56 protein-coding genes, 1 tRNA gene and 2 pseudogenes (1 of these 59 cut by a window edge) are annotated in these 56959 nt (G+C 71.3%); 27 read left to right on the top strand and 32 right to left on the bottom strand.

Translation table 11 applies throughout. The features are described from left to right. From SNR22_RS17940 to SNR22_RS17925, 4 genes are all read left to right on the top strand, one after another. Positions 1-338: the 3' portion of an acyl-CoA dehydrogenase family protein gene (locus tag SNR22_RS17940; protein WP_320067747.1), read on the top strand. It extends 802 nt beyond the left edge of the window; only the last 338 of its 1140 coding nucleotides appear in the window; its start codon lies beyond the left edge, outside the window; the stop codon is at positions 336-338. Then, positions 335-1936, top strand: coding sequence for an acyl-CoA carboxylase subunit beta (locus SNR22_RS17935; protein WP_320067746.1), 1602 nt, complete (start codon positions 335-337; stop codon positions 1934-1936). The genes SNR22_RS17940 and SNR22_RS17935 overlap by 4 nt, the downstream gene beginning before the upstream one ends. A gap of 76 nt (positions 1937-2012) precedes the next feature. Beyond that, complete coding sequence (locus SNR22_RS17930) at positions 2013-4004, top strand: biotin carboxylase N-terminal domain-containing protein (RefSeq protein WP_320067745.1); 1992 nt, start codon at positions 2013-2015, stop codon at positions 4002-4004. Beyond that, positions 4001-5164 carry an acyl-CoA dehydrogenase gene (locus SNR22_RS17925; RefSeq protein WP_320067744.1) on the top strand — a complete coding sequence of 388 codons (1164 nt, stop codon included), beginning with the start codon at positions 4001-4003 and terminating at the stop codon, positions 5162-5164. The genes SNR22_RS17930 and SNR22_RS17925 overlap by 4 nt, the downstream gene beginning before the upstream one ends. 174 nt (positions 5165-5338) lie before the next feature. Here SNR22_RS17925 and SNR22_RS17920 read toward each other — a convergent pair whose 3' ends face one another. Both SNR22_RS17920 and SNR22_RS17915 read right to left on the bottom strand, forming a co-directional pair. Then, positions 5339-5539, bottom strand: coding sequence for a DUF397 domain-containing protein (locus SNR22_RS17920; protein WP_320067743.1), 201 nt, complete (start codon positions 5537-5539; stop codon positions 5339-5341). Between the two features lie 12 nt (positions 5540-5551). Then, positions 5552-6427 (bottom strand): helix-turn-helix transcriptional regulator, encoded by an 876-nt coding sequence (locus SNR22_RS17915; protein ID WP_320067742.1) that lies wholly within the window; start codon positions 6425-6427, stop codon positions 5552-5554. Positions 6428-6597: 170 nt separating this feature from the next. On the opposite strand from SNR22_RS17915, the gene SNR22_RS17910 reads away from it, so the two are divergent. From SNR22_RS17910 to SNR22_RS17885, 6 genes and pseudogenes are all read left to right on the top strand, one after another. Then, the gene (locus SNR22_RS17910; protein ID WP_320067741.1) at positions 6598-6783 is read left to right on the top strand and encodes a hypothetical protein; all 186 of its coding nucleotides are present in this window, start codon (positions 6598-6600) and stop codon (positions 6781-6783) included. Continuing rightward, positions 6780-6998 (top strand): hypothetical protein, encoded by a 219-nt coding sequence (locus SNR22_RS17905; RefSeq protein ID WP_320067740.1) that lies wholly within the window; start codon positions 6780-6782, stop codon positions 6996-6998. Before SNR22_RS17910 ends, SNR22_RS17905 begins: the two co-directional genes overlap by 4 nt. Next, positions 6986-7279, top strand: coding sequence for a hypothetical protein (locus SNR22_RS17900; RefSeq protein ID WP_413775655.1), 294 nt, complete (start codon positions 6986-6988; stop codon positions 7277-7279). The genes SNR22_RS17905 and SNR22_RS17900 overlap by 13 nt, the downstream gene beginning before the upstream one ends. A 487-nt stretch (positions 7280-7766) precedes the next feature. Further along, positions 7767-8942, top strand: coding sequence for a Fic family protein (locus SNR22_RS17895; RefSeq protein ID WP_320067739.1), 1176 nt, complete (start codon positions 7767-7769; stop codon positions 8940-8942). A 63-nt stretch (positions 8943-9005) separates the two neighbouring features. Beyond that, a pseudogene (locus tag SNR22_RS17890) lies at positions 9006-9113 on the top strand (DDE transposase family protein); the annotation flags it as partial. Between the two features lie 155 nt (positions 9114-9268). After that, positions 9269-9538, top strand: coding sequence for a hypothetical protein (locus tag SNR22_RS17885; protein WP_320067738.1), 270 nt, complete (start codon positions 9269-9271; stop codon positions 9536-9538). Between the two features lie 77 nt (positions 9539-9615). Here the strand turns inward: SNR22_RS17885 and SNR22_RS17880 are convergent, their stop codons facing one another. Beyond that, positions 9616-9975: a hypothetical protein gene (locus tag SNR22_RS17880; RefSeq protein WP_320067737.1), complete on the bottom strand. Its 360-nt coding sequence runs from the start codon at positions 9973-9975 to the stop codon at positions 9616-9618. Between the two features lie 299 nt (positions 9976-10274). On the opposite strand from SNR22_RS17880, the gene SNR22_RS17875 reads away from it, so the two are divergent. Beyond that, a complete protein-coding gene (locus tag SNR22_RS17875; RefSeq protein ID WP_320067736.1) occupies positions 10275-10958 on the top strand; it encodes a peptidoglycan DD-metalloendopeptidase family protein in 684 nt (227 codons plus the stop codon). Between the two features lie 122 nt (positions 10959-11080). On the opposite strand, the gene SNR22_RS17870 is transcribed toward SNR22_RS17875, so the two are convergent. From SNR22_RS17870 to SNR22_RS17850, 5 genes are all read right to left on the bottom strand, one after another. After that, complete coding sequence (locus SNR22_RS17870; RefSeq protein WP_320067735.1) at positions 11081-11491, bottom strand: VOC family protein; 411 nt, start codon at positions 11489-11491, stop codon at positions 11081-11083. Between the two features lie 5 nt (positions 11492-11496). Then, positions 11497-11946, bottom strand: a complete 450-nt coding sequence (locus SNR22_RS17865; RefSeq protein ID WP_320067734.1) for a helix-turn-helix transcriptional regulator — start codon at positions 11944-11946, stop codon at positions 11497-11499. Positions 11947-11992: 46 nt separating this feature from the next. Then, positions 11993-13036, bottom strand: coding sequence for a hypothetical protein (locus tag SNR22_RS17860; protein ID WP_320067733.1), 1044 nt, complete (start codon positions 13034-13036; stop codon positions 11993-11995). After that, positions 13036-13974, bottom strand: a complete 939-nt coding sequence (locus SNR22_RS17855; RefSeq protein ID WP_320067732.1) for a transporter substrate-binding domain-containing protein — start codon at positions 13972-13974, stop codon at positions 13036-13038. Before SNR22_RS17855 ends, SNR22_RS17860 begins: the two co-directional genes overlap by 1 nt. Before the next feature lie 131 nt (positions 13975-14105). Then, positions 14106-15917, bottom strand: a complete 1812-nt coding sequence (locus SNR22_RS17850) for an alpha/beta hydrolase (protein ID WP_320067731.1) — start codon at positions 15915-15917, stop codon at positions 14106-14108. Positions 15918-16141: 224 nt separating this feature from the next. Between SNR22_RS17850 and SNR22_RS17845 the strand changes: the two genes are divergently transcribed. Beyond that, positions 16142-16495 (top strand): hypothetical protein, encoded by a 354-nt coding sequence (locus SNR22_RS17845; RefSeq protein ID WP_320067730.1) that lies wholly within the window; start codon positions 16142-16144, stop codon positions 16493-16495. Here the strand turns inward: SNR22_RS17845 and SNR22_RS17840 are convergent. The 7 genes from SNR22_RS17840 to SNR22_RS17810 form a co-directional block, all read right to left on the bottom strand. Next, positions 16482-18059: a serine/threonine-protein kinase gene (locus tag SNR22_RS17840; protein ID WP_320067729.1), complete on the bottom strand. Its 1578-nt coding sequence runs from the start codon at positions 18057-18059 to the stop codon at positions 16482-16484. The genes SNR22_RS17845 and SNR22_RS17840 overlap by 14 nt on opposite strands. Positions 18060-18090: 31 nt before the next feature. Beyond that, positions 18091-18564, bottom strand: a complete 474-nt coding sequence (locus SNR22_RS17835; protein ID WP_320067728.1) for a hypothetical protein — start codon at positions 18562-18564, stop codon at positions 18091-18093. A 175-nt stretch (positions 18565-18739) separates the two neighbouring features. Beyond that, the gene (locus SNR22_RS17830) at positions 18740-22333 is read right to left on the bottom strand and encodes an adenylate/guanylate cyclase domain-containing protein (RefSeq protein ID WP_320067727.1); all 3594 of its coding nucleotides are present in this window, start codon (positions 22331-22333) and stop codon (positions 18740-18742) included. Continuing rightward, positions 22330-23223 carry an MBL fold metallo-hydrolase gene (locus SNR22_RS17825; RefSeq protein ID WP_320067726.1) on the bottom strand — a complete coding sequence of 298 codons (894 nt, stop codon included), beginning with the start codon at positions 23221-23223 and terminating at the stop codon, positions 22330-22332. The genes SNR22_RS17830 and SNR22_RS17825 overlap by 4 nt, the downstream gene beginning before the upstream one ends. Positions 23224-23384: 161 nt before the next feature. Beyond that, positions 23385-23846, bottom strand: coding sequence for a RidA family protein (locus SNR22_RS17820; RefSeq protein ID WP_320067725.1), 462 nt, complete (start codon positions 23844-23846; stop codon positions 23385-23387). Positions 23847-23851: 5 nt separating this feature from the next. Further along, positions 23852-24007: a DUF4177 domain-containing protein gene (locus SNR22_RS17815; RefSeq protein WP_018222171.1), complete on the bottom strand. Its 156-nt coding sequence runs from the start codon at positions 24005-24007 to the stop codon at positions 23852-23854. Between the two features lie 46 nt (positions 24008-24053). After that, complete coding sequence (locus SNR22_RS17810; protein ID WP_413775654.1) at positions 24054-24539, bottom strand: hypothetical protein; 486 nt, start codon at positions 24537-24539, stop codon at positions 24054-24056. Between the two features lie 542 nt (positions 24540-25081). Here SNR22_RS17810 and SNR22_RS17805 point away from each other — a divergent pair. The 3 genes from SNR22_RS17805 to SNR22_RS17795 all read left to right on the top strand — a co-directional run bounded on the left by SNR22_RS17805 (position 25082) and on the right by SNR22_RS17795 (position 28054). Beyond that, positions 25082-25795: a hypothetical protein gene (locus SNR22_RS17805; RefSeq protein ID WP_413775658.1), complete on the top strand. Its 714-nt coding sequence runs from the start codon at positions 25082-25084 to the stop codon at positions 25793-25795. A 72-nt stretch (positions 25796-25867) separates the two neighbouring features. After that, on the top strand, positions 25868-26845 hold the full coding sequence (locus SNR22_RS17800) for an ArsA-related P-loop ATPase (protein ID WP_320067723.1): 978 nt from the start codon (positions 25868-25870) through the stop codon (positions 26843-26845). A gap of 57 nt (positions 26846-26902) precedes the next feature. Beyond that, complete coding sequence (locus tag SNR22_RS17795) at positions 26903-28054, top strand: ArsA family ATPase (RefSeq protein ID WP_320067722.1); 1152 nt, start codon at positions 26903-26905, stop codon at positions 28052-28054. 6 nt (positions 28055-28060) lie between these two features. Here the strand turns inward: SNR22_RS17795 and SNR22_RS17790 are convergent, their stop codons facing one another. Beyond that, complete coding sequence (locus SNR22_RS17790) at positions 28061-28378, bottom strand: WhiB family transcriptional regulator (protein ID WP_320067721.1); 318 nt, start codon at positions 28376-28378, stop codon at positions 28061-28063. 402 nt (positions 28379-28780) lie between these two features. On the opposite strand from SNR22_RS17790, the gene SNR22_RS17785 reads away from it, so the two are divergent. Beyond that, positions 28781-31216 carry a penicillin-binding protein gene (locus SNR22_RS17785; RefSeq protein ID WP_320067720.1) on the top strand — a complete coding sequence of 812 codons (2436 nt, stop codon included), beginning with the start codon at positions 28781-28783 and terminating at the stop codon, positions 31214-31216. A gap of 356 nt (positions 31217-31572) precedes the next feature. Here the strand turns inward: SNR22_RS17785 and SNR22_RS17780 are convergent, their stop codons facing one another. Continuing rightward, positions 31573-32028 (bottom strand): GatB/YqeY domain-containing protein, encoded by a 456-nt coding sequence (locus SNR22_RS17780; RefSeq protein ID WP_320067719.1) that lies wholly within the window; start codon positions 32026-32028, stop codon positions 31573-31575. Positions 32029-32053: 25 nt separating this feature from the next. On the opposite strand from SNR22_RS17780, the gene SNR22_RS17775 reads away from it, so the two are divergent. Beyond that, positions 32054-32947 carry a metallophosphoesterase gene (locus SNR22_RS17775; protein WP_320067718.1) on the top strand — a complete coding sequence of 298 codons (894 nt, stop codon included), beginning with the start codon at positions 32054-32056 and terminating at the stop codon, positions 32945-32947. A 437-nt stretch (positions 32948-33384) separates the two neighbouring features. Further along, positions 33385-33458: transfer RNA gene (locus SNR22_RS17770), tRNA-Pro, on the top strand. A gap of 69 nt (positions 33459-33527) precedes the next feature. Here the strand turns inward: SNR22_RS17770 and SNR22_RS17765 are convergent. After that, a pseudogene (locus SNR22_RS17765) lies at positions 33528-33823 on the bottom strand (tyrosine-type recombinase/integrase); the annotation flags it as partial. On the opposite strand from SNR22_RS17765, the gene SNR22_RS17760 reads away from it, so the two are divergent. The 3 genes from SNR22_RS17760 (at position 33813) to SNR22_RS17750 (ending at position 35564) form a co-directional block, all read left to right on the top strand. Next, on the top strand, positions 33813-34193 hold the full coding sequence (locus tag SNR22_RS17760) for a hypothetical protein (protein WP_320067889.1): 381 nt from the start codon (positions 33813-33815) through the stop codon (positions 34191-34193). The pseudogene SNR22_RS17765 and the gene SNR22_RS17760 sit on opposite strands and share 11 nt — an antisense overlap. 472 nt (positions 34194-34665) lie before the next feature. Beyond that, on the top strand, positions 34666-34881 hold the full coding sequence (locus SNR22_RS17755) for a hypothetical protein (RefSeq protein ID WP_320067717.1): 216 nt from the start codon (positions 34666-34668) through the stop codon (positions 34879-34881). A gap of 248 nt (positions 34882-35129) precedes the next feature. Further along, positions 35130-35564, top strand: coding sequence for a hypothetical protein (locus SNR22_RS17750; protein ID WP_320067716.1), 435 nt, complete (start codon positions 35130-35132; stop codon positions 35562-35564). 170 nt (positions 35565-35734) lie between these two features. On the opposite strand, the gene SNR22_RS17745 is transcribed toward SNR22_RS17750, so the two are convergent. From SNR22_RS17745 to SNR22_RS17725, 5 genes are all read right to left on the bottom strand, one after another. Next, entirely contained in the window at positions 35735-36301 is a 567-nt protein-coding gene (locus tag SNR22_RS17745; RefSeq protein ID WP_320067715.1) for a hypothetical protein, read from the bottom strand. 58 nt (positions 36302-36359) lie between these two features. Next, a complete protein-coding gene (locus SNR22_RS17740) occupies positions 36360-37019 on the bottom strand; it encodes an HNH endonuclease family protein (protein ID WP_320067714.1) in 660 nt (219 codons plus the stop codon). Positions 37020-37362: 343 nt separating this feature from the next. Next, positions 37363-37836, bottom strand: coding sequence for a hypothetical protein (locus tag SNR22_RS17735; protein WP_320067713.1), 474 nt, complete (start codon positions 37834-37836; stop codon positions 37363-37365). Between the two features lie 154 nt (positions 37837-37990). Then, positions 37991-38449 carry a lamin tail domain-containing protein gene (locus tag SNR22_RS17730; RefSeq protein ID WP_320067712.1) on the bottom strand — a complete coding sequence of 153 codons (459 nt, stop codon included), beginning with the start codon at positions 38447-38449 and terminating at the stop codon, positions 37991-37993. Positions 38450-38689: 240 nt separating this feature from the next. Further along, a complete protein-coding gene (locus tag SNR22_RS17725) occupies positions 38690-39340 on the bottom strand; it encodes a histone deacetylase (RefSeq protein WP_320067711.1) in 651 nt (216 codons plus the stop codon). Between the two features lie 315 nt (positions 39341-39655). On the opposite strand from SNR22_RS17725, the gene SNR22_RS17720 reads away from it, so the two are divergent. Continuing rightward, complete coding sequence (locus SNR22_RS17720; protein WP_320067710.1) at positions 39656-41032, top strand: sensor domain-containing diguanylate cyclase; 1377 nt, start codon at positions 39656-39658, stop codon at positions 41030-41032. 110 nt (positions 41033-41142) lie between these two features. Here the strand turns inward: SNR22_RS17720 and SNR22_RS17715 are convergent, their stop codons facing one another. Next, a complete protein-coding gene (locus SNR22_RS17715) occupies positions 41143-42204 on the bottom strand; it encodes an aspartate-semialdehyde dehydrogenase (RefSeq protein WP_320067709.1) in 1062 nt (353 codons plus the stop codon). 5 nt (positions 42205-42209) lie between these two features. Beyond that, entirely contained in the window at positions 42210-43475 is a 1266-nt protein-coding gene (locus tag SNR22_RS17710; RefSeq protein WP_320067708.1) for an aspartate kinase, read from the bottom strand. A 246-nt stretch (positions 43476-43721) separates the two neighbouring features. Between SNR22_RS17710 and SNR22_RS17705 the strand changes: the two genes are divergently transcribed. The 3 genes from SNR22_RS17705 (at position 43722) to leuA (ending at position 47244) form a co-directional block, all read left to right on the top strand. After that, entirely contained in the window at positions 43722-44531 is an 810-nt protein-coding gene (locus SNR22_RS17705; protein WP_320067707.1) for a hypothetical protein, read from the top strand. Between the two features lie 83 nt (positions 44532-44614). Further along, positions 44615-45166 carry a nitroreductase family protein gene (locus tag SNR22_RS17700; RefSeq protein WP_320067706.1) on the top strand — a complete coding sequence of 184 codons (552 nt, stop codon included), beginning with the start codon at positions 44615-44617 and terminating at the stop codon, positions 45164-45166. Between the two features lie 320 nt (positions 45167-45486). After that, a complete protein-coding gene (gene leuA / locus SNR22_RS17695; RefSeq protein WP_320067705.1) occupies positions 45487-47244 on the top strand; it encodes a 2-isopropylmalate synthase in 1758 nt (585 codons plus the stop codon). Between the two features lie 52 nt (positions 47245-47296). Here the strand turns inward: leuA and SNR22_RS17690 are convergent, their stop codons facing one another. Further along, positions 47297-48742 carry an MFS transporter gene (locus tag SNR22_RS17690; protein WP_320067704.1) on the bottom strand — a complete coding sequence of 482 codons (1446 nt, stop codon included), beginning with the start codon at positions 48740-48742 and terminating at the stop codon, positions 47297-47299. Between the two features lie 133 nt (positions 48743-48875). Here SNR22_RS17690 and SNR22_RS17685 point away from each other — a divergent pair, with 133 nt between their 5' ends. Then, positions 48876-49514, top strand: a complete 639-nt coding sequence (locus SNR22_RS17685) for an HNH endonuclease family protein (protein WP_320067703.1) — start codon at positions 48876-48878, stop codon at positions 49512-49514. After that, complete coding sequence (locus SNR22_RS17680; protein WP_320067702.1) at positions 49496-49924, top strand: hypothetical protein; 429 nt, start codon at positions 49496-49498, stop codon at positions 49922-49924. Before SNR22_RS17685 ends, SNR22_RS17680 begins: the two co-directional genes overlap by 19 nt. A 48-nt stretch (positions 49925-49972) precedes the next feature. On the opposite strand, the gene SNR22_RS17675 is transcribed toward SNR22_RS17680, so the two are convergent. The 6 genes from SNR22_RS17675 to SNR22_RS17650 all read right to left on the bottom strand — a co-directional run bounded on the left by SNR22_RS17675 (position 49973) and on the right by SNR22_RS17650 (position 56789). Next, complete coding sequence (locus SNR22_RS17675) at positions 49973-51076, bottom strand: oligopeptide/dipeptide ABC transporter ATP-binding protein (RefSeq protein WP_320067701.1); 1104 nt, start codon at positions 51074-51076, stop codon at positions 49973-49975. Then, a complete protein-coding gene (locus SNR22_RS17670) occupies positions 51073-52149 on the bottom strand; it encodes an ABC transporter ATP-binding protein (protein ID WP_320067700.1) in 1077 nt (358 codons plus the stop codon). Before SNR22_RS17670 ends, SNR22_RS17675 begins: the two co-directional genes overlap by 4 nt. Positions 52150-52330: 181 nt before the next feature. Next, positions 52331-53293 carry an ABC transporter permease gene (locus SNR22_RS17665; RefSeq protein ID WP_320067699.1) on the bottom strand — a complete coding sequence of 321 codons (963 nt, stop codon included), beginning with the start codon at positions 53291-53293 and terminating at the stop codon, positions 52331-52333. After that, entirely contained in the window at positions 53290-54294 is a 1005-nt protein-coding gene (locus tag SNR22_RS17660) for an ABC transporter permease (protein WP_320067698.1), read from the bottom strand. Before SNR22_RS17660 ends, SNR22_RS17665 begins: the two co-directional genes overlap by 4 nt. A 77-nt stretch (positions 54295-54371) precedes the next feature. Further along, positions 54372-56036: an ABC transporter substrate-binding protein gene (locus SNR22_RS17655; protein WP_320067697.1), complete on the bottom strand. Its 1665-nt coding sequence runs from the start codon at positions 56034-56036 to the stop codon at positions 54372-54374. Positions 56037-56357: 321 nt separating this feature from the next. Next, positions 56358-56789, bottom strand: coding sequence for a hypothetical protein (locus SNR22_RS17650; protein WP_320067696.1), 432 nt, complete (start codon positions 56787-56789; stop codon positions 56358-56360). Positions 56790-56959: the final 170 nt, after the last annotated feature.

Here is a 56959-nt window from a genome sequence, read left to right as displayed (position 1 = left end):
GGTCCACGTTCGGCCGCCCGCTGGCCAGCCGGCAGCTCATCCGGCACCGGCTGGCCGAGATGCACACCCGCGCCGAGGCGGCCCGCGCGTACGTGCACGACGTGGCCGCCCGGGTCGCCGCCGGGGAGCCGGTGGTGACCGAGGTGGCGATGGCGAAGAACGTCGCGGTGGCCGCCTGCGACTTCGTCGTCGATGCCGCGCTGCAACTGCACGGCGGGTACGGCTACCTGCGCGACGCCGCGGTGGAACGGCACTACCGGGACGCCCGAATCCTCGGCATCGGCGGCGGCACCACCGAGATCATGAACGAGATCATCGTGAAGGGCATGGGCCTGTGACCACTCTGGAAAGCGCGCTCGACCCGTCCTCGCCGGCCTGCTCCGCCAACCGGGAGGCGCTGCTGGAACGCCTCGCCGAGCTGGACGCGACCCTCGACCAGGCCCGGGCGGGCGGCGGCGAGAAGTACGTGACCCGGCACCACAAGCGCGGCAAGCTGCTGCCCCGCGAGCGGATCGAGCTGCTGCTCGACCCGGACAGCCCGTTCCTGGAGCTGTCGACGGTCGCCGCGTACGGGACGGACTTCCCGGTCGGGGCCAGCCTGGTCACCGGCATCGGGGTGGTCGAGGGCGTGGAGTGCCTGATCGTGGCCAACGATCCGACGGTACGCGGCGGCGCGGTGAACCCGTGGTCGCTGGCGAAGACCCGGCGGGCCGGCGAGATCGCCCTGACCAACCGGCTCCCGATGATCAACCTGGTGGAGAGCGCCGGGGCGGACCTGCCCACCCAGGCGGAGATCTTCATTCCGGGTGGCCGGGTGTTCCGCGACCTGACCCGGCTCTCGGCCGAGAAGATCCCCACGGTCAGCGTGGTCTTCGGCAACGCCACGGCCGGCGGCGCGTACGTGCCGGGCATGTCCGATCACGTGATCATGATTCGGGACCGCTCACAGGTCTACCTGGCCGGGCCGCCGCTGGTGAAGATGGCCACCGGCGAGGTCACCGACGACGAGTCCCTCGGCGGCGCGGCCATGCACGCCACCACCTCCGGCCTCGCCGACTTCCTCGCTGAGGACGAGCGGGACGGCATCCGGCTGGCGAGGCAGTGCGTCCGCCGGCTCAACTGGCGCAAGCAGGGCCCGCCGGCGCGTAATCCGGTCCCACAGCCCCCGAAGTACGACCCGGAGGAGCTGCTCGGCGTCGCCAGTGCCGACCTGAAGGTGCCGTTCGACCCGCGTGAGGTGCTGGCCCGGGTGCTGGACGGCAGCGAGTTCGACGAGTTCAAACCGGCGTACGGCACCGCGCTGGTCACCGGGTGGGGCGAACTGCACGGGTACCCGGTCGGGGTGCTGGCCAACGCCCGGGGCGTGCTGTTCAGCGAGGAGGCCCAGAAGGCGGCCCAGTTCATCCAGCTCGCCAACGCCACCGACACCCCGCTGATCTTCCTGCAGAACACCACCGGCTACATGGTCGGCACCTCCTACGAGCAGCGCGGCATCATCAAACACGGTGCCCTCATGGTCAACGCGGTGTCGAACTCGAAGGTCCCGCATCTGACGGTGAACCTGGGCGCGTCGTACGGGGCCGGCAACTACGGCATGTGCGGGCGGGCGTACGAGCCACGGTTCCTGTTCACCTGGCCGAACGCCAAGTCGGCGGTGATGGGCCCGGCACAGTTGGCCGGGGTGCTGTCGATCGTGGCCCGGCAGGCCGCCGCTGCCCGGGGGCAGGAGTACGACGAGGACTCGGACGCCGCGATGCGAATGATGGTCGAGCAGCAGATCGAGTCGCAGTCCGGGGCGCTCTTCCTCTCCGGCCGGCTCTACGACGACGGGGTGATCGACCCCCGGGACACCCGTACCGTCCTCGGGCTCTGCCTGTCGGCGATCCACAACGGACCGGTCAGGGGCGCCGACGGCTTCGGCGTCTTCCGGATGTGAGAGGCCAAGCTGTGAGCGCGAGGAACGCAGCGAAGCGGAGTCCCGCAGTCGCGAACGAAAGGCAGGCTCAGCCTTCATGATCACCAGACTGCTCGTGGCCAACCGGGGCGAGATCGCCCGGCGGGTCCTCGCCACCTGCCGCATCCTGGGCGTCGAGACGGTGGCCGTGCACTCCGACGCCGACGCGGACGCGCCGTTCGTCGCCGAGGCCGACCAGGCCGTGCGCCTGCCGGGGAACACCCCCGCCGAGACGTACCTGCGGATCGAGCTGATCCTCGACGCGGCCCGGAAGTCCGGCGCGGACGCCGTGCATCCGGGTTACGGCTTCCTCGCGGAGAACGCCGAGTTCGCGGCGGCGGTGACCGACGCGGGGTTGACCTGGGTGGGCCCGCCGGCCAAGGCCATCGCCGCGATGGGCGACAAGCTGGCGGCGAAGGCGCTGCTGGCCGACGCGGGCGTGCCGATGCTGCCCACCTGGACCGAAGCCGACGAGATCACCGACTTTCCGGTGCTGGTGAAGGCGTCCGCCGGGGGCGGCGGCCGGGGCATGCGGATCGTCTCCGAACCCGCCGGCCTGGCCGAGGCCGTGGCGAGTGCCCGGCGGGAGGCGGCCGGCGCGTTCGGCGACGACACGGTCTTCATCGAGCGGTACGTCGAGCGGGGCCGCCACGTCGAGGTGCAGGTCTTCGGCGACACCCACGGCACGATCGTGGCCCTCGGCGAGCGGGACTGCTCGATCCAGCGCCGCCATCAGAAGATCGTCGAGGAGGCCCCGGCGCTCCTGCCCGACGGGGTACGCGAGCGGCTGCACGCCGCGGCGGTCGCCGCCGCCCGGGCGGTCGACTACGTCGGCGCGGGAACGGTCGAGTTCCTGCTCGCGCCCGACGGGGCCTTCTTCTTCCTGGAGATGAACACCCGCCTCCAGGTGGAGCACCCGGTCACCGAGGCGGTCACCGGCCTGGACCTGGTCCGGCTGCAACTGCTCGTCGCCGAGGGCCAGCCGCTGCCGTTGGCGGCCACCCCGCCGACCACCGGTCATGCGATCGAGGTGCGGCTCTGCGCCGAGAACCCGGCGGAGGGCTTCCGCCCCGCCACTGGCACCCTGCACCGGTTCGCCGTCCACGGCGTCGCGGGCGAGTTCACCCCGACCCGGGGCCTGCGCCTCGATTCGGGCGTGGTCGACGGCTCCACGGTCGGCGTGCACTACGACTCGATGTTGGCAAAGCTGATCGCCTGGGCCCCGACCCGGGTGGAGGCGGCCCGCGCGCTCGCGGCGGCCCTGGCCCGCGCCGAGCTGCACGGGGTGACCACGAACCGGGACCTGCTGGTCCGGGTGCTGCGCAGCCCCTCCTTCGCCGCCGCCGAGGTGGACACCGGCTTCCTCGAACGACACGACGAGGTGTTCGCCCCGCTGCTGCCGCCCGACGGGGTGCCGCTGGCCGCCCTGGCCGCCGCGCTCGCCTCGGCGGCGGCCCGCCGGTTGGCGGCCCCGGTGCTCGCCGGGCTCCCCTCGGGCTGGCGCAACGTGCCAGCATTTCCGCAGGTCACCCGGTTCATCGGCCCGGACGGCGAGGTCGAGGTGCAATACCGGTTGGACCGCGCGGGCACACTCGCCGAGTGGTCGACGCACCCGGTGGCCGGGGACGCCACCGGCGACGACGCCCCGGCCGTCACCCTCGTCGGGGCCACCCCGGACCGGGTGACGCTCGACGTTGACGGGGTGCGGCGGGCTTTCCGCGTACACCGGGTGGGGTCGGCGGTCTTCGTGGACGGCCCGGACGGGGCGGCGAGCCTGGCCGAGTTGCCGCGCTTCCCGCTGCCCACCGTGGAGCTGGCCGCCGGTTCGCTGCTCGCGCCGCTGCCCGGCTCGGTGACCCGGGTGCACGTCGAGGTCGGTCAGCGGGTCGCCGCCGGTGACCTGCTGCTGACCCTGGAGGCGATGAAGCTGGAACATCCCGTGCTCGCCCCGACCGACGGCGTGGTCGCCGAGCTGCCGGTGCCGGCCGGCGGCCAGGTCGACACCGGGGCCGTGCTGGCCGTGGTCAACCCCGAGGAGGACCCCCGATGAACTTCGACCTCACCCCCGAGCAGGACCAGCTCCGCGACGCCGTCCGGGCGCTGGGCCGCAAGTACGGCCACGGCTACTTCGTCGAAAAGGCCAGGGCCGGCGAGCACACCACCGAGCTGTGGGACGACGCCGGCCGGCTCGGCTACCTCGGCGTCAACATCCCCACCGAGTACGGCGGCGGGGGCGGCGGCATCACCGAGCTGGCCATCGTCTGCGAGGAACTGGCCGCCGCCGGCTGCCCGCTGCTGCTGCTCGTCGTCTCCCCCGCCATCGTCGCCACCGTCATCGCGAAACACGGCACCGATGACCAGCGCGAGCGTTTCCTGCCCGGGATGGCCGACGGCTCGCTCAAGGTGGTCTTCGCGATCACCGAGCCGGAGGCCGGCTCGAACTTCCACCGGCTCGGCACGGTGGCCCGCCGCGACGGCGACGACTGGGTGCTGTCGGGCCGCAAGTGCTACATCTCCGGGGTCGACGAGGCGCAGTACGTGCTGGTGGTGGCCCGCACCGAGGACGCGTCCACCGGCAAGCTCAAGCCGGCCCTGTTCGTGGTGCCGACCGACGCGCCCGGCCTGACCCACTCCAAGCTGGACATGGAGATCGTCTCCCCGGAGAACCAGTTCCTGCTCTACCTGGACGACGTGCGGCTGCCCGCCGACGCGCTGGTCGGCGAGTCACTGGACGCCGGCCTGCCCGCGCTGTTCGCCGGGCTGAACCCGGAGCGGATCACGGTGGCCGCGATGGGCGCCGGCACCGGCCGGTACGCCATCGAGCGGGCCAGCGACTACACCGCCACCCGCAAGGTCTGGGGCGGCCGGAGCATCGGCTCGCATCAGGGGGTGTCGCATCCGCTCGCGCACGCGGCGGTGCAGGTGGAACTGGCCCGCCTGATGATCTACAAGGCGGCCACGCTGTACGACGCGGGGCGGGACCTGGAGGCGGGGGTCGCCGGAAACATGGCGAAGTACGCGGCCGGGGAGGCGGCGGCGTTGGCGGTGGACACGGCGGTGCAGGCGCTGGGCGGGGCAGGGATGACGACGGAGTACGGGGTGGCGACGTTGTTGGGGGCGGTTCGGGCGGGGCGGATCGCGCCGGTGAGCCGGGAGATGATCCTGAATTTTGTGGCGCAGCACGTGCTGGGGCAGGACAAGTCGTACTGAGGCCCTTGCAACGGACTGTAAATCCGTCGCGAAAGCTCCGAAGTTCGAATCCTTCACTCGCCACCAGGTGCGAAAACGGCCCCTGACCAGCAGAGATGCTGATCGGGGGCTCTTGTCGTTGATCTAGCGGAGTCCGGCTGAGTCCAGGCGATCACGACTGGTTGTGGGCAGCCCTCAGACCAAAGTGCCGAACCGGCCATCCTTCACACCATTGACGAAGCTGCTCCACAAACTCGCGGGAAAGCACAGCACAGGGCCCTGCCGATCCTTACTGTCGCGGACCAGGATGCTGGGCAGGTTGTCAGCCATCTCAATACAGCTACCCGAAGAGCCAGAGCGGGTGCTCTTCTTCCACTCTGCGCGGGACACGTCCATGCCCACCTCTTCCTACGCGGCCAACTCCTGAGCGATCGCACGAAGCGTATCCCGAGTGTCCGCAGGTGAGAGAGCCAGAGCACACAGCTGCTCGAACGCCGTGGTGTACGCGGCCACCTCCGCCGGTCGCTCCAGGTAGAGCGCCCCCGTCAGGGTGTCCATGTAGACCAGCCGATCGTCGGCGGCGTCCGGGTACGGCGCGGGCATGTGCGGGAAGTCGAGGATCGTGAAGCTGCCGTCGAACCCGGTGCCCGCTCCGAACGGTAGGAGTTGGATCTGAAGGCGCGTACGCGTGGAGTTCTCGATGAGATTGGTGATCTGCGCCTGCAGCACCGCCGGTCCTCCGACCGCGCGGCGAACCGCACCCTCGTCGAGGACCACCCGCAGCACCGGCTGATCGTCGCCGCCGAGGATGGCTTGCCGCTCCATCCGCAGCGCGACTTGTCGTTCCACCTCCTCGTCGCGCATCGCCACGGGTGCGCCCCGGAAGACGGCGCGGGCGTAGTCCTCAGTCTGGAGCAGACCGTGCACCATCTGGCACTCGTAGATCCGCATGGCGGAAACTTCTGATTCCAACCCGACGTAGGTCCCGAACCAGTCGGGCAGCACGTCGCTGTACCGCTGCCACCAGCCACGCTGCCGCGCCTGCCGGGCGACCGCGATCACGGCTTCGGCCTGGTTGCCGTCCACGCCGTACAGATTCAGCAGCGCCCGTACGTCATTGGGGTGTGGTCGGACCTCGGCCGTCTCGATGCGACTGAGCCAGCTCGCATCGTGGTCGACCCGCCGGGCCGCTTCCGCCGACGTGATGCCGGCCCGGTCGCGGAGCTGCCGCAGGGTCATCGCCAGTCGGCGGCGTCTGACAGTGGGGCTCTGACGTGGGGGCATGCAGTCATCTTGCCACCCTTTCAAAGAGAATTCCGTTCGCAACACGCCGAACGAAATCCGTAACTCGCACATTGCGGATTACAGGTGGGCATGGCACGGTGTTGCTGGGTGTGGTGGTCGGATGACCGTGAGTGGCCCGACTGCCACGCCCCCTCACCGAGGAGGCATCGATGCGCAGACGCATCACCTACGCCCAGTACCTGACCGCCATCGCGATCACCCTGACCCGCCGGCACAAGCCGGTCTGGTCGTGGATCCGCTGGCGGTACGTCTGCAAGTGCGGCAATGAGCTGCCCTGCCGAAAACGGCACAAGGTGCCCGTCAGTCAGGACCACTGGCCGGGTGAGGAGCGGTGACCGCCCACGGCCCCGTCCTGCCCCTCTGGCTCTGCGCCGGCTGCGCCGCCCCTTGGCCCTGCGCCGTCCGCCGCCACGAACTGCTGACCGAGTACGCGTCCGCGCCACTCGCCCTGGCCGTCCACCTCGGCTCGTACCTCAACGCCGCCTCCCAGGACATGAGCTGGGCACCGCCGGCCGCCCTCGAACGCAGGTTCCTCGGGTGGCTGCCGTGACCGAGTTCCGCGCCGGGATGGTCTTCCAGATCACCAGTGCGGCGAGCGTGCAGTTCGTCAAGCCGATCTTCTTCCGCCTGATCAAGGTCCGCGAGGACTGGATCACCTACCACGGTTGGATCTGGCTGCACGGCTACGAGCTGGACGCCAACGGCGAGGCCGCCGCGCAGCGCACCATCTTCGTACAGTTGGCGGGCCTGATCGTGCAGAACCCCCCGCCCGCCCCCGCACGCCGCCCGGCCCGCCGCCCGAAGAAGCCCACATCGGCCCCGCGCGCCTAGTGTCGGACTCGGCTGGCGGCGAGGTAGCAGCAGCGCCCTCGCTCTCCGCAGCCCATCTGCGCCTACCGCACCCCGCCGGGACGAGAACGGCCACGCCCTGCAGGTCAAGCGGGACGGGCAGGTCGTGGCTGACGCCAGCATCGGCGACCCGGTTGATGGGGTCTGGTGTTGTGTTGGCCCGAGTTTCACGGAACCCGGCACGGTCAGCGGACCCACCACCGCTGCCGGTGTAGTACCGCGTCCTGGCACCGCCTGCCGCACCCACCACGCTGCAAGCCACGCTCGACGGCGATCCGACTCCCACCTGGGGCAACACGGAGAGTAGTCGATCTAGCGCGATAGGGGGTTTACGCTAACGCTCCGTAGTTACAAACCCGGGCGTCAAATGTAAGTTTGAGGCTTGATGCTTTAGATTGCCCCCGGGGTAGGGGCTAGACTTTAAATCACAGTGTTGAAATTAAAGTTTTCAGAGGGTGGCTTACAATCTGTGGATCTTAAGGCGTTCGCTTCGTCTCCCGTCGGCGTCCTGGTGCCGATCAACGGCCATGACGGTCGGTACGACGAGCCCTACGATCATAAGGCGTTCCTGCCACACCCCCTGCCCAGCCAGGTCGACCTCGAGCAAGAGACCTTCCGAGACCTGACTGCGGCGACGGCGGCGATCGCGAGGCTTGATCAGGCGGCCACCCAACTCCCCAACCCCATGCTCCTGGCGCGACCAGCGATCCGGCGCGAGGCTGTCAGCACCTCCGCCCTCGAAGGCACCTACGCCGCCTTGGATGACGTGCTTGAGGCCGATTTCCTACAGACAGGGGAAATCTCGGCACCAGTTGCCGAGGTGGTGAACTACGTCCGCGCCGCCGAGATGGCCTACGAGTGGATCAAGGAGCGCCCGATCACTGTCGGCATGCTCCGGCAACTGCAGAAAGTCCTCGTAGAGGGGACCCGTGGGGACACGGCAGATGCTGGCGACGTCAGGAGCGTCCAGGTCTTCATCGGTCTTAGCTCCGGCCGGGTCAAGGAAGCTCGCTTCGTCCCACCGCCACCGGGAGACCAGTTGGTGGCGGGGCTTGAAGCATGGGAGAGCTGGATCAACGCCAAGGATGACTTCCCGCTTATTGCAAAGATGGCGCTTGGCCACTACCAGTTTGAGACGTTGCATCCGTTCAATGATGGAAATGGACGGCTTGGGCGGTTGGTCTGCGTACTTCAACTGGCCGTACAAGGCGAGTTGCGAGTGCCCGTTTTGAACCTCTCTCCCTGGCTTGAGGTGCGGAGGCGGGAGTATCAGGACCATCTTCTTGGCATCAGCATGACGGGCAATTTCGACCCGTGGATCAGGTTCTTCGCAGAGGCAATACGAGCCCAGGCCGTGCTGGCCGTTGAGCGCATCGATGCTCTTCTCGATTGGAAGGAGCACGCGCTTGAACGGCTCAGGGCCGCGAACGTTCGTGGAGTGGCCGTCCGGATCGTGGAAGATCTGATCGGTTACCCGATGATCACGCCGACGACCGCCTCTCAGATGTACAGCGTCTCCTACCCGGCCGTGAATACCGCCATCCGTCGGCTAGAAGGCCTGGGAATCTTGCAGGAGCGGACCGGGCGCCGCTACGCCCGCGTCTTCGCAGCCAGGGACGTGCTTCGAATCATCGACCACCGGTAGTTCATGCCGGCTGGACCTCTGGCTGGCCTCCGGGGAGGACCGGCTGGTCGCCAGCCGCTGCGGGAGCTGACCCGCTTCCAGCCGCTGCTGGCACCGCTCGACCTGATCGCGACGGTCGTCACCGCCGACGCGTTACACGCTCAGCGCGAGCACGCCCGCTGGCTGACCGAGACCAAGCAGGCCGGTTACGCTCAACGCCGCCACCCAGGACATGAACTGGGTCCCGCCGGCCGCCCTCGAACGCCGCTTCCTGGGCTGGCTGAGGTGATCGAGTTCCGCGCCGGGATGATCTTCCACGTCACACCCGGGCGGCAAGCCCCCAGTTCATGCAGCCGATCTTCTTCCGGCTGATCCGGGTACGCACGGACTGGATCACCTACGACCGCTGGATCTGGCTCGACGGCTACCAGCTCGACGCCAAGGGCGAGGCCGTGGCGCAACGGACGATCTTCGTACAGCCGGCGGGGCTGGTCATCCAGCCGGAGCCGCCCATCGTGCCAGCCGGTCCGACACCACCTGGCCGGCAGAGAGCGCGCCGTACGACCGCACCGGCCGTCCGCCCGCAAAGCCCCGCGAAGAGTTCCCGTTCCACATGACGGCCACCGACGCGGCCCCGGGTCGCGCGCGGTGGCATCGGCCGGGAACACCCCCGAGAGCGCGCCCCGGCACAGGTTCAGCGGATCCGCCTACGCCATGGCGTCAGGGCGACGGCGAGGAGGAGACACGTCATGCCGAGCAGGGCGAGCGGACGGAGAGCGACGTAGGTGTAGGCACCCCAGATCGCAGGCGGGGGCTCAGTGGCGGGCATCGTGCTGCGGGCGTACAGCACCTCGGCGGTGGTCGCGACCGTTGTCGGGAGCAACAGCACCAGCCCCAGCACGCCGATCACACGCGCGAGGACCTGCCTCGCCCGCGCACCCCGGGACCGCTCGGCGACCCGCACGCCGAGCAGCCAACCCGCCACGAGGTCGGCCACCCCACCGGCCACGGTCAGCGGCGGTACGGGTGTCGGCTCGCCGCGACCGAATTCCACACCGAGCTGACTGTCGGCTTCGGCGGGGCGCCCGCCGCCACGAAGCCGAGGATCACTGTCGCCGTGAAGGCGATGGATCCTGCCGCTTCCATGCCTGACCCTCGATCCCCCTCGACCTGACCATTGTCGATCTATACGATCCCCCTGTCGAAGATCGTCGATCGCCTGCCTCGGTGGGCCCGTCGGAGGTGAGTCCCCTGCGCCGCTTAACGCAGATCCTGGTCACTGCCATGGTTTCCTCTCTGGCCATAGTCCTGTCCGCCGCACCGGCACACGCCGCCGCCCAGGTCAGGGTGTCTGTGCCCAGTGGGCTCCCGCTGAACATCCGTAACGCCCCGGCATTGAGCGGGGCGGTGACCGGCAGCCTCGCCAACGGCACCGTCGTCACCATCACCTGCTACGTCCGAGGAGATGCCGTCGAGGGCATCGGCGGTGTCACCAACGTCTGGGACCAGCTCTCGGGCGGCGGGTGGGTCACCGACGCCTTCCTGGAGACCGGATCGAACGCGCCCGTCGTCCCGCTCTGCGGGAGCTCCGCCCAGTTCAAGCTGCCGTTCCCCGCCGGGCGTGCTTACACGATCACCCAGGCGGCGGGCAGCAGCTTCTCCCACAACGATGCCTACAACCGGCACGCCATCGACTTCGGCATGCCTGTTGGCGTGCCGATCCTCGCGTCCGCTGCGGGCACCATCCGCTTCGAGGGCTGGGCGACCGGCGGCGGCGGGATCATGGCACTCGTCGACCACGGCAACAACCGATGCTCGCAGTACGCACACCTGAGTGCCACCATCATCAATATCGGTAACCGCGTAGCCCAGGGGCAGCGGATCGGAACATCCGGGGCGACCGGCAACGTAACCGGCCCTCACCTGCACTGGAACATCGTCAACTGCGACTCGCAGACCAGCCGCGAGATCCCCAACAGCGTCGAGGTTGGCACCAGGTACGTGGTGGGTAGCGCTCCGGTCAGCAAGAACGGCTGACCGGAGCCGCCGAAGGAGTCCGAGCAGAACGTCGGTGGCCGCCAGCCTGGTGGCCACCGACGTCTGGTGCGGGCTCCTTCACTGTGCCGTCCACGCAGGTCGGGACAGCGATCGCCGGATGGTTAGCGCAGCTCCTGGATGCGGATCAGGTTGCCCGCCGGGTCGCGGAAGGCGCAGTCGCGGGTCCCGTACGGCTGCTCGGTCGGCTCCTGGACGACCTCGGCGTCGCCGGCCTGCAGCTTCTCGAAGGTGCCGTCGAGATCGGGGGTGGCCAGCATGATCCAGCCGTACGTGCCCTTGGCCATCATCTCGGCGATGGTGCGGCGCTCGTCGTCGGTGATGCCGGGGTCGGTGGCCGGCGGGGCCAGCAGGATGGACGTGCCGGGCTGGCCGGCGGGGCCGACCGTGATCCAGCGCATCTTGCCGCTTCCGACGTCGTTGCGGACCTCGAAGCCGAGGATGTCGCGGTAGAAGGCCAGGGAGGCGTCCGGGTCGACGTGCGGCAGGAAGGTCGTGTGAATGGCGATGTCCATGGCAATCAGGCTAGGTGCGGCGCCGTGACCTGCGCTTCTCGATTCCTGATCGGTCTGGTCACCTGTTTCGCCAGGCACGACGGCATCCCCGCCGTCACGGCTGCCGCCTGGCGACGGTAGACGCTGGGCGGCACGCCGACCAGCTCGGTGAAGCGGGTGCTGAAGGTGCCCAGCGACGAGCAGCCGACCGCGAAGCAGACCTCGGTGACGCTCAGATCGCCGCGTCGCAGCAGCGCCATCGCGCGCTCGATCCGCCGGGTCATCAGATAGCTGTACGGCGACTCACCGTAGGCGAGCCGGAACTCGCGGCTGAGGTGCCCGGCCGAGATGTGCGCCCCACGGGCCAGCGCCTCGACGTCCAGCGGCTGCGTGTACTCCCGGTCGATCCGGTCGCGAACGCGGCGCAGCCGCGCGAGGTCGAGCAGGTGCTGCGCGGCGGTGGGTCTGCTGGTCACCTACCCGATCGTGCCACGTCCCACCGTGCGCTGCCCAGCGCGGCGGTCAGCCCGTCGCCCGGCACGCCGCGTCGATGCGGTGCAGCGGGCGGACCCGGCGTCCCAGCCCCTCCAGCAGCGAGTCCTCCACATGGAAGTCGTGCACCCGCAGCCGGTGCCGGGGCAGCTCCTCCTCGCTCGGGCAGAGCACCTGCGCCTTCACCTGGTCGATCGGCACGTACCGGACGCCGCCCTGTTCCTGGAGCAGCACCATGTTCACGTCGTCGACGACGACCACGTGGCCGCGCACGTCCTCCGTCGCGCCGGACTCGGTCTGCACGGTACTGACGGTCAGCGGCAGCACCGGCGTGCTGATCACCGGCAGCGCCGCCCAGACCAGCATGACCAGCACGGCCACTTCGGTGGCCGAGGCCAGCGGCCGGATCACCGCCCCGGGCAGCGGCCCGGCGATGCCGAGCGCGAGCACCGGTGGGACGATGAGCAGCGTCATGACCAGCAATTCCCCCTGCTGCCTGGCGTCCAGCAGGGTCGGCGTCAGCAGGAACAGGTAACCGCAGAACAGGGCCGCGACGATCAGCACCCGGGCCACCACCAGGTCGTGCAGCCGTTCGGGGCGGAGTTGGAACGCGGCGGCGAGGCCCGGCAGCAGCAGCGGCAGGTAGAGCAGCGGCCAGGTGATCAGGGCGAGCAGGAAGCTGGCCACCACGAACCAGGCCGGGGTGATGTCCGCCCAGCGGGCGAAGAGCGGGCGGCGGTACCCGGGCAGCCGGTCCACGCTGACCCCGAGGACCGCGCCGAGGGCGAAGACCGCGACCAGGCCCGTGGCGAGCAGGCGGGCGGCCGTGGTGAGGAAGCCGGCGAGCAGGTTGACCGGCCCTACGTTGGCGACCAGCAGCAGGGTGGTCTGGAGCTCCCCGCCGGCCTCCACGCCGAGCCGGAGCACCGAGAACACGGCGGGCACGGCCACCACCGCCGTCCAGAAGGACTGACTGGCCCGGGCCCGCCGCTCGTCCAGGTGCCGCGCCGCGGGTGGCCGGGACGTCGGGTTGCCGGCGTCCATGTCGTCGTCGGTGACGGGCGGGGCGGTCACTACCGGGGCGCCTTGTCGTCGAAGTCCACCAGCTCCGGCACCTTCAGCGGCGGGGGCTGGACCTTGGGCGCCCGCAGCCACGGCCCGAGGGTCTGGTGGTACGCGGTGAGCCAGGGGCTGCTCAGCCCCTTCCGCCCCTGCTGGTAGCTCTTGTCGAGGAAGAACGCGACGAGGTCGCGCAGCGCCGGGTCGCTGATCGGCACCCCGACGCCGATCTGCTCGCTGGTGCCGAAGGGCATGTCGACGATCGTGAAGTCCTTCGGGTGCTTGGAGAGAAAGCCGGCGAGGATCGTTTCGTCGGAGCTCACCGCGTCGTAGCGCCCCTGGAGGATGCCCTCGATGCAGTCGCCGACCTCCTTGACCACGAACACCCTGATCTGGTGCCTGCCCAGCTCGGCCTCGGTGGTCGAGCCGCCGCTGGTGCAGACCTTGTAACGGGGGTCGCGCAGGTCCTCGATGGTGTGGATGGTGTCCTTGTGCCGGGTCGGGATCATCGCCTCCTGGGTGGTCACCAGGTACGGCCCGGCGAAGCTGACCAGCTTCTCGCGCTCCTCGGTCATCGAGAAGGTGGCGACCACCAGGTCGACCGCCCCGCCCTGGAGGGCGGGAATGCGGTCCTCCGTGGCCACCGACACCCACTCGATACGCCTGTCGCCCTCGTAGCCGAGCTGGGCGGCGATGTACCGGGCGATCTCCACGTCGAACCCGCTGTAGGTGCCGCTGTGCAGCTCGCCCATCAGCGGGCCGGTGGTGGAAACGCCGATCTTCAACGTCGGCTGGCCGTAGATGTGCGTCTTGCGCAGCTTCTCCTTCACGGAAGGGAGCTGCGGCTCCTGCCGGCTGTCGCAACCGGCGGCAGCGGCGAGGGTAAGGGTCAGCGCGACCGCCAGGGTGGTGGCGACGGAGCGGACCCGGGACCGGGTGAGGAACTGATTCATCGGTGACCTCGCTGACCGGTGCATCTGCGGGATACCGAGGGTAGCGGCTACCGTCCATTCCGGTGATCACCCAACCGGTCGGGCCCGGGGGTACGGCGAGCGCCCGATCACCCGCCGACCCCCGGGTGTCGTCACCGGACGGTCAGTGAGCCGACCACCGGCAGCGGGGCGAGGACCGGGGGCAGCCGCTTCGGCTCGCCCCGCGCCGGGGCGGCCCGGCGGGTCAGGTCGCTCTTGGACGTCGGAGTCCGCTCGACCGCCGCCGTCGCGGGCAGCTCCACGAAGGGCTGGGCGTCACCGACGCAGACCGTGCCCTTGGCCGGGAGCGTCCCCTTGATCAGGTACGCGTCGATCGCGCCGGTCGCGCACGCCGAGGTGCCGTACGCGGTGTGCCCCCAGCTGTCGCTGCTGAGCAGCCGGCTGTTCGGCAGCAGCGCCGCCGAGCTGACCGCGCCCCGGTAGTTGGTCGCCGGGTCCCAGTAGTTGCCGACCACCAGCACCGGGGCGCTGGTGCGCTTGTTGAACGGCCCGGTGTAGGCATCCTCGTCACGGACCGTCCAGGTGTTGCGGGCGCACGGCGCGGTGCCCCAGGCCCAGGCCCGGCCGAAGTACGGTGCCCGCTTGTCCTCCTTGGCGGCCAGCGCCGGCCAGGCCCCGGCGTCCTTCGGGTGGTACGCGTCGGTGCAGTCCACCGTCAGGAACGTCTCCAGCCCGTTGTTGTACGGGAAGTCGTACCCGCGTCGGATCTGCTGGCGGGCGGCGGCGGCGCGGGCGGCGATCGTCGTGCGGGCCTCGGCCCGGCGGGCCGGCGTGGCCGCCGCGGGGTCGGTGAGGACCAGCATCTCGACGGTGATCGCGACGATGTCCTCGGAGCCGTACGGGCTGTAGAGGGCGTTCAACGCGGCGCCGACGAAGTCGGCGTAGCCGACCGTGAACGTCTCACCGGTGTCCGGGTCGTCGATCACCACCGGCTTCTTGCGCAGCCGCTTGGTCACCAGCTCGAACGAGGCGAGCGGGTCGCCGGCCGCCAATGGGCAGGCCACCTTGCCGGCCCTGTCGCAGCGCACCAGGATCTCGCGCAGCGCCGCGTACGCGCCGTCGGCGCTGCGCAGCCGGGTCTCCTGGAGCTGGTTGCGCGCCTTGCCCTGGCCGACCCACGCGTTCGGGTCGAGCACGCCGTCGATGACCAGCGCGCGGACCCGGTCGGGGAACATGTTGGCGTAGTACTGGCCGAGCGCGCTGCCGTAGCTGAAGCCGGCGTAGGTCAGCTTCTTGTCACCGACCGCCCGGCGCAGCACGTCCATGTCCCGGGCGACCTCGGCGGTGGACATCGCGCCGGTCAACGGCTTGCCGGTGGTGGAGCACCCCTTGCCGACCGCCTTCGACGCGGCGACGTACGCCTTCTCCTCGGCCTTCGTCCTCGGGAAGGCGACGTTCAGCCCGGCGTACGCCTTGGTCTGCTCCTTGACCGAGGGGAAGCACTTGACGTTCTCGCTGGCGGCGACGCCGCGCGGGTCGACACCGACGATGTCGAACCGGTCCAGCAGGTCGTCGCCGAGGAAGTACGACGCGGCGAGCGCGATGTCCGTTCCGGACCCGCCGGGGCCACCCGGGTTGACGAAGAGGCTGCCGATCCGGCGCTGCTGGTCGCGCGCCTTGACTCGCAGCAGCGCCACCTCGGTGGTGGCACCGGTGGGCTGGTCGTAGTCGCGGGGGAGCTGGACGGTGGCACACTCGGCGTGGCCGTAGCAGGCGTACCAGTCGAGTTTCGGAGTCGGCACGCGGTCGACCCGGCGGGCCTCGGCGGGGTCGGTCCGGTCCGACGTGGACAGGCGGCCCCAGCTTGCGGTGGTCGGCGCGGCGCCGGCGGGCGCGACGGCCGTTGCGGCGAGGATGATGCCGGCTATTCCTGCTGCGGCCAGGGACCGGGTTCTACGGGGCATGCGGATGCCTTCCGGTGGGGAACGGGACGCGTCGGGGAAACCTCGACCCCCGTCACTCTAGGGACCGAACCCAACGAATACCGCCCGGAAAATACCTAGGAAAGGGTCATTTCTCCGACTCAGGTAACACGTTGCTCGTGGCCGACGCTTCTTCTGCCCCACCGGCTCGCGGATCGACGGGCCGGCGCGGTTGACACGCGCGGCGGCTTCGCCATCCTTGACGGGTGACCCGATTCCCTCGGCCCGACGCGCGCGCCGCGGCCGCCGCCGCCTCGGTTGCGGCACTCGCCCTCCTGGTGACGCTGCTCTGGTGGCGTCCGCGCGGCATCCTGGCGGTGGTGCTCGCCCTGCTCTGCGTCCTGCTGGTGATGATCGCCGGGGTGGCGGTGACGGAGGTGCGGCAGCGCCGCGAGGAGGCCCGCGAACGCTCGGTCGACGGGCCGACGGAGTGGCCGGCCCAGCGGGTCGCCGGGCTGGGCAATGTCGACGCCGACACGCTGGAGGCGATGGACAGCCGGGCCACGCTGCGGGCGGTCCAGGAACGCCGTGGGGGCGCGGGCAGGGTCAGCGGCCGGTGAGGGTCGGCTCGTAGAGCCGGTCTACGCCGCGCCCCGCCAGGCAACGGTACGTCCGGTCGGTGGTCGACCCGTCCGGCGGCAGCACCTCGAGGTGCCAGCCACTGGTGTACGCGATTCCGCTGGTCAACCGGAACGTGACCGGGTTGCAGACCCCGAGCACGGCCGGATCGGCCTTGACCCGGTCGTGCCCGACGCCGACCAGGCTGGCCGGCAACTCGCCCGCGGCGTAGGTCTCCCAGGTGTGCCGGCCGTCGCAGGGCAGTCGCTGGGCCTCCGCCAGGAGGCCCCGTACCCGCACCGGCCCGAAGCACTCCAGTTCGGCGACGCACCGCGCACCGGTCGGCAGCTTGGTAACGCCCGGCGAAACCGACACGCAACCCGGCAGCGCACCCCAGCCTCGGGGCACCGACGTGGCAGCCCCGCTGGCGACCGGCGTGGACGTCAGGGCGGCCGGCGCACCACCCGCCACCCAGGCACCGGCGCTGGCCGACGCGGCCAGCGCGAGCACCCCGGCCCCGCCGAGGAACCAGCGCCGCCGCCACCGCCGGCCGGACGTCGTCGGCATGGTCGGGTGGTCGTCCTCCACCGGAGGACGCGGACGGGGCCGGGCCGGCTGGGCGGTGCCGTACAGGCCGCCGGAGGTGGAAGGGCTGCCGGTGGTGGCGCCCGTCGATCCGGACGGGCCGCCCGAGGACGGGCCGCCGGAGACGGGCGCGCCGCTGACCGGCGCGCTGAGCGGATCCAGGGGCAGGGCGGCGAGCATGCCACGCAGCTCCACTGCGGACGGGCGGGCCCGCGGGTCGTTCACCATGCCCGCCCGGAGCACGTCGACCAGTTCCTCCGGAACCCCGGGCAGGCCGCGGATCGGCTGGTGGAACATCTCCAGCACGGTGACCAGGCTGGGGCTGCGCTCGGACTGCCAGCGGGGCGGCCGGCCGTGCATCACGGCGTAGAGGGTGGCGCAGAGCGAGTACACGTCCACCGCGGGCGACGGCGGGCTGTGGTTGAACATCTCCGGCGGCGCGTACGCGGGGGTGAGCACCTCCAGGGTCACCGACGCGTCGCGCGCCTCGGCCAGCACGGCGAGCCCGAAGTCGGCCAGCACCGCCGGGTTGAACTGCGAGTAGAGGATGTTCGCCGGCTTGACGTCGCGGTGCAGCACCCCGTTGGCGTGCGAGTGGGCCAGCGCGTCGGCGATCTTCACGCCCAGGTCGCGGGTCTCCGCCGGGCCCAGAGGCGAGGTGCGCATCCGCTCGGCGTACGACCCGTCGCACAGCTCCATGATCAGGTAGGGGTGCTGGTCGACGGTGACCCCGACGTCGAAGAGGTCCACCACGTGCGGGTGGGAGGACATCCTCCCCGCCGCCCGCGCCTCACGCAGGAACCGGGCCTGATCCCGATCGTTGTCCAGGGTGCGGTTCTCCACCTTGACCGCGACCTCGCGCCCCACCGAGATCTGGGTGGCCCGGTAGACGGTGGCGTAACCACCCCGGGCGAAAACCTCCAAATCGGTCATCCCAGGCACAATGGGCAACCGTCGGGCGCCGGGCGGGGTGTCGGTCACGGCTTCGAAAATACCCAATCGGCCCGGGGGCTCAACGGTCCGCGCCAGCGGCCGGGACGACGCCGGCCGGCGCACCCGGGCCGTCCGCGTTCGACGGTGTCGGCGACGCCCGGCGGGCGTCCCACCAGAGGGCCACGGCCGTGGCGACCGCGCCCAGGCCCTCCCAGAGCGCGACCGTGAAGAACCGGCCCGGCGCGATGTCCGCCAGCACCGCGATGGTGAAGACGGTGAAGGTGACCAGCCGGAAGAAGACGGTGAAGCGGTAGAACGGCCGCCACTCGGTGGCGGTGGCCAGCAGGTAGTAGACCCCCATGTTGAACGACGCCATGGAGGACGCGGTCATGAAGGTGCCGGTGTAGTCGCCGGTGGCCCGACTCTGCGGCACCTCGAAGCCCAGCATCCGCAGCTGGGTCTCCGGCCAGAGCAGACCGACCGCGCCCATCAGCAGGGCCAGGATTCCGAAGATCCCGATCGTCCAGCCGGCACTGGAGCGCGGCAACCTCATGACGTCCTCCCCCAGGGCCCGGCACGGTCACGCAGGGGACCGTCGTTCGGAAGGACACCGTAGCCGGTGCTGCCCGTGCCCGCATCGGCGGAACCGGCAGACTGACCGTCCCGCCCGCCGGCCGCCCGGTGGGAAGGAGCGTTCCCGCACGTCAACGGCGGAAGGGGCCGCCGCCCTACCCCTGGCCCCGGAGACGGACCCGCAACGCGTCCGCCACCAGGCGCTCGCTGCGCTGCTCCGTCGCGTACGCCAGGCGGACTGCCTCCTCGGCGCTCGCCAACGCCTCGACGGGACGACCGCAGGCGGCCAGCGTCTCGGCCAGCACGCTCGCCGCGACCACCTGGCTGCGCACGTCCTCCGCCGGGACGGCGACCGCCCGGCGCGCCCAGTCCAGGGCCTGCTCGTGCTGGCCGTGGGCGAGCAGCGCGGACGCGTACCGGGCCATGGTCTGGCGGCGGGAGAACAGCAGCGACGGCGTGTTCGCCGCCCCGGTGGCCACCGGGGCGAGCAGCCCCACCGCGGTGGCGGAGTCGCCGGCAGCCAGCCGGGCGGTGGCCAGCAGCACCCGGGGGCCCACCTGCGCGGGCGCCTGCGGGTTGTGCGGCTCGACGGCGGTCAGCACCGCCCGCGCCGCCTGCTCGGCGGTCTCGCAGTCGCCCATGTCCAGCGCCACGAAACCGCGCAGGGTGCCGGCCATCCCGGTGAGCAGCGGGTGCGAGGTCCGCTCGGCGTACGACATCGCGTCGGCGAGCAGGTCGGCGGCGTGCTCCGGCTCGGCCAGCCCACGGGCGACCACCGCGCGCACCACCAGGGCAAAGCCCCGCCCCCAGTCGTCGGAGACCGCGGCGAAGTCCCGGTACGCCCGCCGGGCCGCCCGGTCGGCCTCGGCGATCTCGCCCAGCTCCGCGCCGGCGAACGCCTCGACCGCCCGCAACGTGCCGACGGCCCACGCCTCGCCGACCCGCTCACCGAAGGGCAGGAAGACCCGCGCGAGCCGGCACGCCTCCCCCAGCCGGCCGGCGAGCAACCGGGCGAACGCGGTGGTGCCACGCAGCCAGGCCCGCCCGTACGGGTCCTTCAGCTCGGCGAAGAGCCGGGCGGCCCGGCCGAGCACCGCGTCGGTGCCGGCGAAGTCGCCCCGGGTCGTGGTCACCCAGGCCAGGTTCTGCAACGACCATGCCTGCCCGCGCCGGTCCTGCGCGGTCAGGCTGACCTGGTACGACGCCGCGAGCTGGCTACTCGCCTGACCCAGCCGGCCGGCCACGAAGTCGGCCATGCCCAGCCGACGCATCGCCGAGGCGCGCAGGGCCGGCAGCTCGCCTGCGGAGGCCACCTGCAACGCCTCCTGCCAGCAGGCCACGGCCCGAGTCTGGTCGCCGAGGGTCTGGTGGGCCTGCCCGGCGAGCAGCAACGCACTCGTCCGGGTGTCCGCCTCGTCCCCGGCGTTGGCGGCGATCTTCTCCGCGTAGGCGAGCGCGTCGGCCGGCCGACCGACCTGGAGCAGCGCGCGGGCGTGCACCAACCGGTCGGTCGCCGGCAGCCCGCCCCGGGCCAGCTCGACGACGCGTTCGGCGTATTCGACGGCGGCGGCCGGCTCCCCGGCCTGCAACGAGCGGCGGGCGGCCCGGCCCAGCGCGGTCACGCCCAGACCGACGACGGTGCGGGCCGGCGCGTCCGGGCGCAGCTTGACCGCGTCGGCGAGCGCGGCGGCCCGCTCCACGTGCTCGGCGACGAACGCGTCCCGGGCGGCGTCGGTGAACCCGCCCGGGGCGACCGGCTCACCGGGCCCGCCGGGGGCGGCCCACCGGGCCAACGCCGCGTGCCGCTCGGCCAGCTCGGCCTTGCTCACCCCGGAGTACGCGGCCTCCCGCATCAGCGGGGTGGCGAAGGCGAACCCGGAGCGGACCCGGTGCAGCATCCGGCGTTGCAGCAGCTCCTCCACGGCCCGGTCGAGCTCCACGGCGACCACGGCGGCCGGCCGGCCGTCCCGCCCGGCGCGCTGCTCGCGCAGCGCCTCCAGGGTGCTCTCCGGAACGGTGTCGCCGACCACGGCGGCGTCGCGCAGCACGGATCGGGCGTCCGGCGGCAGGGCGTCGATGCGGGCGGCGAGCACGGCGGCGAGGTCCCGGGAGAGCAGCCTGCTGCCCAGCGAGCCGGGCGCCAGCCGCCAGCCGGCGTTGCCCGGGGCGGCCCGGTCGGCCACGGCGGTCAGCGCGCCCCGCTCCATCAGCAGGGTGACCAGCTCGGCGAGGTAGAACGGGTTGCCCTGGGCGGTGGCCAGGAGCCGATCGGTGTCGGGCTGCGGCAGCTTCCCGCCGCCGAGGTAGCTGGTGAGCAGCCGGGCGGCGTCGGCGCCGCGCAACGGCGGCAGGGCGTGCACCTCGGCGTCCGCCACCCGGGTCAGCGCACCGGCGGTACGCACCAGCTCGGGGCGGCCGAGCAGCAGCACCAGCACCGGGCCGGTGATCCGGGACAGGGCCACCCCGAGCGAACGGATGGTCTCACCGGTGGCGTCGTGCAGGTCGTCGACGATGACCACCAGCGGCGCCTCGGCGGCCAGGGCGCTGACCAGGTCGGCCACCGTGTTCGGCACGACGTCGGCGTCGGCGGCCGGCTGGGCCGTACCCCACTCGTTCTGGTCGCTCGGGCTCACGGCGGGCAGGTCCGCGTAGCCGAGCAGGGCCAGGAGTTGGTCGGCGGCGACCGGTGCGAGGCCCTCGTGGAGCCGGCCGAGGCGCTGGTTGAGCCGGCGTAGCCGCTCCTCCACGGCCGGCCGGGTCAGCGCGGTGGCCGAATCGTTGGGCAGGCCGACGGCGGCCCGGACCAGGTCGGCCAGGGGCGCCAGCCGGCGGCGCTCGCCGAACGCGGCGCAGCGCACCGAGAGCACCCGGGCGCCGGTGTGCGTGGCGTACCGGCCGGCACCGACGTCGTAGCCGGCGGCGAGGCGTTCCACCTCGGCGGAGAACCGGGACTTGCCGATCCCCGCCTCGGCGGTCATCAGCAGCACCCGGGGCTCGCCCCGGTCGATCACCTCGGCGAGCCGGCCGGCCACCCGGCCGATCTCGGTCTCCCGGCCGACGAAGGGCGCCTCGTCGCCGAGGCCCGACCGGGTGCCCGGCGCGTCGAGGAGACCGAGCAGCTCGTACGCCTCGACCGGCTCGCGCTTGCCCTTGAGCCGCAGCGGGCGCAGCGCCCGCCAGGACGCCACGTGCCGGGTGGCCGACGACGTGCGTCCCCCCGCGTAGACGGCGCCGACGGCGGCGGCGTCGGCCAGCCGGGCGGCGGTGTTCACCGTGTCGCCGATGACCGTGTACTCGATCGCCGCCTGGATGCCGGCGATCACGTCGCCGGTGTTCAGCCCGACCCGCAGGCCGAGCGGCGCGCCGCCGCCCCGCTCGTCGTCGAGCACCCGGCGCACCGCCCGCTGCATGGACAGCGCGGCGCGGACGGCCCGTTCGGCATCGTCCTCGTGGGCGACGGGGGCGCCGAAGACCGCCATGATGCCGTCGCCGGTCAGCTTGTCGACGTGCCCCCCGAAGGTCTTCACCGCCCCGGCGAGGGAGGCGAGCACCCGGTCGGTGACCGCGCCGACCCGCTCCGGGTCGAGGTCCTCCGACCAGGAGGTGAAGTCGGACAGGTCGCCGAAGAGCACGGTGACCACCCGCCGCTCGGCGCTCGGCAGGCCGGCGGCGGCCGGCAGGGCGGCCCCGCAGTTGTGGCAGAACCGCGCCCCCGGTACGGCCAGCGTGCCGCAGACCGGGCAGGTCACGGCCGCTCCGTCCCGGCCGGGGCGACCCCCAGGTACTCCAGTTGGGCGCGGACCGACAACTCGGCCGCCCACCACAGGGAGCGGTCAACGTCGGCGTAGACCCGCGCCACCACCTCGGGTGCGGTGGTGGCGCCCTCGGCGACCGCCTGCCGGACCTGGTCGAGCCGGGCGCGGCGGTGGGCGAGGTAGAAGTCGGCGGCGGCGCCGCAGTCGGCCAGCGCCGGGCCGTGGCCCGGAAGCGCCAGCACCCCCTGGTACGTCGAGAGCAGCCCCAGGCTGGTCAGGTAGTCCCCGAGGTGGCCGTCGGGGTGGGCGACGACGGTGGTGCCCCGGCCCAGGATGGTGTCGCCGGTGAGCACCACCCGCTCGCCGCCACACTCGACGAGGAAGCAGACCGAGTCAGCGGTGTGCCCCGGGGCGGGCAGCAGTCGGATGGTGAGGCCGGCCTGGTCGAGGCCGGCCTGGTCGAGGCCGCTGCCCGGGTCGAGCGGCGGGCCGCCGTGACCGTGGCCCGGTTCGAGCGGCGGGCCGCCGTGACTGTGGGCCGGGTCGAGCGGCGGGCCGCCGTGACTGTGGGCCGGGTCGACGGCCCGCACGGGTACCCCGCCGAGCAGCTCGCGCAGCCGGGCCGAGCCGTCGGTGTGGTCCGGGTGCCCGTGGGTGATCAGCACAGTGGCGACCGGCCCGTGCGCCGCGATCGCGGCCAGGTGCCCTTCGTCGGCCGGCCCGGGGTCGACCACCAGGGCCGGCTCACCGGGCCCGGCCCGCAGCACCCAGGTGTTGGTGCCGTCGAGCGTCATCGGCCCCGGGTTCGGCGCCCGCACCAACGTCACCCACCCCGGCAACTCCCCCGCCACAGCCCCCACGGCCCCCCTGATGTGCCCGGTCATGCCAGCGATCGTACGACCCCGCCCGCCACTCCCCGCGATCTTGCACTCGCGGCCCCTCATATGTGCCTTTTCGCGGCTTTCATCGGGGCCCCAAGTGCAAGATCGCGGGCGGGGTGGGGGTGGGGTGGGGGTGGGGGTTGGGGGTGGGGTTTGGGGTGGGGTTAGGCGATCTCGACGATTAGTTCGACCTCTACCGGGGCGTCGAGGGGGAGTTCTGCTACGCCTACTGCGGAGCGGGCGTGCCGGCCGGCCTCGCCGAAGACCGCGCCGAACAGGTCGGACGCACCGTTGATTACGCCCGGCTGACCGGTGAAGCCGGACGCGCTCGCGACGAACCCGGTCACCTTGACGATCTTGACGACGTTCTCCAGGCCGACCAGGGCGTCCACCGCCGCGAGGGCGTTCAGGGCGCACCGCTGCGCCAGGTCCTTCGCCTGCTCGGTGGAGACCCCGGCACCGACCTTCCCGGTGGCGAGCAGCTTGCCCTGCGCCATGGGGAGCTGCCCCGAGACGTAGACGTGCTGCCCGGACTGGACGGCCGGCACGTAGCTGGCCACCGGGGGCACCACCTCGGGCAGTTCCAGCCCGAGTTCGGCGAGCTTGGCGTGCGGTCCGTTGCTCACGTCGCTCACGCCTTCGGACGCTTGAGGTACGCGACGAGCTGCTCCGGGTTGGGGCCGGGAACCACGGAGACGAGTTCCCAGCCGTCCTCACCCCAGTTGTCGAGGATCTGCTTGGTCGCGTGGACCAGCAGCGGGACGGTCGAGTATTCCCACTTCTGCATAAGTGCAGGGCTCCCTAGGAGGCGACGACGGGTTGTCGCCCCCAGCCTACGATCTGAGGCCACCACCCGGCGCGGGACGCTGCTCCGGGGCGGTTGGCGGCTCGCCGCAGGGCCCCTCGTGGTCGTAGCACTGGGGGCAGCGGGAGCGGTCCGGCAGCAGCAGGTCACAGAAGACCCGGTGCCGGTTGTTCTGGTCGTCGGCGGTGGAGACCGTGGTCTCCCCGGCATCCAGCTCGGGCAGGAAGCCCAGCGAGACCGCCACCTTGCCGGCCAGCGCGGTCGCCGTCGCCAGGTCGGCCACCCGGATCGGCAGGTGGATGACGTACCCGGTTTCCTCCTCGTCCCGGGGGCGCTCGGCCGGCCGACTCAGGATGCGCAACATCTCCCCCGGGTCGGTGAGCCGCCGGTAGGACCGCTCGTTGAACGGCAGGCCGGTGACCGGGCCCTCCTCACCGGCGGGGCCGGACCCGAGCCGCCGGGTGCCTCCGGTGGGCGGAAACTGGGCTCGGGAGAATTCGTTGGTGTCGCGCATGCACTGCCTCCGGGCCTCGCGCCTGATCAAGTCGTCACCATTCGGCTCGGACCGTCTGCCGATCCGGCCCCCCCATGCCGGCACGAACGTAGGACCGATTTCCGACAGGGACAACGGGACGCGCACGCCTGATTACCAAAAGTCACATATGCGACAGATTGCAGGTCGGATACCGGACCGCGACTATCGGCGTTCCATGACCGAAAACTCGCGTCTTCCGGCCGGGGCCCCACTCGGGAAGCGGTTCACAGCTACCCTTCCCGTCGGACGGACACGCGCGGCCCGTCCGCCTTCGCTCGACCAGCCCTGGCGTCCTCGCCGACGAGGGGCCGCACCCCCGGGGGACCGACATGACCCAACCGCCCGACGGCAGCGCCACCGGATCGCCTTCCGGTCCGCCCTCCGGTCCGCCCGTCGGATCACCCGTCGGTCCGCCCGTCGGATCACCCGTCGGTCCGCCCGTCGGATCGCCCGTCGGTCCGCCCGTCGGATCGCCCTCCGGTCCGCCCGTCGGTCCGCCCGTCGGCGACCGCGCCCCCAGCCTGCCGGGCGGCCCGGTCCCCGCGGCCCCGCCGGGCGGCGCCTCCGGTCCGTTCGACGTACAGCCCGGCCAGCCCCCCGTCGGCGGTTCCACCCAGCCCGCACCCTTCGGCGGCCCGGCCCAGGCCGCCCCCTTCGGCGGCCCGGCCCAGCCTCCACCGTTCGGCAGCACCGCCCAGGCCGCACCGTTCGGCGCTTCGGGTAGCCCCATGTCGGGCGCGGTGGCGCCGCCCGCGCCGGGTTATCCGCCGTACCCCACCCCGGCCGCACCCAAGAAGAAGCGCGGCCTGCTGATCGCCTCGATCGTGGTCGTCCTGGCGCTGCTGCTCTGCGGCGGCGGTGGCGCCGCCGCGTTCTTCACCCTGCGCAACGTCGAGAGCGGCGAGGGCGCCAAGGAGCCGGCCGAGGCGGTGGACCGCTTCCTCACCGCCGTCTACCGGGAGCGGGACGCGAAGAAGGCCAACAGCTACGTCTGCGCCGCGTCCCAGGACGACAAGAAGATCGCCGCGAAGGTCGCGGAGGTGCGGCAGTACGCCGAGCAGCACAAGAACCCCCAGTTCTCCTGGCCCACGCCGAAGGTGGACGAGCAGACCGGCGAGCGGGCCACGGTCACCACCAAGGTGACCATGACCACGGCCGACGAGAAGGTCGCCGACCAGGATCTCCGCTTCACCGTGGTGCAGAAGACCGGCTGGCGGGTCTGCGAGATCGCCTGACCGGTCCACGGTCGGTGGGGGCCGCCCCGATGGCCGCCGACACGTTGGTCGCCGGGTGGATAGGCTCGATGGGTGCGAGCAGCTGAGCGGCCGGCGGACCCGGCCGGTACGGAGTGGCCGGCCCGCCTTCACGTGGTGACCGGCAAGGGCGGCACCGGCAAGACCAGCGTGGCGGCGGCGCTGGCGCTGGCGCTGGCCACCGAGGGCCGGCGCACCCTGCTGGTCGAGGTCGAGGGGCGGCAGGGCATCGCCCAGCTCTTCGGCACCGACCCGCTGCCGTACGCCGAGCGGCACCTGGCCGACGCCCCGGGCGGCGGGGAGGTGCGGGCCCTGGCGGTGGACGCCGAGGAGGCCCTGCTGGAGTACCTCGACATGTTCTACAAGCTCGGTGCCGCCGGCCGGGCGCTGCGCAAGCTCGGCGCTATCGACTTCGCCACCACCATCGCCCCCGGCCTGCGCGACGTGCTGCTCACCGGCAAGGTCAAGGAGGCCACCACCCGCACCGCCGGCCAGCGCCGGGTGTACGACGCGGTGGTGCTGGACGCGCCGCCGACCGGACGGATCGGTCGGTTCCTCAACGTGACGGCAGAGACGGCCCGGCTGGCCAAGGTCGGCCCGATCAAGACCCAGAGCGATGGGGTCTCCGCGTTGCTGCGCTCCCCGATGACCGCGGTGCACGTGGTGACGCTGCTGGAGGAGATGCCGGTCCAGGAGACCGTGGACGCAATCGGCGAGCTGACCCGGCTCGGCTTCCCGGTGGGCCGGGTGATCATCAACGCGGCCCGTCCGCCCCTGCCCGCCGGGCGGGCGGTGAGCGCGGCGGAGCTGCGGCGCGGGCTGGTCGCCGCCGGGCTGCCGGCCGACCGGGACACCGTCGCCGGGCTCGCCGACGAGGCGCGCGACCAGCTCATCCGCCGGGAGCTGGAGGACTCGCTCCGGACCGAGCTGGGCGGGCTGGGGCTGCCCCTGACCGAACTGCCGCTGCTGCCCGGCGGGGTGGACCGGGCGGGGCTGGAAACGCTGACCCGGGCGCTCGTCCGGGGGGATTGACTGACTCACACTGAAGCCGGCACGGCGCGGATACTCCCCGGAGCCCGATACGCTCGATTGGTGCCTTCCGAAGACCCAGCACCGCAGCTGGACGTCGACCAGATCCTCGCCGACCCCGGCGTGCGGATCGTGGTGTGCTGCGGGGCGGGCGGAGTGGGCAAGACGACCACCGCCGCCGCGCTCGCCCTGCGGGCCGCCGAGCAGCACGGCCGGCGCACGGTGGTGCTCACCATCGACCCGGCCCGCCGGTTGGCCCAGTCGCTCGGCCTGACCGAGTTGGACAACACTCCTCGCCAGGTCAAGGGGATCGACGTCGAGGCCAGCGGCGGTGAGTTGCACGCCATGATGCTGGACATGAAGCGGACCTTCGACGACGTGGTCCTTCAGCACACCGACCCGGCGAAGGCCACGGAGATCTTCGCCAACCCCTTCTACCAGGCCATGAGCTCCACCTTCGCCGGCACGCAGGAATACATGGCGATGGAGAAGCTCGGCCAGTTGCACGCCCGGGGCGAGTGGGACCTGATTGTGGTGGACACCCCGCCCTCGCGTTCGGCGCTGGACTTCCTGGACGCCCCCGCCCGGCTCTCCCGATTCCTCGACGGGCGGATGCTGCGGCTGCTGCTGGCGCCGGCGCGCACCGGGGGGCGGAGCATGTTCAGCTTCGTCACCGCGAGCTTCGGCGTGTTCTCAAAGGTGGTGCAGAAGGTGCTCGGCGCCCAACTGCTCACCGATCTCTCCGGCTTCGTGGCGGCGCTGGACTCGATGTTCGGCGGCTTCCGGCAGCGCGCCGAGCAGACGTACCGGATCCTCCAGGCGGGGGAAACGGCGTTCCTGCTGGTCGCGGCGCCGGAGCCGGACGCGGTCCGGGAGGCGGCGTACTTCGCCGGGCGGCTGCGCGAGGAGCGGATGCCGCTGGCCGGCCTGGTGCTCAACCGGGTGCATACGCTGACGGTCGGCTCCCTGGACGCGGCGACCAGCCTGGCCGCCGCCGAGCGGCTGGCCGAGGCCGGCGGGCACTCCGGCACGGTCGAGGTGCTGCGGGCCCACGCCGTGCTGGCCCAGCAGGCGCTGCGCGAACAGCAGGTGGGTGCCCGGTTCACCGAGGCGTTCCCGGAGGTGCCGGCGGTGTCGGTGCCGGCGCAGCCCGCCGACGTGCACGACGTCGACGGGCTGCGGACGATCGGCGTGGCGATCAGCCGGCCGTGACCGGAGTCACCCAGCAGTGACGAGAACCTTGTCCTTACCGGACTTGTCCTTCGCGTTCTTCTTCATGGCCGCCTCGAACATCTTCCGCCAGCTGGCAACCTGAGGGTGACGGCGCAGCAGTGCCCGGCGTTCTCGCTCGGTCATGCCACCCCACACCCCGAACTCAATCCGGTTGTCGAGCGCGTCGGCCAGGCACTCGTACCGAACTGGGCAGCTCCGGCAGATCCGCTTCGCCACGTTCTGTTCAGCGCCCTGTACGAACAGCGCGTCCGGGTCCCCGTTCTGACATGCCGCCAGTGACGGCCAGTCAGTGATCATGCCCATGTGTACACGTCCCCCCTTGCAGTACCGACCGACGTCGCGCGACCAAGCCGTTCTGACCCCCCGGCCGTCCGCCCGACCTCCCCAGGGCGGCACGGACGACGCGTGGCTCTGTCACCGCCACCATCATGCTCTGTAGTCGACTGATTACGCAACGTTGTCGGCAAAATCCATCATTACGGACACTCCCGGCTTCCCGGGCCTTCGGCCCCCGTCTACCCGGCCGGAGTACGTGAAAACGCCGCGCCGCTCCTCCGATCGGTGGAGACTCATCGCCGGATCCACGCAACCTCACACCAGGGTTCGTGCGTTTAGCACAACGAGGTCGGCGCGCGCAGGAAATGGGGAAAAGACGCCCCAGCGCCCCTCGTTCCCTACTCGCGTACTCTGTCGAAGGTGACCTGGATGCGGAAACGTGACCATAATGTGCTGACCAACGCCGCATCGCTACTCATCTGTGGCCTGCTGGCCGGCGTGGTGGTCGCGGCGGCGGCCTTCCCCGCAGTGGCGATGTCCGGGCTGGCCGTCAAGGCCGGCGCTGAGACCTTCGGGGCCCTGCCCAGTGAGCTGACGGTGGCGAGCGCGCCCCAGATCAGCTACCTGTACGCCTCCGACAGCAAGACACCCCTGGCGACCATGTACGACGAGAACCGGCGCAACGTGAAGTTCGCCGATATCTCGCCGTACATGGTGAAGGCGATCGTCGGCGCCGAGGACCACGGCTTCTACAAGCACAACGGCGTTGACTTCAACGGCGTCGCCCGGGCGTTCGTCAACAACCAGTCGAACGCAGCCTCCCAGCAGGGCGCGTCGACCCTGACGATGCAGTACGTCCGGCTGGCCATCGCGTACTCGGCCACCCACCCGGCCGACGTGGTCGCCGCGACCGAGGACACCGGCGCCCGCAAGCTCAAGGAAATGAAGATGGCCCTTCAGGTCGACAAGGAGCTCTCCAAGGACGAGATCCTCACCCGCTACCTGAACATCGCCGCCTTCGGCAACGGCGCGTACGGCGTCTACGCCGCCAGCCAGGTCTACTTCGGCAAGCCGCCGAGCAAGCTCAAGATCGAGGAAGCGGCCATGCTCGCCGGCATGGTGAAGGCCCCGACCACCAACGACCCGACCACCACGGCCGGGTACCCGCTGGCCCTCGCGCGGCGTGACTACGTCATCGACAACATGCTCAGCATCGGCGCCATCACCAAGGAGGAGGCCGAGGCGGCCAAGGCCACCAAGATGGTGGTCAAGAACAAGAAGACCCCGAACGGCTGCGTCGCCACCAACAAGAAGGAGTGGGGCTTCTTCTGCGACTACTTCTACCGCTGGTGGATGCAGCAGGAGGCGTTCGGCTCGACCTCGTACGACCGGGAGCGGCGGCTCAAGAGCGGCGGCTACTCCATCACCACCACCCTCGACGTACAGGCGCAGGAGGGCTCCGACAAGGCGGTCCGCAAGGGCCTCGGGGTCAACAGCAAGGCGGCCCGGATGGTCTCGACGATCGAGCCGGGCACGGGGCGGGTCCGGGCGCTCTCGGTGAACCGGAACTTCAAGATCGACGACCCGGACAAGCCGCAGAACAAGATCAGCAGTGACCCGAGGAAGGCCAAGAAGGGCGTCCGGGGCAACTACCCCAACACGGTGATCCCGCTGCTCACCGGCGGCGGTGACATCAGGGGATACCAGGCGGGCTCGACGTTCAAGATCTTCACCATCGTGGCCGCGCTGGAGAAGGGCATCCCGCTCAGCTCGACGATCAACTCGCCGAAGCAGTTCAAGTCGGAATACATCATCGACAGCAGCAGCCCGGCGGCCTGCCCGGGCACCCACTTCTACTGCCCGACGAACTCGGTGGAGTCGATGGCCGGCGTGCACAACATGTGGAGCGCGTTCGGCAGCTCGGTGAACACCTTCTTCGTCCCGCTCCAGCAGCGGGTCGGCTCGGAGAACGTGGTCAAGGCGGCGCAGAAGCTGGGCATCCAGTTCCGCTCGGCCGAGGACGCCAAGTTCGCCAACAACAAGGAAGCCGCGCACCAGTGGGGCGCGTTCACCCTGGGCGTCTCGGCCACCACACCGCTGGACCTGGCCAACGCGTACGCGACCCTGGCCGCCGACGGCAAGTACTGCGAGCCGATCCCGGTGCAGGAGATCAAGGGCCCGGACGGCAAGAAGCTGGACATCGCCAACCCGCGTTGCGAGCAGCGGATCAGCACCGAGGTCGCCCGCGCGGCCGTGGACGCAGCCCGCTGCCCGGTCGGCGACCGGTCGGCGACCTCCAAGTGCATCGGCGCGACCGCCCGCGGCGTGCGAGGCATCGTCGGCAAGCCGGTGGCCGGCAAGTCCGGCACCACCGACTCGGAGAAGACCTCCTCCCTGGTCGTGATGACCAAGCAGTACGCGGTCGCCGGCATCCAGGCCGACCCAGACTGGCCGCAGACCAACCAGAAAATGGGTCACGACGTCCCGACGGGCATCAACCCCCCGGTGTACGAAACGCTGCGCGACGCCATGAAGGGCAAGAAGGGCATCGAGTTCACCCCGCCCAGCGGCAAGATCATGGAGGGTGACCAGCGCCCCATCCCCGACGTGAAGTGCCTGGACATCGAGACCGCGAAGAACCGGATCAAGGGCGCCGGCTTCGACCCGGTGGTCTCCTCCGCCCGGGTGCCGTCGACCTGCCCGGCCGGCAAGGTCGCCGGCACCAGCCCGAACGGCCGCACCATCAAGGATGGCGTGGTGACGATCGAGGTCAGCAGCGGAAGCGGCAAGCCGGTCAACCCTCCGGTCAACGATGGCACCGGCGGGCTGCCGGGCCAGGGCGGTCGCCCCGGGCGCCCCGGCTGACCGATCCGGGCCCAGGCCACGACGTGACGGGCGGGCATCCCCTCGGGGGTGCCCGCCCGTCACCGTTGCCGTCACTGACCATGAACTGAGTCACCAGGCTCAGCTGCCCCGTAGCGCGTCCCGGACAACAGGGTCCAGCGGGCGAGCGGGGCCGTGCACGAGCGCCGCAACGGTTTCCAGCCGGCCGGCGAGCCGGTCCCCCGGTTGGCGGCGGTCCGCCGCCACCTCAGTGCCCAGAACGATGACGACGTCCGCCGTCGGCGCGCCGGACCCGGCGTACACGTGGCCGTGTGCGGCGATCTGCGTCCACGCCTACGGGACACTGACGAGAAGCAGCTCGCCCGCCGCCCTGGGTGTCAGAGGCCGAGCTGTCGGCGTACCTCGGCGGCCACCCGGCCCCCCTCGGCCCGGCCCGCCACCGCGGCCTGAGCCGCCTTCATGGCTGGGCCCATCTGGGCCTTGCCGCTGAACCCGCCGGCGGCCAGCGCCCCCGCGACAAGCTCGGCCAACTCCCCGTCGGGAAGCTGCTTCGGCAGGTAGAGCTCCAGCACGTCGCCTTCGGCGGTCTCCTTCGCGGACTGCTCGGCGCGGCCCGCGTCCCCGAAGGCGGTGGCGGCCTCGCGCCGCTTCTTCGCCTCCTTGGTCAGCACCACGAGCACCTCGTCGTCGGTGAGCTCGCGCTTGGCCTTGCCGGCGACCTCGGCCGTGCCGACGGCGGCCAGCGCCATCCGCAGGGTGGAGGTGGTCAGCTCGTCGCGCGCCTTGAGTGCGGCGCGCATGTCGGCGGTGAGGCGGTCCTTCAACGTGCTCATGAACGGTGAAACTACCCTGATTGGCATGCGAAAGCGCACACTATTCCGGCTCGCCCTCGGGACCGCCGCCGCCGGAGCGGCCACCCTGGCATACGCGTCGCTCATCGAGCGCAACATGTTCACCCTGCGCCGGTTCGACGTGCCGGTGCTTCCCGCCGACACCGAGCCGCTGCGCGTGCTGCACCTGTCGGACCTACACATGATGCCCGAGCAGCGGCGCAAGCAGGAATGGGTGGCGTCGCTCGCGGCGCTGGACCCTGACCTGGTCGTGGTCACCGGGGACAACATGGCAGACCCGGGCGCGGTGCCCGGCGTGCTGCGCGCCCTCCAGCCGCTGCTGGACCTCCCCGGCGCCTTCGTGTTCGGCTCGAACGACTACACCGGCCCGGTGCTGAAGAACCCGTTCAGCTACCTGCTTCCGAACCGGGAGTACGCTGAGGGCGTCGAACTGCCCCACGAGGAGCTACGCGAGATCCTCACCGGCGCAGGCTGGGCGGACCTCAACAACGCCCGGACGACGCTCAAGGCGGGCGGGCTGCTGATCGAGCTGGTCGGGGTCGACGACCCGCACATCGAGCGGGACGACTATCCCACCGTCGCCGGCCCGGTCTCGCCCTCGGCCGAGCTGTCGATCGCCCTGACCCACTCCCCCGAGCCGGCCGTGCTCGACCGGATGGCCGGGGACGGCTTCGGCCTGCTGCTCGCCGGCCACACCCACGGCGGCCAGGTCTGCGTGCCCGGCGTCGGGGCGCTGGTGACCAACTGCGGGCTGCCCCGGTCGATGGCGAAGGGCCTACACCGCTGGCCCGGCTCCGACTCGTGGCTGCACGTCTCCGCCGGCCTGGGTACCCACCCGACCGCACCGGTGCGGTTCGCCTGCCGCCCGGAGGCGAGCATCCTCACCCTGATCCCACGCTGACCTACGGCTCGGCCCGGCCCGGCCCGGGTCGGCCCGGGTCGGGTCGGGTCGGGTCGACCCCGCCGGGTCGGGCTCGGGGCTCGGGGCTCGGGCTCGGGGCTCGGGCTCGGGGCTCGGGGCTCGGGCTCGCCGGGCCTGGCCTGGGTGTGATTTGCGCCGCTACGCAGCTGCCCCGCCTGCGCTACCGCCGGCCGGGCCTGGGGCATCGCCCCGGGGTGCCCAGCGGGCGGTCAGGCTCGGGGCGACGGCTCTCCGACGCAACCGCAGCCCTGTGCGGCGGGTCGACCAGGGCTGCGGTGCTGGTCGGCGCAGCTTTGGCACTGAGTCGTCAGCAACATCGGCCCCGGGGCGGTCCGGGGCCCGGCGGAGTGACGGGCTCCGGAGAGGTACCGAGTTTGACCATCGGATCGAGTGGGCTACTATTTGTCCGCACGCCTCGGGGTGTGGCGCAGCTTGGTAGCGCGCTTCGTTCGGGACGAAGAGGTCGTCGGTTCGAATCCGGCCACCCCGACAGAGGTCAGAGGGCACATCCGATCGATGGATGTGCCCTCTAGTGCTTCCTGAGTGACTAACTGAGTGACTAGCCTTCCGGGGTCAGCGCGAAGATGCGGTCCATGGCGACCGCTCCGCTCAGCAGTACCGGCCGCAGTTGGTGCCGGTAGACCTTCTCCGTGACCGTGGTGCCGGAGTGCCCGCACAGGTCGGCGATGTCCTCCAGACTCACGCCGCTACTCGACAGGACCGAGACGAAGCTGTGCCGCAGCTCCCAGGGCGTCCAGTCGGCAGCATTGAGCCCGGCCTTGCAACGACCCGCCGGAACGCTCGCCGGACGTTAGCGGCGTCCAGGGCACCACCGACCGAACTCGTGAACACGAGGTCCCCCGGCGGCCAGTCCTTCCCGGCTTTCTTCCGGTCCCGATCTTGCAGCGCCGCCGAACTGGCCGCGCGTAACCAGCCCGGTGGGTTCTGGGTTGCCACCGCCATCCCCGCCGCTGCTGATCACGCCATCGTGGGCAGCGTCCCGCTCGACGAGGTGCAGCGCCTGGCCGTGCTCACCGACGGTGCGGCACGGATCGTGGATCTCTTCGGCGCTCTCGACTGGCCTGCGGTGCTCGACAACCTCAGCACACGCGGACCCGTCGAACTGATGCGCCAGGTACGGACGTTGGAGGGCGCCGACCCGCAGGGCACGCGTTGGCCGCGCAACAAGCGGAGCGATGACGCGACGGTCGTCTACGCGGCGTAGAGCGTCTGGGGTGGCGCGGCATGGAACGACGGCAGGGTCCCTGAGCAAATTAGCCCTGGTAGAAACTGTCTGCACGTCTTCAAGGCGGCCCTGAACGGGCCGCACGCGCCGCCGCCAGGGCGCGAGTCCGACGCTCCGCTGTCGCTCCACGCCGGCCACGCAACACGCCCGGCGGCTGGCGCGGAAAGCGGGGAGCCCCGGGGCCGCCGCAGACGGTAGCGCCGAGAGTTGTTGAGGTTCGCGGGCCGGCAGCCGGCCGCGAGAGCCGACTCCGCCTGTTCGGCAGCGTCCGTACGTGCGTCAAGGTCCGCTTGACGCTGCGGACGGGACGCCGGCTAGCTTCGGGGCTAGACAGCGGTTGTACAAGCCTCCTAGACTTACGTACATAACTGGCGACACCTTGTACAAGGAGGATCTAGATATGGCGAAAGGCCCCCACAACCCCGCGCAGCGTGTGGTACTGCCTAACGGCATGTGGCTGCTGCTCTACGAGAACGGCACGGTGAAGGTCGGCGGATACGACCGAACCCTCGCTGTCAGCGAGGTGTTGAACCGCGAAGGCGGCGCTCACGTCTTCATCCGCGTGACCCCCGACCCGGACAAGAACGAGCTCAGAACGCCGAGTCCCCGGGCGGACGACCTCGTCACGGTTAAGCGCGGGGTGATAGACAAGCTGCGCGACATCTGACAGCCGCCGCTGACGCATCGGTTGGGGTGACTAACTGAGTGACGACGCAGTGGCCCTGTTGCTGTCGACAGCAACAGGGCCAGACGTGGAGAATCGATGGCGGGCGGCTACGGATCAGCGCCCGGCGTCAGAGACGGGCGCGGAAGCGCCCGGACGGAGCGCGCAGAGCTTACAAGCGAGGGGTTGCCAGCCTCGGCGATGATCGACGCGGGTCCGCGAACCGGAACGCCGTGCGGCAGGATGGGCCGGTGAGCGACGCGCAGGACGCCGACGAGACCGTCAACCATGGGTGGTTCTCGGTGCGGTGCGTTTTGCAATACGGCAGCGACGCGCCGTTCGTGTATGAGGAACGCATTACGGTGTGGCGGGCAGTGAGCTTCGATGCAGCCGTCGCCCTGGCCGAGGCCGAAGCCGCCGAGTACGCGAACAAGATCAGCTGCAGCTACCTCGGCTTTGCGCAGGCATACCGGATGTTTGATGAGCTTGGCTACGGTGCCGAGGTCTACTCGCTGATGAGAGACAGCGAGCTTCCTCCGGACGCGTACCTGACGGCGTTCTTCGACACCGGCGAGGAGCGGCACGAGACCTTGGACGAGCCAGCGGCCGATCAGCAGGTACAGCAGAGAAGCACAGCAACCCACCGCGCCGAACCCATCCACGAGGAACACCGAACCACCAGTTGAGCTCGTATCGGGCCGCGTCGAGCCGCCTTGCCGGAAATCCATAGGTTCAGGGCTACGGTGATGACCAGGCCGAGCCCGAAGAAGGACGCCTAGCGTCAACTGCTCGACCGCACTGATCGGCAACGATCGGCAAGAGCCGACGACGTGTGTCCGGCTCCCCCCAGCGGGGGTCAGGTTGGCTGGCGTGCTGCTCTCTCGACTTCTTGTAGTACCAGTCCGAGGGTCTGTGAGCGGCGGTCTGCTGGCAGCGTTGCCCAGGCTCGTCGGGCGTAGGCGAGTCCTCCGGATCGGTCTCCGGACTTGGTCATCATGAGGGCGCGGTGTAGCTCGATCCGGCCGCGTACCCAGACCCGGATGGCCAGGTCGTCGGAGCGGTCAGCGGCGATCCGGGCGGTGTCGTACCAGCCGATCGCCTCGGTCGGGTCTTTGGTGGTCTTGCCGTAGGTCGTGAGTGCGCGGGCTGCGGTCGCCCACATCGTCGGGGAGTCGAGCTGCTGTTGCAGGACGACGAGGTCACCGGCAAGCCTGGTCTGAAGGGAGTCGGCACCGATCTCCATGTAGTCGCGGCCGTAGTGTTCGACCCGATCGCGCCAGCGGTCCTCACAGACTGCCCGGTCGCCACCGCCGCCCGTGACGTACTCCGAGCAGCCAAGGAAGTACAGCTGTGGAGTACAGCAACCAAACCGACTACATCCGACCCCGACGATCCTCAAATGCCGGATGACCTCGGACGACACCCGATCTGACCGCCTCGTCGAGAGTTCAGCCCCCGCCGGGCGGGCGGGACCGGCGCGGTCAGTACGCGTACGTGACCGAGATGGTGACGTTGGTGCAGGAGCTGGCCAGGCTGGTCAGGGCGTCCTTCTCGGCCGTGTCGACGGTGAGCCGCCAGCGGGTCTTGGTGGCCACCCACTCGTTGACGTAGCGGCAGCGTGCCGAGCTGTACGACGGCATCCAGGTGGCCGGGTCCTTGTCACCTTTGGACTGGTTGACGTTGTCGGTCACCGCGACCAGGGACCGGGGGTCGTCCAGATCGTTGGCGTACGCCTGGCGGCGGCTGGTGGACCAGTTGCGCGCGCCGGAGTCCCAGGCCTCGGCGAGCGGGACCATGTGGTCGATGTCGACGTCGCCGGTCGCCGTCCAGTAGGCGTGGTCGTAGTAGGAGTACCAGCGCCCGCCGGAGAGGGTGCAGCTTCCGGTGATCGTCGGCGCGGTGACGGCCTCGGCGAGCAGGACCTCGTTGCGGGTGTTGCACTTGTCGCCGTCGGCGTCGATCCAGTGCGGGAAGAGGCCCCGGCTGTAGCCGGTGCGCACCTCGGTGGCCACGGTCAGGGCCGCGACGGCGGTCCGCAGCGGCGCGGAGTAGCTGGCGGCCCAGGCGGGGTTCGCCAGTCCGACGGTAGCGGCCAGGGTGGCGGCGAGGGTGGTCGCGGCCACGCGCAGCGTACGGTTCATGGTGCTCCGTCCAGGTCGGAAGAGGATCGCCCGTCGTGCATATCGACAGGCGTAACATTCCCACAGCCAGGACTCCCATGTAAACGCTCCACGAATCCGCCGTGCGGCATCGCCCGGCCGGAACCGGTCATCCGGTCAGAGGTCGGTCACCCAGTGCCGGGTACGGAAGACCCGGCCCCGCCACGGCGTCACCGAGCTGACATCCCAGCCCGCCGCGCGTTGCACCCCGAGATGATGACCTTCGAAGCCTGGCTGGAACGCGCTCCGGCAGCCGGAGTACCAGCAGGTGTTCGGAGGTTAGCCGGGTAGCCGCCGACCCGACCGACCGCCCACGCTGCGCCGCTCAGTCGTGCAGTTCGGTGCGCCGGATCTCGGCGAACGCGGCGGTCAGCCAGCCATCGAGCGGCCGGGTCGTCCCGCCCAGCAGGTCGGCCAGGAGCAGCGGCGCGTGCCGGGCCAGCGCGGCCGGGTCGGGCCGGGTCGCGTCGTCGTCCGGGTCGTACACGCCGAGCGCGCCGGCCAGCAGCACCAGCACCACGTGCGGGTCGACGTCCGTGCGCCAGCTCGCCGCTCCCCGGACACAGGCCTCCAGCACCTGCCGGATGTCATCGCCGTCCAGCCCGTCCGGGTGGGTCTCCTCCAGCAGCAGGCGGACCACCGCGCCGAGCACCAAACCGGACCGGTCCGCACCGGTGAGCCGGTCGACCGCGTCGTCGTACGCCTCCGGGTCGCGCGCCCGGGCCGCGGTCACGGCGTCGGTGGCCGCCACGGCGATCTCACGGGCCGGCGCGGGCAGGTGTCGCCAGGTCGTCGTCATCGCGACCAGGATGGCAGACCGGTCCGACGTACGACGGCTCACCCCGAGCCGGGTCGAACGCCGAGCGCCGGGCCACGTCGAGCGCCGGGCGGAGGGCGGCTCCCCCCTCATGAGAGCCGCCCACCGCCCCGACCGGACGGATCCGGTCCCGTGCTCAGCAGGACGTGTAGCTGCCGCTGCTCTTCCACGAACAGGAGTCGATCAGCGTGCCGGCGACGTTGCGCACATACGCCGTGTCACCGTCGTTGTTCCAGATGTACGCCCCCGACCCCCAGTAACGGTGGGTCGCAGTGTTGGTGCCCTTGCCGGTGTGGAGGTAAACACTCGCCCCGGCGGCGAGTCGGAAGTCGCCGGCGAACTTGTAGACGTGGCTCGACTTGTCACGCACCGTCCACGACTTCAGGTTGACGGCCGCGGACCGGCGGTTGGTGAGCTTCACGTACTCGGCGTTCAGGCTGCTGTTGGACCGGTTGTCGGTGCCCGGCGAGTTGTAGTAGACCTTGGTGATCTGGATGGCCGGGGTCGCTGCCTGCGCGGGTCCGGCCACGGCGAGCAATCCACCGACAGTGACAGCCACGGCCACGGCGACGCCGGTCAGCCTCTTCTTCAACATGATCCCCCACATGCTGACGGTCGGCCTCTGACAGCACCGACGCGGAATGTGCGCCAAGGCTATCGATTCACCCGGCCGATGTTGACCATGATGGGACGGCGCCGACAACTACCGACCGTGAGGACCCCCGATCGCGACCGAACGGCGCAACGCACGATGCCAACGGCGTTTCCGCTCTGCGCCAACGGCGGCCGGGACCGACGCGAACGGCGACTGGTCTCCGTGTGACGGCAGTTCCCGTCAACCGCGCAGCGCCTCGGCGACCAACGACTCGACGGCGGGAGACTCCCACCGGTCAGCGACCCCGGGCCGGCCCGCCAGGTAGCCGGCGATCCGGGACGCGTCCCAGCCGTGCGCCTCGCGCAGGCCGCCGGCGAGCATCGCGAGGTACACCGGCGCGGGCGCGTTCCACTCGACATCCGCCGCCCGCCACGGCGCGGTGAAGGTCAGCATCGGTACGCCGTCGCAAACGCCGGTGCGGACCAGCGTCTCGTACCGGCCCGGCCCGAGGGTGGCCCGCCCGTCGGCGACGGCGACCCCGATCAGGTCGGGGTCGACGCCGGGCTCGCGGTACATCTCCTGTGCGGCGAGGTCCGCGAACTGCCCGACGGTGAGCAGCCACGCCCGGGCCGCTGCCCGGCCGGGCAGCTCCTGGTCGTAGAAGGCCATCCCGCCGGTCCAGGCCCGGGACTCGCCGGCGAAGTAGATGCCGCCGGGCACCAGCACCGCCGCCGACCGGCGCGGGGGCCGGCAGTCCCGACAGCCCGGGTACGTCCGCAGCCCGCCCGGGGGTCGGCCCCCGCCGAGGTACCAGGCCAGCCGGGCGGCGTACATGTTGGAGCCGTACGCGACGTACCAGAGCAGGTCGTCCACGGCCGGCTCAGCGCGCACCGGTCTGGCCGACCCGGAGGCCGACCCGCACGGCGCCCGGTCGGTCGGCAGTCTGGTGGATGTCGCCGAGCGGGGCGGTGGGCATCGCGTCCTCCAGGTCGTCCGGTGCGCTCAGGCTATCGCCGCCCGGCTGAATCCACAGGCTTCGTCCACACCCTGTGGATAGCACATGTGTACGACGGATCCTGATCTTGGGAAGGTGGCCCTGAGCTGCGGTGAGTACGCTTGATCGGACTGCCGCCCCTCCCCTGCGACTGGAACGAAGTGCGCCTAGACCACCACCGCGTCATCCGGGACGTCACGGTCCGCCTGGCAATGGCGTCGACCGCTGTCGAGGCGTGCCAGTGGGCCGTCACCACGCTGGCCCGGCACGCGTCGGCCACCATCTCCGTCCTGCTCCCGGTGCAGGACCGGCTCCGCTGCGTCGCGGCCACCGGCGCCTGGCAGGTGTTCGCGACCGTACCGCCGAAGGCCGGTGTCGTCGGCCGGGTGTACGCCTCCGGCAAGCCCGCCACCGTTCCCGACGTCGCCGAGGACCCGGACTACCTCCCGATCCGCCCGGACGTGACCGCCGAAATCTGCGTGCCGGTGCTCGACCCGGCCGGCCGGCCGATCGGGGTGCTCGACCTTCAGTGGAGTGGGCCGGTGCAGCTCGGCCTGTGGCGGGAGACCGCCGAGCGTGTCGCCGGCCGGCTCGGTGCCCGGATCACCGCCCTCGGTGGCCCGCCGGCCGAGAGCCGCAGCGAAAAGCTGCTACGCCACGCCGCCGCGCTGACCGCCGCCCCCACCACGGGGGACCTGATGACCGCGGCGATCTACGCGGCCCGGGAGGTCTCCAGCCTCTCCGCAGCCGTGCTGCTGCTGGCCGACGGGTCGGGCCCCCGGCTGGGCGCCCCGACCGGCACGCCCGACGAGTTGGAGTCCCGGGTACGGGCCGAGCTGACCGAGGCCGGCGCCCCGGCGCTGAACCGCATGATCACCCGGGCCCACCGGCACGGCGCCGGTTACACCCTGGGAGAGGCGGGACACCCGCCCACGGAGGAGTACCGTCCGCTCGTCGACGCCGGGGTACGCACCCTGGTGGCGGTGCCGGTCGGCCCACCGGACGGAGGCGGGCTGCTACTGGTCGCCGACGAGCGGCTGCTGCAGCCCGATTCGATCACGGTCAACCTGATGGAACTGCTCGGTGGGCAGGCGTGGACCTGCCTGGACCGGCTACGCACCCTGGCCCAACTGCGCGAGCAGGCCAGCTCCGACCCGCTGACCGGGCTGCGCCACACGGGGCCGTTCGGGCAGCGGATCGCCCGCGCCACGCCGGGGCGTACGGCCCTGTTGGCGATCGACGTGGACGGCTTCAAGGCCGTCAACGACACGTACGGCCACCAGGCTGGCGACCGGCTGCTGGTCGAGCTGGCCCGGGCGCTGGAGGCGGCGCTGCGCCAGGGCGACGAGCTGTACCGGATCGGCGGGGACGAGTTCGTAGCGGTGATCGAGGTACACCGCCCCGAGGAGGCGGTCCGGATCGCCGAGCGGTTGGCCGAGGCTGCCCGGGACGTCGGCCGCACCGTCAGCATCGGTGTCGCCCTGCCCCGTCCCGGGGAACCGCCCGAGACCACCCTCCGCCGCGCCGACCAGGCCCTTTACCTAGCCAAACGCCAGGGCCGCGACACCGTCCGCCTCGCCACCACCTAACCCCACCCATGGCCCCAGCCCTCGCACTTTCAGAGAAAGCGTGGCCATCCGCCGCCTCATAAGCACTCTTTCTCCGAAAGTGCACGCACGGCACGGCGTGGGGTGGGGGGTCAGCGGGGGGTTAGTTCTTTGGCCAGGAGTTCGGCGATCTGGGCGGTGTTGAGGGCGGCGCCCTTGCGGAGGTTGTCGCCGGTGATGAAGAGGTCAAGGGCGCGCGGGTCGTCGACGGCGCGGCGGATCCGGCCCACCCAGGACGGGTCGGTGCCGACGGCGTCGATCGGCATCGGGAATTCCCCGGTGGCCGGGTCGTCGACCAGGATCACGCCGGGGGCATTGCGCATCGCCTCGCGGGCGCCTTCGGCGTCCACCTCGGTGCCGAAGACCGCGTGCACGGCCACGGAGTGGCCGGTCACCACCGGCACTCGGACACAGGTCGCGGAGACCTTCAGGTCGGGCAGCCCGAGGATCTTGCGCGACTCGTTGCGCATCTTCAGCTCCTCGGACGACCAGCCGCCGTCGGCGAGCGAGCCGGCCCAGGGCACCACGTTGAGCGCCAACGGGGCGGGGAACGGCCCCAGTTCGTCGCCGACGGCCTGCCGTACGTCGCCCGGGCGGGAGCCGAGCGCCCGGTCCCCGGCGATCTTGCCGAGCTGGAGGTGCAGGGCGTCCACCCCGGCCTGCCCCGCCCCGGAGACCGCCTGGTACGAGGCGAGCACCAGCTCGCGCAGGCCGTACTCGCGGTGCAGCGGGGCGATCGCCACGATCATGGTGAGGGTGGTGCAGTTGGCGTTGGCGATGATCCCCTTCGGCCGGTTGCGCGCCTGCTCCGGGTTGATCTCGGGGACGACCAGCGGGACGTCGGAGTCCATCCGGAACGCCCCGGAGTTGTCCACCGCCACCGCGCCGCGGCTGACCGCGATCGGTGCCCACTGCGCGGAGACGTCGTCCGGCACGTCGAACATCGCCACGTCGACGCCGTCGAACGCCTCCGGGGTGAGCGCGGCGACGGTCAGCTCCTCGCCCCGGCAGCGCACCTGCCGCCCCACCGACCGAGCGGATGCGAGCAGCCGGATCTCGCCCCAGACGTTGCGCCGGGACGAGAGCAGCTCGCACATCACGGTGCCGACGGCACCGGTCGCCCCGACCACGGCAAGGGTGGGCAGCGACGGCACGGCCGCTACCGCCCTGTCCCCGCGTACACGACGGCTTCGGAGTCGCCGCCCAGGTCGAAGGCGTCGTGGATGGCCCGGACCGCCTTGTCGAGGTCAGTGTCCCGGCACACCACGGAGACCCGGATCTCGGAGGTGGAGATCATTTCGATGTTGACTCCGGCGGTGCCGAGGGCGGCGAAGAAGCCGGCGGCCACGCCCGGGTGCGAGCGCATGCCCGCACCGATCAGCGAGACCTTGCCGACGTGGTCGTCGTAGAGCAGGCCCTTGAACTTGACCGGTTCCTGGATCTTGTTAAGCGCGGCCATGGCGGTCGGGCCGTCGGCCTTCGGCAGGGTGAAGGAGATGTCGGTGCGGCCGGTGCCCTCGGTGGAGACGTTCTGCACGATCATGTCGATGTTGATCTCGGCACCGGCGACGGTGTCGAAGATCCGCCCGGCCGCACCCGGCTCGTCGGGCACCCCGACGATGGTGATCTTCGCCTCGCTGCGGTCGTGAGCGACCCCGGTGATCAGTGCCTGTTCCACAGCAAGGTCCTCCATCGATCCGGTGACCATCGTGCCGGTGTTGGTCGAGTATGACGAACGGACGTGGATCGGCAACCCCGCGCGCCGGGCGTACTCGACGCTGCGCAGGTGCAGCACCTTGGCGCCGCAGGCGGCCAACTCCAGCATCTCCTCGTAGGTGATGTCGCGGATGTGCCGGGCGTTGGGCACGATCCGCGGGTCGGCGGTGAAAATGCCGTCGACGTCGGTGTAGATCTCGCACACGTCGGCGTGCAGCGCGGCGGCCAGCGCCACGGCGGTGGTGTCCGAGCCGCCCCGGCCCAGCGTGGTGACGTCCTTGGTGTCCTGCGAGACGCCCTGGAAGCCGGCCACGATGACCACCGCGCCCTCGTCGAGCGCGCCCTTGAGCCGCCCCGGGGTGACGTCGATGATCCGCGCCCGGCCGTGCACCGACGTGGTGATCACGCCGGCCTGGGAGCCGGTGAACGAGCGGGCCTCGTATCCCAGGTTGTGAATGGCCATGGCAAGCAGCGCCATGGAGATCCGCTCGCCCGCGGTGAGCAGCATGTCCAGCTCACGGCCCGGCGGCAGCGGGCTGACCTGGTTGGCCAGGTCGAGCAGTTCGTCGGTGGTGTCACCCATCGCGGAAACCACCACGACCACGTCGTCGCCGGCCTTGCGGGCGGCGACGATCCGCTCGGCCACCCGCTTGATCCGCTCGGCGTTGGCGACGGAGGATCCGCCGTATTTCTGCACCACGAGTGCCACGACGGCGCACTCCCTCCCAGCGTCCCTGAGCGTGCCGACGCCGCCGGGGAACCGGCCGGCGGCGCGTATCAGACCACATGAGGGTATCCGGCGGCCCGCGCGGCCGGGTCAGGTGATCCCACCATCCGGCCCGCGCGGGTCGGTGCGGCGGCCGTCCCACCAGGTCGGCAGGGGGTACGCGACACGCCGGCCGAACCGGCGTCGCACGGGCCCCCCGGCGGGGGCGGCACACCGCAGAATGACCCGGTGCATGCCCACCTCCGCGTGGCCCGGCGCCTGGCCGGCGTCCTCACGCTCACCCTGCCGGTCCTGCTCGTCGCCTGCGCCGGCAACCAGCCCACCGCTTCGACCTCGCCGGTGCAGACTGATCCCGTGCCCGCCGTCCTCGACGCCGCCCGCGACGAACTGGCCGCCCTGGCCGCGGCGGCCCAGGACCGGCACTTCACCGCCCGGTACACCCTCACCGGCGACGGACCGGATCGCACGATCGTGGTGACCAGCGCGAACGACGACACCTGGCGGGTCGACGTCCCGGGCGGCGCGCTGGGCGGTACCGCGGACGTGTCGCTCGCCGCCACCGCCGACGGGCTCTTCCAGTGCGCCCTGCCCTCGCCCGGCCGGCCGGAACCGGCCAGCTGCGTCCGCCTCGGCGACCCGACCGACGCGGTCCCGCGCCGGCTGGACCCCCGGGTGCAGCACCCGTTCACCGACTGGCTGGAGGTCCTCACCGACCGGCGGGCCCCGCTGGCGGTCTCCCCGGCCCGGCCGCCCACGGGGGCCACCGGCGCCTGCTACTCGGTCGATTCGACCTCGGCGTCGCTGAACGCCCCGCTGGACGTCGGGATCTACTGCTACGCCCCCGACGGCACGCCGACCGCGGTGCGGATTGTGGTCGGCACCCTCGTCCTGGCCGGGGCGGTCGGGCCGGCCCCGTCGACCGTTGAGCTGGCCGGGCCGGTGACCGGTGGTGAGCCGCTCGGCGTCGCCGCACCGAGCCCGGGCGAGTCGTCCGCCGGCCCGGACGGGTCAACGCCCGCAGGCGCGGAAACGCCCTGAGGGTTAGCCCGTTACGGGTGCTTTCTGCCACATTTTCCCACCCCACCAAGGGCGCAAAATGCCCGATACGGGACTCTTGCCCCATGGCCGACCTCACCCCGCTGCTCGCGTTCCGTTGGAGCCCCTGGGCGTTCGACCCGGCCGCCACGCTGACCCCCGCCGAGGCGGACTCGCTGCTGGAGGCGGCCCGCTGGGCACCCTCCGTCGGCAACGGCCAGCCGTGGCGATTCGCCCTCGGGCACCGCGACGACGAGACGTACAAGCGGGTCCTGGCCAACCTGCCGGCGGCCGAGCAGCGCTGGGCCCGGCACGCCGCCGCCCTGCTGCTCGGCGCCCACCTGGACGCCACCGGAGGCCACCGGTCGGAGCACACCGGGCGAGAGGCGTACGACCTGGGACAGGCGGTGGCCCACCTCACCGTGCAGGCGACCTCGCTCGGCCTCTACGTACGCCAGCTCGTCAGCTTCGACCACGCCGGGCTCGCCGGCGACCTGGAACTGCCCACCGGGGTCCGCCCGCTGGTGGTGGCGGCGGTCGGTCGGCTCGGCGACCCGTTCAGCCTGCCGGAGGAGCTACGTCGCCGAGAGACCGGCCTGCGCCGCCGACGCCCCCTGGCTGACCTGCTGCTGCGCTGAACCGGGCGGGGCGGGGCGGGCAGGAGTGGCCAGGAGGGGGGCGGGATCGGCGCGGCAGCCGAGTGCGGCGGCTGCGACACCGATCTCATACTCCGGACCGATCTTTCCACTCCCCACCTCATCACGTAGGGTCACTCTGTTATGTGGCGGGCGCACCTTCTCCTTGGTCGCCGCGACGGGGCCTGACCGGCCGGCACCCCGTCGCGGAGTCGAACCGCGCCGTCCAGCACATCCGAACCCTCCTCGGCCCTTCGCGCCGACCCGGCATCGTCGCCGACCTTCCGATTGCTGACGCCACATGTTCAGGGGAGCACTCCGTCATGGCTCAACCCAGCAGCACCACCGACGCTGACACCGATCCGTTCGCCCGGCAGCGTCCCAGCCGGATGCCGTACCACCGTTACCAGCCGTACCAGGAGCAGTTCCGGGTCGACCTGCCGGACCGCGCCTGGCCGACCCGGCAGGTCGAGGTCGCGCCCCGCTGGTGCGCGGTCGACCTGCGCGACGGCAACCAGGCCCTGATCGACCCGATGTCGCCGGAGCGCAAGCGCCGGATGTTCCTGCTGCTGGTGCAGATGGGCTACAAGGAGATCGAGGTCGGCTTCCCGTCGGCCAGCCAGACCGACTTCGATTTCGTACGGCAGCTCATCGAGCAGGACCTGATCCCCGACGACGTGACCATCCAGGTGCTGACCCAGTGCCGTGAGCACCTCATCGAGCGGACCTTCGAGTCGCTGCGCGGCGCGAAGCGGGCCATCGTGCACTTCTACAACTCGACCTCCACCCTCCAGCGCCGGGTGGTTTTCGGGCTGGAGCGCGACGGCATCACCGACATCGCCACCTCCGGCGCGCGGCTCTGCCAGAAGTACGCGGAGATCCACACCCCGGACACCGAGATCTACTACGAATACTCTCCGGAGTCGTACACGGGGACCGAGCTGGAGTACGCGCTGGAGGTCTGCACGGCGGTGATCGAGGTCATCCAGCCGACGCCGGACCGGAAGCTGATCATCAACCTGCCGGCCACCGTCGAGATGGCCACCCCGAACGTGTACGCCGACTCGATCGAGTGGATGCACCGGCGCCTGCCCCGGCGGGACAGCCTGGTGCTGAGCCTGCACCCGCACAACGACCGGGGCACCGGCGTGGCCGCCGCCGAGCTGGGCCTGCTGGCCGGCGCCGACCGGATCGAGGGCTGCCTCTTCGGCAACGGGGAGCGCACCGGCAACGTCGACCTGGTGACGCTGGGGCTCAACCTCTTCTCCCAGGGCATCGACCCCATGATCGACTTCTCGCGCATCGACGAGGTCAAGCGGGCGGTCGAGTACTGCAACCAGCTCCCGGTGCACGAGCGCCACCCGTACGCGGGCGACCTCGTCTACACCGCCTTCTCCGGCTCCCACCAGGACGCGATCAAGAAGGGCTTCGACGCCCTGCACGCCGACGCCGCGGCGGCCGGTGTACCGGTCGACCAGCACACCTGGGCCGTGCCGTACCTCCCGATCGACCCGAAGGACCTGGGCCGCACCTACGAGGCCGTCATCCGGGTCAACTCGCAGTCCGGCAAGGGCGGCGTGGCGTACATCATGAAGAGCGAGCACCAGCTCGACCTGCCGCGCCGGCTCCAGATCGAGTTCTCCGGCGTGGTCCAGCAGGTCACCGACCACGACGGCGGCGAGGTCGCCCCGGGCACCATGTGGGAGATCTTCGCGGGCCACTACCTGCTCGACCACCAGCCCGACCCGACCGTCACCCTGGCCGGCTACACCATCGGCACCGCCGACGGCAAGGTCGAGATCGAGGCCCGGGTGGGCGTCGGCGGGGAGGTCCGGGAAATGGCCGCCGTCGGCAACGGCCCCATCGACGCCTACGCCACCGCGCTCGGATCGGTGGGCGTGCCGGTACGGGTGCTCGACTACCACGAGCACGCGCTCTCCGCCGGCGGGGACGCCCAGGCCGCCGCGTACGTCGAGTGCGAGGTCGACGGCCGCACCGTGTGGGGCGTCGGGGTGGACGCGAACATCGTCACCGCCTCCGTGAAGGCGGTCACCAGCGCCGTCAACCGCGCCCGCGCCTGAGGTGTAAGGAGGGGCCCCTTGTTAACGCATTCTGCGTAGCAGGGGCCCCTTCCTACTCCGAGCCGGGCGTCTCGCGGGGCGGCCGGTGGATCAACAGCCCGGCCAGCACCGCCCCGGCCAGCAGCAGCCCGGCGCACCAGGCCATCGCGCCGCGGAACGCATCGGTCAGCGCCGCCTGCTGCTCGTACCCGGTGCCGCTGAGGCCGACCAGCAGGGGCAGCGCGGCCACCGCCAGCAGCCCGCCGGCCCGGGACGCGGCGTTGTTGAACCCGCTGGCCACCCCCGCGAACCGGTCCGCCACGGCGGCCAGCACGGAGGCCGTCAGCGGCGCCACCACCAGGGTCAGGCCCAGACCGAACAGGGCCACCCCGGGCAGCACGTCCGTCCAGTACGACGCACCCGGCCCCACCCCGCGCAGCAGCAGCAGGCCGAGCGCGGCCACCACCGGGCCGACGGTCAGCGGCAGCCGGGGGCCGATCTTCGCCGACAGCGCCCCGGCGCGCGACGAGCCGACCAGCAGCAGCGCCGTCATCGGAACGGTGGCCAGGCCGGTGAGTAGCGGCGACCAGCCGACCACGTTCTGCAGGTAGACGGCGAGGAAGAAGGTGAATCCGCCGAGCGCCGCGTACACCACCACGGTGAAGACGTTCAGCACCGAGAAGAGCCGGCTGCCGAACAACCCGGTGGGCAGCATGGCGGTGTCGCCCCGACGACGTTCCAGCAGCACGAACGCGACGACGGCGAGCACCCCGACCAGCGCCGACGCCAGCACCGGCAGCGAGCCGCCCCGGGCCGGCGCGTCGATCAGGGCGTACGTGACGCCGCCCAGGCCGAGCGCGCCGAGCAGCGCGCCGGCCACGTCGAACCGGCGGCGTCCCGATCCGGTACGCGAGGCGTCGGAGTCGCGGCTCTCGGGCACCCAGCGGCGTGCGGCCAGCACCACCGGCACGGCGAGCGGCAGGTTGATGAAGAAGATCCACCGCCAGGAGAGGGCATCGATCAGCCAGCCCCCGACGAGCGGGCCGAGCGCGGTGGAGACCCCGGCGAGCCCGGACCAGGTACCGATGGCCCGCCCCCGGTCGTCGGGGTGGAAGCTGGACTGGATCACCGACAGCGAGCCCGGGGTGAGCAGCGCACCTCCGGCACCCTGGAGGAATCGGGCCGCGACCAGCCAGCCGGTGCCCTGGGCCAGGCCGCACAGCGCCGAGGCGACCGCGAACCACACCACGCCGAGCAGGAACACCCGCCGTCGTCCGAACCGGTCGCCGAGCGCCCCGCCGAGCAGCACGAACGCGGCCAGCATCAGCAGGTACCCGTTCAGGGTCCACTGAAGACCGGCCACCGTGGCGCCGAGGTCCGCGCCGAGACGGGGCAGTGCCACATTGACCACGGTGCTGTCCAGGAAAACCATGCCGGAGGCGAGGATCGCGGCGAGCAGCGTCCCCCGGGCGGCGGGGGTGCCCAGCCGGAGCACGGGCGCGGATGCGGGTTCGGTCACGAAAAACTATCTTCCTCCGGTCGATTTGCCGGACGCCACGATTCATGGAAACGGTGTCGGGGTACTGTGCGCAATCGCCGGAAGCCCGCAAGCTGGAGAGGTGTCGTCTGTGCGTACCAGATCAGGACATCGCGTGGCCTTGGCGGCCGCGCTCGCCGCGACGCTCGCCGTCGTGGCTGCCGGCTGCACGTCGGTCAACGAGCCCGAGGCCCCACCCAGCGGCGGCAGCGGTGGCAACGTCGGCGAGCTGCTCGGCCAGCTGACTGTCGCGAGCGCCGGCTCGATGAAGGGCTACAGCCGGGACCACTTCCCGCACTGGCGGGGCACCGGGAAGAACTGCGACGTGCGCGACAGCGTCCTCAAGCGGGACGGTGAGGACATCCGGCTCTCCGGTTGCAACGTGGTCGCCGGCCGCTGGGAGAGCGTGTACGACAGCCGAACCTTCACCGACCCCTCCGGCGTGGACATCGACCACACCGTCCCGCTGGCCAACGCGTGGCGCTCGGGCGCCGACGAGTGGGACGACGCCAAGCGGGGCGACTTCGCCAACGATCTGACGAGGCCGCAGCTCTTCGCGGTTTCCGCCTCCTCCAACCGGGCAAAGGGTGACCAGGACCCGTCCCAGTGGAAACCGGCGAACCGGTCGTACTGGTGCCAGTACGCCGAGAACTGGGTGACGGTCAAGCACCACTGGCGGCTGACGGTGACCAGTGCCGAGAAGTCCGCCCTGACCGACATGCTGGAGGGCTGCACATGGGCGAGCAAACCGTGACGGGGAACGGGGCGGTGACCGGGAACGGGGCGGGCGAGGGGGCCACCACGGCCGGGATGACCGCGGACGGTGCCCCGGCGGGCCCGGCCGACGTCTCGGGCGCCGGGATGTCCGCCGACGCCGGGACCCCCGGCGCGGTCGCCCCGCCCACGGGCGGCGGGGCGCAGAGCCGTACCGCCGACATCGTGCCCGGTCCGGGCGGCGTGATGACCGACGAGGTCGGCGTGGTGACCGGCGAGCTGACCCTGCGCACGGAGCACACCGAAGGCCAGGTCGTCCTCCGCGTGCAGTACCGGGAGGCCGACGAGTGGTACGCCGTCACCGGCGGCAGGGCCTCGCTGACCGACCCGGCCGGGCTGGACGCCGTACACACGATCGCGGTCGGCCTGCTCCACCGCCCGGAGGGCTGACCTGGCCGGGGCCCGGCCGGCGTAGCTCACGCCGACGGGGCCCCGCGCTCACACGTAGGAGCCGGGCTCGGTGGGGGCGGAGACGACGGCGGGGGCCTCGCCCTCGCCGTCCGGCCGGACGATCTGGGCGCTCACGTTGTGCCGGCGTAGCTCGCCGGTGGCGATCGGCTCGGCGAAGTGGCAGGCGACCCGGCTGCCGCCGATGTCCCGCAGCGCCGGCCGCTCGTCGGCGCAGCGGGTCGGCTGGGCCCACGGACAGCGGGTGTGGAACCGGCAGCCCGACGGCGGGTTGGCCGGCGAGGGCAGGTCGCCGGCGAGCAGGATGCGCTCCCGCCGATCCTCCACGTCCGGGTCCGGCACCGGCACGGCCGACATCAGCGCCCGGGTGTACGGGTGCAGCGGCTCGTTGTACAGCCGGTCACTCGGCGCCTCCTCGACGAGCGCGCCCAGGTACATCACGCCGACCACGTCGGAGATGTGCTTGACCACGGCGAGGTCGTGCGCGATCACCAGGTAGGTCAGGCCGAGGTTGTCCTGGAGCTCGTCGAGCAGGTTCACCACCTGGGCCTGGATGGAGACGTCCAGCGCGGAGACCGGCTCGTCGGCGACGATCAGCTCGGGGCCGAGCACCAGGGCCCGGGCGATGCCGATGCGCTGCCGCTGGCCGCCGGAGAACTCGTGCGGGTAGCGGGACAGCGCCCAGCGGGGCAGTCCCACCGCGTCGAGGGTCTCGCCGATGAGCCGGCGCCGGTCGGTGCGGTCGGTCCCGATGCCGTGGGTCTGCAACCCCTCGGTCAGGATCGACTCGACGTTCTGCCGGGGGTCCAGGCTCGACATCGGGTCTTGGAAGATCATCTGCATCCGGCGGCGCATGGTGCGCAGCTTCCCGGCCGGGAGCGTGGTCAGCTCGACGCCGTCGAAGCGGACCTCGCCGCCGGTGGGTGGGGTGAGCTGGAGCAGCGCCCGGCCCAGCGTGGACTTGCCGCAGCCGGACTCGCCGACCAGCCCGTACGTCTTCCCGCGCGGGATGCTCAGGTCGACCCCGTCGACGGCCTTGACGTGGCCGACCACCCGGTCGAGGAGCAGCCCGCGCTTGATCGGGAAGTGCACCTTCAGGTCGCGGACCTCGACGAGGAATTCGCTCTCGGTCACGGCTTCTCCTCCTCGCGCGGGGCGGGCACCGGGCCCGCGGTCGCGGCGTCGGCCACCGGGGCGGTCGCAGCCGGGGTGGCGCCCGGGGGCACCGCGCCGGGAACCGGGGCCGGATTGACGCACCGGTAGCTGCGGCCGTCGTGGGCGAGCACCAGCTCCGGCGGCTCACCCACGCACTCGTCGATCCGGCGGGTACAGCGCGGGGCGAAGGCGCAGCCGTCCGGCCAGGTCAGCACGTCCCGGACCGAGCCGGGGATGGGGTTGAGCCGCTCGCCGCGCGGGGCGTCCAGACGCGGCACCGAGCTGAGCAGACCCACGGTGTACGGGTGGCGCGGCTCACGGAACAGCGGGCGGCGGCGGGCCGTCTCCACCACCCGGCCGGCGTACAGCACGTTGATCGTCTCGCACAGCCCGGCGACCACGCCCAGGTCATGGGTGATCATCACGAGTGCGGTGCCGGAGTCGCGGACCAGATCCTTGAGCAGCTCCAGGATCTGCGCCTGGATGGTGACGTCCAGTGCGGTGGTCGGCTCGTCGGCGATCAGCAGTCGGGGCTGGCAGGCCACCGCCATGGCGATCAGGGCGCGCTGCCGCATACCGCCGGAGAGCTGGTGCGGGTACTCCTTGAGCCGGCGACGCGGGTCGGGGATGCCGACCCGTTCGAGCAGATCGGCGGCCTCCTTCTTGGCCGCCTCCCCCCGCATCCCCCGGTGCCGGGTCAGCACCTCGGTCACCTGCAACCCGATCGGGATCACCGGGTTCAGCGAGGAGAGCGGGTCCTGGAAGATCATCGCGACGTCCCGGCCCCGGATGTCCCGGCGGGACCGTTCGTCGAGCTGGAGCAGGTCCGTGCCGTCGAAGACCGCCTTGCCGCCGACCCGCAGGCCGGGCTGCTTGGGCAGCAGGCCCATGATGGCCAGCGAGGTGACGCTCTTGCCGCAGCCGGACTCGCCGACCAGGCCGACCACCTCGCCCGCGTCGACGGCGAAGGAGACCCCGTCGACGGCGTGCACGGTGCGCTGACCGCGCCGGGAGAAGGTGACGGAGAGGTCGTCCACTTCGAGCAGTGCCATTATCGGCCTTCCGTTCGCGACTGCGGGGCTCGCAAGCTCACTCCTCGCGCTTCACACACGCGGCCATCCGTTCGCGACTGCGGGGCTCGCAAGCTCACTCCTCGCGCTTCACACACGCGGCCATCCGTTCGCGACTGCGGGGCTCGCAAGCTCACTCCTCGCGCTTCACACATAACCCGCCCTACTTCCGCAGCTTCGGGTCAAGAGCCTCGCGCATCGCCTCGCCGAGCAGGGTGAAGCCGAGCGCGGTGACGATGATGGCGAGGGCGGGCAGGACGGCCAGCCGGGGCGCGGCGTCGAGGTAGCGCTGCGCGTCGGCGAGCATCACGCCCCACTCCGGGATGGACGCGTCGTTGTTGCCGAGGCCGAGGAACGAGAGCGCGGCAGCCTCGATGATCGCGGTCGCCAGGGTCAGCGTGGCCTGGACGATCACCGGGGCGAGCGAGTTCGGCACCACGTGGGCCAGGGCGATCTTCGGCTTCTTCACGCCCAGCGACGTCGCGGCGAGCACGTAGTCGCTGTTGGACTGGGAGATCATCGAGCCGCGCAGCAGCCGGGCGAAGACCGGCACGGAGACCACGCCGACCGCGATCATCACGGTGGTCAGGCTGGAGCCGAGCAGCGCGGCGATGCTGATCGCGAGCAGCAGGCTCGGCATGGCCAGCAGCATGTCGACGAAGCGCATGAGGACGTTGTCGAGGGCCCGGCCCCACTTGCCGCCGAGGCCGGCGGCGGCGCCGGCGACCCCGCCGATCAGCGACCCGACGGCCAGGCCGATCAGCGTGGAAATCACACCGACCAGCAGGGTCTGCCGGGCACCCACGATCATCCGGCTGAACTCGTCGCGACCGATGTGGTCGACGCCGAACCAGTTCTCCGCCCGGGGGCCCGGGAAGTAGCCGATGTTGTCCCGGATCTCGCCCTTCCAGAGCTGGGCGTCCGCCGGGTACGGCACGAGGAACGGGCCGACGATCGCGACCAGCAGGAACAGGACGAGGATCACCGCGCCGACGATGGCGGCCGGGTTGCGCCGCAGCCGGTTGAACGCCTCCCGCCAGAGGCTGACGCCGCGCTCGTCGTCGCGGGCGGCCAACTCGGCGAGCCGGTCGATCTTCTCGCGCTTCTTGCCCGTGATGCTCGTCATCGCACCCTCACCCTCGGGTCGATCACGCTGTAGGAGAGGTCCACCAGGAGGTTCACCAGCACGTACACCACCGCGATGATCAGGATGAAGCCCATCAGCACGGGATAGTCGCGCTGGCTGATCGCCTCGGCGACGAATGCCCCGATGCCGCTGAAGGCGAAGACGGTCTCGGTCAGCACCGCCCCGGAGAGCAGGCCGCCGGTGAGCAGGCCGATCGAGGTGACCACGGGCAGCATGGCGTTGCGCAGCACATGCCGGGTGCGGACCGTGTTCTCGGTCAGCCCCTTGGCCTCGGCGGTACGCACGAAGTCCTCGTTGAGCACCTCCAGCACGCTGGCCCGGGTGATCCGGACGATGATCGCCAGGGGGATGCTGGCCAGCGCGAGGCCTGGCAGCACCAGGTGCCAGAGCGCGTCGGCGGCGGCGTCCCACTCCCGGGTCATCAGCCCGTCGAAGACGAAGAAGTTGGTGATCCGGGTCGCCCCGAGGGTCGGATCCTGCCGGCCGCTGGACGGGAACCAGCCGAGGTTCTCCGAGAAGATCGCCTTGAGCACGTACGCCAGGAAGAAGACCGGGATGCAGATGCCGATCAGCGATCCGCCGACCGAGAGGTGGTCGAGCAGTCGGCCCCGACGACGGGCGGCCAGGTAGCCCAGCGGGATGCCGAGCCCGATGGCAATGATCATGGCCATCACGGTCAGCTCCACCGTGCCGGGGAAGCGCTCGACGAACTCGGTGACGACCGAACGCTTGGTGGAGGTCGACGTGCCCAGGTCCAGCTTGATCAGCCGACGGACGAACCGGCCGTACTGCACCAGGATCGGCTCGTCGAGGCCGAAGTTGCGGCGGATGGCGGCGCGCATCTCCGGCGTGCCGCGCTCACCCAGGATCGCGGTCTCAGGACCGCCGGGCAGCCGGCGTAGCCAGATGAACAGCAGGAGGGAGAGCCCGAACAGCGTCGGTATCAGCTGGAGCAGGCGTCTGATGATGAACCGGAACACGGCGGCCTCGGAGGGGGTGCGGAGGGGTGCGGGCGAGCACCGTGGTTACGGTGCCCGCCCGCGTTCCTTGCGTCAGGTCAGGACTTGAACTCGGCGGTCGCGAACCGCTCGTCGGTGAGCGGGCTCGCCTTGATCCCGGTCACGTCCTTGCCGAACACGATCGCCGGGGGCGAGTGCGAGATCGGCACACCCGGCAGGAAGTCCATGATCGCCTTGTTCAGCGCCTTGTACTTCTCGATCCGGGTCGCCGGGTCGGCGGTGGAGTCCGCGTCCTTGAACTGGTCGAACAGGGCCTTGTTGGTGAAGCCCCACTCGTCCTTCGGCCGGTCGAAGAAGGTGCCGATGAAGTTGTAGGCGTCGCCGTAGTCACCGGTCCAGCCGAGGAAGTGGATGTCGTGCTTGGCGCCCGAGGTGGTGGCGTTCAGGTAGTCCGGGCTCCACTTCAGCGGGATGGCCTGGACGTTGATGCCGACCGCCTTGAGGTCCGCCGAGAGCAGCTCGAAGATGTCCTTCGGGTTCGGCATGTACGGCCGGGTGACCTCGGTCGGGTAGTGGAACCGCAGGGTCAGGTTCGACGCGCCCGCCTCGGCCAGCAGCTGCTTGGCCTTCACCGGGTCGTAGCCGTACTTGGTCACGTCGCCGTTGAAGCCCTCGACGGTGTCCGGCATGAAGTTCACGCCGACCTTGGCGCCCGGGGGCAGCTTCGAGTCGACCAGCGCCTGGCGGTTGAGCGCGTACGCGATCGCCTGGCGGACCCGGACGTCGGCGAGCTTCGGGTTCCCCTTCTGGTTGAGCGCCAGGTAGAGGACGTTGAACGCCGGGCGGGTGAGCACGTTGAAGCCCTCGGACTTCAGCGGCTGGACGTCGGCCGGGCCGACCAGGTCGTACCCCTGGATGTCGCCGGAGCGCAGCGCCTGCTTGCGTGCGTTCTCGTCCGAGATGGTCTTGTAGATGATGGTCTTCAGCTTGGCCTTGTTGCCGGCGTAGTCGTCGTTGCGCTCGATGGTGAGCGTCTTGTTCGCGACGTCCCAGGCCTTGAACTTGAACGGGCCGGTGCCGGTCGGGTGCTCCATCGCGTACGCCGGGTACTTGATGTCCTCGGCGGTGCCGCCGACGTTACTGGCGTCGTACTGCTGCAGCGCCTTCGGGCTGTGCATGGAGAACGAGGGCAGCATCAGCGCGGCCGGGATCTTGCTGGAGACCCGGGTGAACGCCAGGTCGACCGTGGTGGCGTCCTTGGCGGTGCAGGACTTGAAGAGGCTCGGCGGCAGGTCGGAGCTCTCGTTCTTGGCGAAGCCGCCCATGACGTCCTGCCAGTACGCGGTCACGTCCGGGCTCTGCATGAGGCCCTTGGCGTTGTACCAGCGGTCGAAGTTGGCGCAGACGGCCTCGGCGTTGAACTCGGCGCCGTCGTGGAACTTCACGCCGGAGCGGAGCTTGAACGTCCAGGTCGTGCCGGCGGCGTCGGGGGTCCAGGTCTCGGCCAGACCCGGGGTGACCTTGGTGCCACCCTCCTCCGGCCGGACCAGGGTCTCGAAGACCTGACGGGCCACGCGCAGCGACTCACCGTCGCTGGCGAAGCTGGGGTCGAGGACCTTCGGGTCGCCGGCTACGCCGAAGACCATGGTGTCCTTCTTACTGCTGCCGGAACTGTCATCGCGGTTGCTCTCGGCGCAGCCTGCTACCGCGAGGGCCGCGACCGCGACGGCCGCGATTGCGACCTTCGGCCTGGGTGCACGCATGGGTGCTTCACCTCGTCCTTGGGGGTACGGACATCGTGGTGACAGGGGTCACCGATGGGCGTGACCTTAGCGGTCGTTCCGACCGCCGGGAAACCGCCGGGAAGGCTGTTGGTATCGGATCGTGTCTTTACCCGTGCGCCCCGTTCGCGGCGGCCCTACGGAGTGCCGCCAAAGCGGGGATTTGTGCGGATTCATAGATGCGAACTTGTTACATCGATCGTCACCCCGGTCCGACCACATGTCAGACACCCGCAGTGGATCAGGACGCCGCGAGGAACGACGGCCGACGTGCTTGCGCCGGCGGCGAATGCGGGATCGGGATCAGGATCCGGAACGGGAGGGAGTTGGGACGGCGGTCACGGTCGGACAGGTCGGCAGTGGCTCGACCTGCACGGTGGGTTCCGCCACCGCCGGGTGGCGGAACGTGATCCGGTGGCACCGCGTCAGGACGCCGGGCAGCGGACCCGGGCCGTGCCCCTGGGAGTCGTGCAGGACCACCGACAGGTCCGGCGCCCGGTGGATCTCCCACACCTCCGCGCCCATCTCGTCGGCGATCGCCCGGACACGGTCGTCGGTCGGGGGCATCGCCCCCGTGGCGAGCACCGCGTCGGCGTACTCCCGCGCTCGCTGTGCCAGCGCCGCCTCGGCCCGCGCCTCGCCCGCCCGGCTGGCCTCCCCGTGCTGCCGCGCCTTCACCTCCAGCCACACCGCCCCGCCCCCGAAGGCAAGGAGCAGCAGGGCAGTGAGGACCACCGGCGCCAGGGGCTTCCGCTCAACCGGCCGCCGTTCCACAGCCACCTCCCGCTGCCCGTGGGCGCCGCGCCCCGGGGCGCGGGGCCCCCGGGACGGGGTCAGTGGTTAACCCCCCCGGGCACTCGGGCGGGGACCGCGGGGGGCGAACTGTCCCGCCCCCGGTCGCTCGG

This window comes from Micromonospora sp. RTGN7 (assembly GCF_033804645.1).
GTDB lineage: Bacteria > Actinomycetota > Actinomycetes > Mycobacteriales > Micromonosporaceae > Micromonospora.
This window is presented reverse-complemented; position numbering and strand designations above follow the sequence as displayed.

Excerpts from the sequence above, each read along its gene's own strand:
- SNR22_RS17930 (WP_320067745.1), top strand. The coding sequence starts at position 2,013 with ATGATCACCAGACTGCTCGTGGCCAACCGGGGCGAGATCGCCCGGCGG.
- SNR22_RS17925 (WP_320067744.1), top strand. The coding sequence starts at position 4,001 with ATGAACTTCGACCTCACCCCCGAGCAGGACCAGCTCCGCGACGCCGTC.
- SNR22_RS17920 (WP_320067743.1), bottom strand. The coding sequence starts at position 5,539 with ATGGACGTGTCCCGCGCAGAGTGGAAGAAGAGCACCCGCTCTGGCTCT.
- SNR22_RS17915 (WP_320067742.1), bottom strand. The coding sequence starts at position 6,427 with ATGCCCCCACGTCAGAGCCCCACTGTCAGACGCCGCCGACTGGCGATG.
- SNR22_RS17910 (WP_320067741.1), top strand. The coding sequence starts at position 6,598 with ATGCGCAGACGCATCACCTACGCCCAGTACCTGACCGCCATCGCGATC.
- SNR22_RS17885 (WP_320067738.1), top strand. The coding sequence starts at position 9,269 with ATGCAGCCGATCTTCTTCCGGCTGATCCGGGTACGCACGGACTGGATC.
- SNR22_RS17870 (WP_320067735.1), bottom strand. The coding sequence starts at position 11,491 with ATGGACATCGCCATTCACACGACCTTCCTGCCGCACGTCGACCCGGAC.
- SNR22_RS17855 (WP_320067732.1), bottom strand. The coding sequence starts at position 13,974 with ATGAATCAGTTCCTCACCCGGTCCCGGGTCCGCTCCGTCGCCACCACC.
- SNR22_RS17850 (WP_320067731.1), bottom strand. The coding sequence starts at position 15,917 with ATGCCCCGTAGAACCCGGTCCCTGGCCGCAGCAGGAATAGCCGGCATC.
- SNR22_RS17835 (WP_320067728.1), bottom strand. The coding sequence starts at position 18,564 with ATGAGGTTGCCGCGCTCCAGTGCCGGCTGGACGATCGGGATCTTCGGA.
- SNR22_RS17825 (WP_320067726.1), bottom strand. The coding sequence starts at position 23,223 with ATGACCGGGCACATCAGGGGGGCCGTGGGGGCTGTGGCGGGGGAGTTG.
- SNR22_RS17815 (WP_018222171.1), bottom strand. The coding sequence starts at position 24,007 with ATGCAGAAGTGGGAATACTCGACCGTCCCGCTGCTGGTCCACGCGACC.
- SNR22_RS17810 (WP_413775654.1), bottom strand. The coding sequence starts at position 24,539 with ATGCGCGACACCAACGAATTCTCCCGAGCCCAGTTTCCGCCCACCGGA.
- SNR22_RS17790 (WP_320067721.1), bottom strand. The coding sequence starts at position 28,378 with ATGGGCATGATCACTGACTGGCCGTCACTGGCGGCATGTCAGAACGGG.
- SNR22_RS17785 (WP_320067720.1), top strand. The coding sequence starts at position 28,781 with ATGCGGAAACGTGACCATAATGTGCTGACCAACGCCGCATCGCTACTC.
- SNR22_RS17780 (WP_320067719.1), bottom strand. The coding sequence starts at position 32,028 with ATGAGCACGTTGAAGGACCGCCTCACCGCCGACATGCGCGCCGCACTC.
- SNR22_RS17775 (WP_320067718.1), top strand. The coding sequence starts at position 32,054 with ATGCGAAAGCGCACACTATTCCGGCTCGCCCTCGGGACCGCCGCCGCC.
- SNR22_RS17755 (WP_320067717.1), top strand. The coding sequence starts at position 34,666 with ATGTGGCTGCTGCTCTACGAGAACGGCACGGTGAAGGTCGGCGGATAC.
- SNR22_RS17740 (WP_320067714.1), bottom strand. The coding sequence starts at position 37,019 with ATGAACCGTACGCTGCGCGTGGCCGCGACCACCCTCGCCGCCACCCTG.
- SNR22_RS17735 (WP_320067713.1), bottom strand. The coding sequence starts at position 37,836 with ATGACGACGACCTGGCGACACCTGCCCGCGCCGGCCCGTGAGATCGCC.
- SNR22_RS17730 (WP_320067712.1), bottom strand. The coding sequence starts at position 38,449 with ATGTTGAAGAAGAGGCTGACCGGCGTCGCCGTGGCCGTGGCTGTCACT.
- SNR22_RS17720 (WP_320067710.1), top strand. The coding sequence starts at position 39,656 with ATGGCGTCGACCGCTGTCGAGGCGTGCCAGTGGGCCGTCACCACGCTG.
- SNR22_RS17700 (WP_320067706.1), top strand. The coding sequence starts at position 44,615 with ATGGCCGACCTCACCCCGCTGCTCGCGTTCCGTTGGAGCCCCTGGGCG.
- leuA (WP_320067705.1), top strand. The coding sequence starts at position 45,487 with ATGGCTCAACCCAGCAGCACCACCGACGCTGACACCGATCCGTTCGCC.
- SNR22_RS17680 (WP_320067702.1), top strand. The coding sequence starts at position 49,496 with ATGGGCGAGCAAACCGTGACGGGGAACGGGGCGGTGACCGGGAACGGG.
- SNR22_RS17670 (WP_320067700.1), bottom strand. The coding sequence starts at position 52,149 with ATGGCACTGCTCGAAGTGGACGACCTCTCCGTCACCTTCTCCCGGCGC.
- SNR22_RS17665 (WP_320067699.1), bottom strand. The coding sequence starts at position 53,293 with ATGACGAGCATCACGGGCAAGAAGCGCGAGAAGATCGACCGGCTCGCC.
- SNR22_RS17655 (WP_320067697.1), bottom strand. The coding sequence starts at position 56,036 with ATGCGTGCACCCAGGCCGAAGGTCGCAATCGCGGCCGTCGCGGTCGCG.